The organism is Ruegeria sp. YKSF57 (assembly GCF_059612585.1).
This window is the reverse complement of sequence record NZ_JBXWQW010000005.1, coordinates 55,264-112,934: the sequence shown is the minus strand read 5'-3', so window position 1 is coordinate 112,934 and position 57,671 is coordinate 55,264. Positions and strand designations below refer to the sequence as shown.

Sequence of the window (57,671 nt, the reverse complement as noted above, 5' to 3'; positions counted from 1 at the left end):
GATATGCCAGCCGAACTGGGTTTGAACCGGTTCAGAGATCTGCCCTTTTTCCAAAGCGACAACAGCCTGTTCGAATTCGGGAACCATGGCGCCCGGGCCGAACCAGCCCAATTCACCGCCATTCGGGCCGGAGGGGCCGGTTGATTTCGCCTTGGCGGTTTCCGCAAAGTCCGCACCACCGTCCAGATCGGCCTTGACCGCCATGGCCTCTTCTTCGGTTTCCACGAGGATATGTGAGGCATTGTATTCATCGCCGCCGAACCCGTCGCCGTATTCGGCGTCATAGGCGGCCTGAACCGCCTCTTCACTCAAGGCCGAGCGCAGGATATCCTCGATGGTTTCCGCTGCAAGTAGCGAACGCCTCTCATTTTCCAGCGCAATCGCCACCTGCTTGGGAAGCTCGCCATTCTGCTGTTGTTTCAAAAGCGTCTGTTGAACAAGCTGGTCGAGGATGGCATCGTACAGAACCTGATCCTCAAGCTCCAGATACTGCCTCGGCAGCGTCGCACGCGCGATGATCATGTGGCCCAAAGTGATTTCATCCCCATTGACGACTGCCACCACCGTGTCGGCGTCAGTTGTCGTCTCGGCGATCAGAGGCAGGGCCAGGCCGACGGCAAGCGCCAGAGATGGCAGAAATGTGAGGCCTTTGGGCATTGAATCATCCTATTTCTTTGCCGCGACGGTGCGTGGCGTTGACACTCTACGGCCTGCCGCTTACATCGCTTGAAGCCTTGGACAGGACCGCCTTTCACCCCCCGTATCTATGGGTTGCGCGCAGGGCGGGCAAGCCTGTCGGAACCACGACAAGAACAGATCCGCTGGAGTGAACATGCTGGGACTCGGAACGCTCGCCAAAAAGGTGTTCGGAACGCCGAACGACCGAAAGATCAAGGCGACACGCCCGCTGGTCGAAAAGATCAACGCGCTGGAAGCGGAGTTCGAAAAACTCTCGGATAACGACCTGAAATCGAAAACAGAAGAGTTGCGCAAACGAGCGCTGGATGGCGAAAAACTGGACGACCTGCTGCCCGAAGCCTTTGCTAACGTGCGCGAAGGCGCCAAACGGGCTTTGGGTCTCAGGGCGTTCGACGTACAACTGATGGGCGGGATCTTTCTCCATCAGGGCAATATCTCGGAAATGAAGACGGGTGAGGGAAAGACTTTGGTCGCGACTTTCCCCGCCTATCTGAACGCGCTGGCCGGCAAGGGCGTTCATGTGGTGACTGTCAACGAATACCTTGCCAAGCGCGACGCTGAATGGATGGGTAAAGTGTTCGGCATCCTCGGCATGACCACCGGTGTCATTTGGTCGGGACAGGCCGATGCTGACAAGCTGGCCGCCTACGCCTGCGATATTACCTATGCGACAAACAATGAACTCGGCTTCGATTATCTGCGCGACAACATGAAAGCAGATTTGAATGAAGTTTATCAAAAACACCACAATTTCGCGATCGTGGACGAAGTGGACTCGATCCTGATTGACGAAGCACGGACACCTCTGATCATTTCCGGCCCCTCACAGGACCGATCCGACCTTTACACCGCAATCGACGCCTTGATCCCGTCGCTACAGGACGATCACTATTCGCTGGACGAGAAATCTCGCAATGTGACCTTTACCGATGAAGGCAACGAATTTCTTGAACAGCTCCTGCTGGATCGCAACCTGCTGCCCGAGGGACATTCGTTATACGATCCAGAAAGCACGACCATTGTGCATCACGTCAACCAGGGCCTGCGCGCGCACAAGCTTTTCCAGCGCGACAAGGACTATATCGTGCGCGACGGTAACGTTGTTCTTATTGACGAATTCACCGGCCGTATGATGCCCGGCCGGCGTCTGTCTGATGGGCTTCACCAAGCCATCGAAGCCAAAGAGGGTGCACAGATTCAGCCCGAGAACGTGACGCTCGCCAGTGTCACTTTCCAGAATTTTTTCCGCCTGTACAACAAACTGAGCGGTATGACCGGCACCGCGTTAACCGAGGCTGAGGAATTTGGCGAAATTTACGGTTTGGGCGTGGTCGAGGTCCCCACGAACAAGCCCATCGCACGTGAAGACAAAGACGATCAGGTCTATAGAACCGCGCCGGAAAAGTACGCCGCCATAATCGAACAGATCAAAAAAGCGAACGAGAAAGGGCAACCTGTACTGGTCGGAACGACGTCAATCGAAAAATCGGAGATGCTCAGCCAGATGTTGAGCAAGGAAGGCATCGGACACAATGTCCTGAACGCTCGCCAGCACGAGCAGGAAGCCCAGATCGTGGCAGATGCCGGTCGATTGGGCGCAGTGACCATCGCCACGAATATGGCAGGCCGCGGAACCGACATCCAATTGGGCGGCAATGTCGAGATGAAAGTGCTCGAAGCTATCGCCGCCAATCCCGAAGCCGACCCAGCCGAACTGCGCACTGCCGAAGAAGCGCGTCACGCTGAAGAAAAGAGAAAGGTTCTTGACGCCGGCGGCCTGTTCGTCATGGCGTCGGAACGACATGAAAGCCGCCGTATCGATAATCAGTTGCGCGGTCGTTCAGGCCGTCAGGGCGATCCCGGACGCACGGTTTTCTACCTCAGCCTCGAAGATGACCTGATGCGCATCTTTGGTTCGGAGCGTTTGGACAAGGTGCTGACCACGCTGGGAATGCAAGAGGGCGAGGCGATCATCCATCCATGGGTGAACAAGTCGCTCGAACGCGCCCAGGCCAAGGTCGAAGGCCGCAATTTCGATATGCGCAAGAACGTTCTGAAATTCGACGACGTGATGAACGATCAGCGCAAGGTGATCTTCAACCAGCGCCGCGAAATCATGTCGTCCGAGGATTTGTCCGAAATCGTTTCCGATATGCGCGAACAGGTTATCGACGATCTGATCGACGAGTTCATGCCACCCAAGACATATGCCGATCAGTGGGACACAGATGGCCTCCATTCTGCCGTCATTGAAAAGCTTGGTGTCGACGTCCCCGTCCAGAGTTGGGCGGCAGAAGAAGGTGTCGATGATGACGACATTCGCGAGCGCCTGATCAAGACCACCGACGAGATGATGGCCAAGAAGGCCGTGGATTTCGGCCCCGAGAATATGCGCAACATCGAAAAACAGGTGCTTCTGCAAACCATCGACACAAAGTGGCGTGAACACCTTTTAACGCTGGAGCATCTGCGGTCAGTGGTTGGGTTCCGTGGTTATGCACAGCGCGATCCGCTGAATGAATACAAGAACGAGAGTTTCCAACTGTTCGAAAGCATGCTGGACGGATTGCGGGAGGCGGTGACACAGCAACTGTCCCGCATTCGCCCTCTGACCGAGGAAGAACAACGGCAGATGCTGGCGCAATACGCTGAACAGCAGGCGCAAATGCAAAAGGCCGCCAAACAGGCAGAAGCGATTGCCGAAGCTCAGGCTTCGGGTGATCCCCGCCCTGGATTTGTCGAAGACGATCCGGAGACTTGGGGCAACCCATCGCGCAACGATCAATGCCCTTGTGGGTCCGGAAAGAAATTCAAGCATTGCCACGGGCGGCTGACCTGACGCCCGCCCTGAAACGGACAAAATTACTCCCAAAGGCGGCCATAGATTGGCCGCCTTTTTTGACGACTTTGATTTCCGCTCCGGAAACAAAGGGGATGTCCAATGGAGCTTTGGAGAAGACTAATTATGATTGGCGGAACCGTCGGCTGTGCGCTGGCGACCGGCTATTTCATGCAAAAAAGCGCCGACCGGGATTACAGTTCTGAGCCCTCGGCGCGCACCGCTTCGTTGCTGCCGCTCGAAAGCACTTTAAGCCAAAACATTCAGGTCAAGGCCCTGAAAAAAATCTCTTTGACCTCTGTTGACGCCAAGACCGAAGCGTCTGAACCTGAGCAGACCTTGGGTAATGAAAAGCGAGCCAGACCAGCGTCGCCAGTGAGTTGCAAGGTCACGGCTAATGCAGAACCTGCACCTCTGGCAAACGCGACGCTCTTTGTTAACGCACCTTGTCACAAAGGCGAACGGTTGACGGTTCATCACAACGGGCTGATGTTTACCGAAAAAACCGATACCCAAGGCCGGTTGACCGTAACGATCCCGGCAATGTCGGAAAGAGCGATATTCATTGTTGAGTTTGCCAACAACAAAGGCTCGGTTGCCTCAACCGTGATCCCAGATCTCAAGGCCTATGATCGTGTTGCTTTGCAATGGCGGGGAGGTCCCGATCTGCAGTTGCACGCGTTAGAGTTCGGTGCCGCCTATGGTGAAGACGGGCATGTCTGGGCCAACGAGAGTTCACATGGATTGGGCAACACCGATCGGCTTGGCAATACAACCTTGAGCGACGCACAGTTGGTCGAGGTGTATTCATTTCCTTCCAGAGGCACAAAGAAATCTGGCACCATCGAGATGACAGTCGAAGCTGAGGTCACAGAAGAAAACTGTGGACGCACGTTGAACGCTCAATCCTTCATGATGCATGGTGACGACTCAATGACCTCACGCGACCTGTCGGTATCAATGCCGGATTGTTCGTCTGTCGGTGATTTTCTGGTGTTGAATAATCTGTTTCAAAACCTGAAGATCGCGGCCAAATAGGCAACAGGCGACATCAGGTATCACATGACTTGGCTTCGTGCGGCGACAATCGCCGCACTTACATATTGCATATCCATGGATGGCGCTTTTGCGCAGGACATCACGTTGATTTCCCACGATGGTAAAGTTTCTGTTTCCGGCGCTTTTCTGGGCTTCGACGGCGAATTCTATCGTATTCAGACGCAGTTCGGAGAACTTACTGTGGACGGGTCAGGCGTCACCTGTGATGGCCCGGCCTGCCCCAATCTAACCGAGTACGTAGCCGAAATCGTCCTGTCTGGCTCGGCCACAATGGCGGAATCCCTCCTGCCCCCTCTGGTCGAAGGTTTTGCCGCGCGCAATGGTTTGCGAACGAAACGCGAAACACAGGACGAAACAAGTTTTGTCTATAGCCTGTTCCAGCCGCGCCGTTCAGCTCCACTTGCGAGGTTTACATTTCACGTCAACACCACAGACGAGGGCTTCGCTGATCTTCTCGCCTTGGAGGCCGATATTGTGATGGCATTGCGCGAGGTTCGGCCCGATGAACACCAGAGGATATCCGAAACCGGCCTCGGTGATCTGAACGATCCTGCTCGCAGCCTCGTTTTAGCCTTGGACGCGATGGTTCCCGTAGTGTCCTCGGAAAACCCTATTCAGAGTATTTCGACCTTTGACCTCGCAAGGGTATTCGCTGGCCGTATTACAAACTGGGTCGAACTTGGCGGCCCGGACGCTCCGATTTCTCTGCACTTGCCGGTCTCCGGCTCAGGTCTGGCACAAGCAGTTGAGGACAAGTTGCTCAAGCCTGCAGGATTACAAGTCGCCTCGTCGGTGCAACGCCATGGACGCGGCAGCCAATTGGCGCATGCAGTGGCGTCGGATCCGTTCGGCCTCGGTATGACAAGCTTTGCTGAGACCGGATCGACGCGCGCATTGACTCTAACGGGAAAGTGCGGATTTTCCTTGTCTGCTTCGCGTTGGAGCATAAAAACCGAAGACTATCCACTGTCCTCGCCGATGTTCCTTTATCTCCCCGCGCGGCGATTGCCCAAGATCGCCCGCGATTTTTTATCCTATGCCAAAAGCCCTGCTGCGCAAATCGTTATCCGTCGCGCCGGTTTCGTCGATCAAACGGCCGAACACATTCGCTTGGGCGCGCAGGGCGATAGGTTGGCAAACGCCATTTCGGCGGCCGGGGACGAAGTCACTCTGCAAGAAATGCAGAGGTTGATATCCACGCTGGCTCCGATGCAAAGGCTGACCATTTCGTTCCGGTTCGAGACGGGATCAGCCCGCCCCGACGCGCAATCTCGCTCCAACATCCTTCAATTTGCCAAGGCGCTGGAAACCGGATCGTATGACGGGCGCGAACTTTTCTTCATTGGCTTCAGCGATAGCGAAGGGTCGGCCGCTGCTAACACCCGTATCGCACGCAGGCGCGCGGATTCGGTTCGCAGAGCCGTTCTTTCGGCGATTGAAACTGCGGTGCCGGATAACGTGAAAATCGAAGTAGACGCATTCGGTGAGGCGCTGCCAATGGCATGCGACGACAGCGACTGGGGAAGAAAGGTGAACCGCCGGGTCGAGGTTTGGGTCAAGTAGCCTGCTCGGTTAGAGATATCCGTCAGCACGGAAACTTAGTTCGACCGATTTTCCGATGATCAGATGATCATGCAGGGTCAGCCCCAGCGCCACGCATGCATTCTGAATCTGCCGTGTCATATCGATATCCGACTGTGAGGGAGTCGGGTCACCCGACGGATGATTGTGAACAAGGATCAGTGCCGAGGCATTCAGTTCCAGCGCACGTTTCGCCACCTCCCGCGGATAGACCGGAACATGGTCGACGGTGCCGCTCGCCTGCTCTTCATCCGCGATCAGAACGTTCTTGCGATCCAGGTAGAACACCCGGAACTGCTCAGTCTCCCGATGCGCCATAGCCGTATGGCAATAGTCCAGCAAAGCATCCCAACTGGAAATAACTTGCCTCTGCATCACCCGCGCCCGCGCCATACGATGAGCGCTCGCTTCCAGGATTTTCAGGTCGGTGACAATGCTGTCACCAACCCCCTTAACGGCTCGCAATCGATCAACCGGTGCTGACAGTACTCGGCTGAAGTCGCCGAAAGTATCCAGCAACAGCCGGGCGAGCGGCTTTACGTCCTGCCTCGGGACAGAGCGAAACAAGATCAGCTCCAGCAACTCATAGTCTGGCATGGCCGCCGCGCCGCCGGTCATGAACCTCTCACGCAGCCGCTTTCGGTGATCTTTGATATATGATGGCAGCCGTCCAAGCTGTAGTGGCACCGCTTGCGCTTCATCCATGTCAAAAAGCATGGGAGACTCGTGAAGTGAATCCTGTGTCATCCAAACAGGTTGACGCAGAACCGGTTTCTGAGAAGTTAACAGCCTTCCACTACCGATCAACTCATCCCAGAAGAACGATATTTTGCGCCTCCCGCCTGAGAGCAAACTTCAGGTCTAGCCCTTCATCCCGTCCCAAAAGGATTTCACCGAGGAAAAGAAGCTTTTTGTCTCGGGATTGTTATCATCTGCCAGTTCATCAAACTCACGCAACAATTCCTTTTGGCGGCTGGTCAGGTTGACCGGCGTCTCGACCGCCAGTTCGATCAGCATGTCTCCGATACCACCCCCACGCAATGCAGGCATGCCCTTGCCTCGAAGGCGCATCTGGCGACCCGATTGGCTGCCAGCCGGGATCTGCACGCGACCACGCCCGCCATCGATGGTCGGTACTTCGATCGCGCCGCCCAGCGCTGCCTTGGACATACTGACAGGCACCCGGCAATAAAGGTTCACGCCGTCACGTTCGAACAGCTTGTGCTGGGTCACTTCGACAAAGATATAGAGATCACCCGGAGGACCGCCACGCATTCCGGCCTCACCCTCGCCCGCCAGTCGGATGCGGGTGCCAGTTTCAACACCAGCCGGGATATTGACGCTCAGCGCACGCTCTTTTTCGACGCGACCTTGACCGTGGCAGGATTTGCACGGGTTCTTGATGATCTGCCCCATGCCAGCGCAAGTAGGGCAGGTGCGTTCAACGGTAAAGAATCCCTGCTGCGCGCGAACCTTTCCCATACCGGAACAAGTCGGACACGTTGCGGGTTCGACACCGCTTTCTGCGCCAGTGCCTTCACATGACGAACAGGCCACTGCCGTGGGAACGTTAATCGTGTTTTGCAGGCCCGAATACGCATCTTCCAGCGATACCCGCAAGTTATAGCGCAGGTCCGAACCACGTGCGGCGCGACGTCCGCCGCCACCGCCTCCACGACCGCCCATGAAATCACCGAACAGGTCGTCAAACACATCGGAAAACGCACTGGAAAAGTCGCCCGAACCGAAACCGCCGCCCGGACGCCCACCGCCGCCCATACCGTTTTCGAACGCGGCATGCCCAAACCTGTCATAGGCCGCCTTTTTGTCGGCGTCCTTCAGTACTTCATAGGCCTCGTTGGCCTCTTTGAATTTCGCCTCAGAATCCGGGTTGTCCTTATTTCGGTCCGGATGAAACTCCTTGGCCTTTTTGCGATAGGCCTTCTTGATTTCATCCGCCGCAGCGCCCTTGGACACACCGAGCACTTCGTAATAGTCACGTTTTGACATCCGATATCCCTTCTGCCTCAACGAATTCGGGCCGGCCCGGCAACCGGACCGGCCCGTCTTGGCCCGGTTTACCCGTTAGTTACGCTTGTCGTCATCCAGATCTTCGAACTCGGCATCCACGATGTCGTCTGCATCCGGACCCGCATCCGCCGCAGCCGGTTCGTCATCGGAGTCTTCCATCTGCGACTTATATATGGCCTCGCCCAACTTCATCGCGGCTTCGGTCACGTTCTGAATGCCAGATTTGATCTTGTCGGCATTGTCAGTTTCGATCTCGTCTTTCAGCGCCGCAATGGCAAGTTCAATCGCCTCGATGGTGGTCGGGTCGACCTTGTCGCCATGCTCTTCCATCGACTTCTCGGTCGAGTGAATGAGGCTTTCAGCCTGGTTCTTGGCTTCGACCAGTCCTTTGCGGGCCTTGTCAGCCTCTGCATTTTCCTCGGCGTCCTTGACCATCTTTTCGATGTCCTCGTCGCTGAGGCCACCCGATGCCTGAATGGTGATTTTCTGTTCTTTGCCGGTACCCTTGTCTTTGGCCGACACGGACACAATGCCGTTGGCATCAATGTCGAAGGTCACCTCGATTTGCGGCATTCCACGCGGTGCGGGCGGGATGTCTTCAAGGTTGAACTGGCCGAGAATCTTGTTGTCTGCGGCCATTTCACGCTCACCCTGGAACACGCGAATGGTAACGGCGTTCTGGTTATCCTCGGCAGTCGAGAACACCTGGGATTTCTTGGTCGGGATCGTGGTGTTGCGGTCGATCAGGCGGGTAAACACACCACCCAGCGTTTCGATACCCAGCGACAGCGGGGTCACGTCCAGCAGAACCACGTCCTTTACATCGCCTTGCAGAACACCAGCCTGAATAGCAGCACCCATTGCAACGACTTCGTCAGGGTTCACACCCTTATGAGGCTCTTTGCCAAAGAACTTGGTCACCTCTTCGATGACCTTGGGCATGCGGGTCATACCGCCGACCAGGACCACTTCGTCAACATCGGCTGCCGAGATGCCCGCGTCTTTCAGGGCCGCTTGGCAGGGTTTAATCGACTTCTTGATCAGATCACCCACCAGCGATTCCAGCTTGGCGCGAGTCAGCTTCATGACCATGTGCAGTGGCTGGCCGTTCGAACCCATCGAGATGAAAGGTTGGTTGATCTCGGTTTGCGAGGTCGACGACAATTCGATCTTGGCCTTTTCAGCCGCCTCTTTTAGGCGCTGCAGCGCCATCTTGTCTTTCGACAGGTCGACACCGTGTTCCTTTTTGAACTCGTCGGCCAGGTAGTTGACGATGCGCATGTCAAAGTCTTCACCACCCAGGAAGGTGTCACCGTTGGTCGACTTAACCTCGAACAGGCCGTCGTCGATTTCCAGAATGGTCACGTCGAAGGTACCGCCACCAAGGTCATAGACCGCGATGGTTTGGGTTTCCTGCTTGTCCAGACCATAGGCCAGCGCGGCAGCCGTCGGTTCGTTGATAATCCGCAGTACTTCCAGCCCGGCGATTTTGCCGGCGTCCTTGGTGGCCTGCCGCTGCGCGTCGTTGAAATAGGCGGGAACTGTAATGACCGCCTGCGTGACTTCCTCACCCAGATACGATTCCGCGGTTTCCTTCATTTTGCCCAGCGTGAAGGCCGAAATCTGGCTTGGGGAGTACTTTTCGCCGCGGGCGTTGACCCATGCATCACCGTTGCCACCATCAACGATGGCATAGGGCACCATTTTCTTGTCTTTTTCGACTTCTGCGTCGTCGACCCGGCGACCGATCAGGCGCTTGACGCCAAAGATGGTGTTTTCCGGGTTGGTGACCGCCTGACGCTTTGCGGGCTGCCCAACCAGTCGCTCGTCTTCGGTGAAGGCGACGATCGAAGGCGTGGTCCGCGCCCCTTCGGAGTTTTCGATAACCTTCGGTTGCGATCCGTCCATGATGGCAACGCACGAGTTGGTGGTGCCGAGGTCAATACCGATTACTTTTCCCATGTGTTCGATCCCTTTCTCTTCAAGGCGATGTCCCGGGGCCCGAACCCGTTACGGCATCCCGGCCCCGATCAGTGGTGCGCGACGGCACTACACCATCGCGCGTCCCGGCGTATATAAGGGCCGAAATGGAGGCCTGCAAGCATGGTAAATCGCAGGTTTTCAGGAATCTTGGACCTTTTTGGCAACGATTTGGTAAGGAACGGACGTTTACCCATGACTCGGTTGATACTGCGCGGCTTCGACATTCGAAAAGGGTATCTCGATTCCGCTCGCCAGAACCGCTTGATCGAGGTTCTACGCCCGGTACTCAAGCTGGCGCCGCTGGTGCGCCCAACAACACCCTCAGGAAGGGAAATGTCGGTGCGCATGACCTCGGCAGGGATTCTTGGATGGGTAACGGACAGACAAGGATATCGGTATCAGGACAAGCATCCTAGTGGTGTGCCATGGCCCGCGATCCCTGACGAGATCCTGAATATCTGGCGCAGTGTATCGGGTGCGAGCCGCCTGCCTGATTGTTGCCTGATCAATTACTATGGAGATGGCAGCCGTATGAGCCTGCATCAGGACAAAGACGAGGCCGATTTTTCCTGGCCCGTGGTGTCCGTTTCTCTCGGCGACGATGCGCTGTTCAGGATCGGGAATGCCACCCGCGGCGGAAAGACCGAGTCGATCTGGCTGAACTCAGGTGACGTTGTGACCATGGCTGGCCCGGCACGACTGACCTACCATGGCGTCGATCGGATCAGATTCGGATCATCGAAACTATTGCCAAAGGGCGGGCGGCTGAACCTGACCCTACGGGTGGCCGGAGACTAGTCAGCGGCGCGCAAACCAGCTGGCCGAAACATGGCGGCGGGTATAAAATTCACCCATCAGACCCAGCATGATCAGTACTATGCCGACCCATAACGCGTATTCCCAACTGCTGTTACGTGGAAAATAGTTCTGAAACACAAAACCGCGGCACTGATCGATGGCGTGAAACAACGGATTCCAGTCGAACATGGCAAGCATCGTCGGCGGCAGCATGTTCGCCACAAACATTTTGCCTGATGCGATCATGTTGGCCCGTTGATAGATCGTGGCCATAATCGAAACCGCCGCCGGCGCCCATGGCTTGATTGCCAGAAACACCAGACCGACACCACATCCGGTGAACCACGCCAGCAACAGCATGCCGAAGCCTCCGACCGGATCAGAGATCACCAGCGGTTTATAAGCGACCTGATAGATGAACAGGATCACAAATAGGGTCAAAAGCTGTGTATATAGCGCTCCGAACGCGGCCGAGGCAATCGCTACTAGCGTATTCATCGGCGCGTGCTTCATCATCGGACTGTTCGCGCCCGCCGCCCCCGACACCGCCCCCACTGCCTTGACGTGGCACATGAACAGAAAAATGCCGGACATGATGTACAGCAAAAAGTCACCGCGCACGGACATACGCCGAATGCCCAAGAGCGTGAACATGGCATAAAACACGCCGACAAACACCATTGCCTGTAGAATGTTGAGGCCCAAAGCAACCCATGCATTGTTGTGCTTGGATCTGACATGACGGACCACCTCATGAAAGGTGATCTCGGCCATCGTGACGGCCCCACCCACCAGGGTCTTGTTCTGTCTATAGCGAAACACCCGACCGTCCTTATTGCTTCATTGCCTGAAAACTGACACGGAAATCTTGCCGATCCGTTTTCATCGCAGCATAAGGTCGGCAATGCGTTAGTTCAACAAATCACAGGATCGGAGCTTTTTTGTGACTTACGAAGACCTAATTCCGATAATCCGGCGGCTTGCGCTGGAAGCAGGCGACAAGATCATGGAAATATACAACGCCGATGATTTCGACGTGAAGGTCAAATCCGATGCCAGTCCTGTAACCGAAGCGGACGAAGCAGCAGACGCGCTGATCTCGACCGGCTTGCGCGCCGCATTCCCAGATATCCTGCTGATAACCGAAGAGCAGGCCGCCTCGCATTCGCAGTCCGGCGAAACGTTTCTGATCGTCGACCCACTGGACGGGACCAAAGAATTCATCAACCGGCGTGGGGACTTCACTGTCAACATCGCTTTGGTGGAAAACGGCATACCCACTCGCGGAGTGGTTTACGCTCCGGCAAAAGGGCGCATGTTCTATACTCGGCCCGACGGTCAATCGGTGGAGGAAACGGGCGCTCTAGACAAGGTTGCGTCCGGCAATCTGAACCCGATATCTGTCTCTAAACCGGATAATTCTGCCCTTTTGGTGGTCGCGTCGAAATCGCACCGAGATCAAGCAACCGACGATTACATCGGCAAATACAAAGTACGGGACAGCAAGAGCGCCGGTTCCTCGCTGAAATTCTGTCTGGTCGCGACTGGCGAGGCCGATCTCTATCCACGTGTTGGCCGCACGATGGAATGGGATACCGCCGCCGGCCATGCCGTGCTGGCTGGTGCGGGGGGTAAGGTGGTTCGTTTTGACGATCATTCGCCGCTGACCTACGGCAAAGAAGGCTATGCCAACCCGTTCTTTATCGCCTACGCTCCGGGTGTTGAGCTGAAGGAGGCCTGATGTCCGTTCTGATCGCCATACCCGCCCGCTATGCTTCGACCCGCTATCCCGGCAAGCCGCTGGTGCCACTGACCGGGGCAACAGGGAGTTCGATGACCCTGATTGAACGATCCTGGCGGGCGGCAACCGCCGTGTCGGGCGTGGACCGTGTGGTTGTAGCAACCGATGACGACCGCATCCGCGAAGTGGCGGAAGGGTTCGGGGCTGAGGTGGTGATGACCTCGGAAACTTGCGGCAACGGAACCGAACGCTGTGCCGAGGCCCATGACAGTCTGGGTGGCGGGTTTGACATCGTTGTCAACCTGCAAGGCGATGCCCCTCTGACCCCTCATTGGTTCGTCGAAGATCTTGTCGCCGGTTTGCGGGCGTCACCCGATGCGGGTGTCGCCACTCCGGTTTTGCGGTGTGACGCAGCTGCGCTGAACAGTCTGCTGAATGACCGAAGGAACGGACGTGTCGGCGGAACGACTGCCGTCTTCGCTGCCGACCACAGCGCCATGTACTTCTCCAAAGAGGTGATCCCGCACACCTCCGAGATCTACCATGACGCCGAAGATACACCAGTTTTTCACCACGTTGGCGTCTATGCCTATCGCCCCGACGCGCTGCGCGCCTACCCCACCTGGCCCACTGGCCCGCTTGAACAGCTCGAAGGGCTCGAACAGCTTCGTTTCATGGAAAATGGCCGCAAGGTTCTTTGCGTCGAAGTCGAAGCCAAAGGCCGGCAGTTCTGGGAACTCAACAACCCACAGGACGTGCCCAAGATCGAAGAAATGATGACGGCCATGGGGCTGGAGTAAACAGGAAACCGGCTAAACCAGGAGAAAAGAGCAGCTTATCATGACCAACATCCTCGTGACCGGTGGCGCTGGCTATATTGGCTCTCATGCTTGCAAGGCGCTAAGGCAGGCCGGGTATACGCCCGTCACCTATGACAACCTGATCACCGGTTGGCAGGATGCGGTCAAGTTTGGGCCATTCGTGCAGGGCGACCTGCTGGATCGTGCTCAGCTTGACGAGGTATTCGCCCAATACCAACCCGCCGCAGTCATGCATTTCGCCGCCCTAAGCCAGGTGGGCGAGGCAATGTCGAAACCGGGAAAATACTGGACCAACAACGTCAACGGGTCACTGTCACTGATCGAGGCGGCCGTGGCGGCTGGTTGCCTGAACTTCGTCTTCTCTTCGACCTGCGCCACTTATGGCGAGCATGACAACGTTGTGCTGGATGAGGCCACACCGCAATTGCCGCTGAACGCCTATGGCGCCTCGAAACGCGCGATTGAAGACATCCTGCGCGATTTCGAAGCCGCGCATGGGTTGAAGCACGTCATATTTCGATATTTCAACGTGGCAGGTGCCGACCCCGACTGCGAGGTGGGCGAGTTCCACCGTCCCGAAACCCATCTGGTGCCATTGATGCTGGATGCAATCGACGGCAAATGTGACGCGCTAACCGTGTTCGGCACCGATTACGACACACCCGACGGCACCTGCATCCGCGACTTTGTGCATGTCTGCGATCTGGTGGATGCTCATGTTCTGGGGCTGAAATGGTTGCAACAGGGAAAAGGCAGCCGGGTATTCAACTTGGGAACCGGATCGGGGTTCTCGGTCATGGAAGTGATCAAGCATTCGAAATCTGTCACCAACCGCGAAGTGCCCTTCAACATTGGCCCACGCCGCGCGGGAGATTGCACCAAGCTGGTTTCCGGCTCGACTAGGGCCGAGGTCGAACTTGGCTGGACACCGAAAAGGTCAATGTTAGAGACTATGATCGCCGATGCCTGGCGCTGGCATCAGAATGGCCACTACAAACGGTAACCCTACGATGTCTGCCGCTGATAGCCCAGAACATCCAGGGTGGCTCCGCGCTTATAAGCTGCTCTGGAAACGACGACGCTTGCTGTGGCGCTCGTTTCGCAGCCGGCACCAACTCAAGACACTTTCGAACCGCACAACGCAAATCAGACTTGGCGACATTCTAGCGGTCACGACACTGCGCAACGAAGTTGCGCGCCTGCCCTGGTTCTTCGAGCACTATCGCCGGATTGGCGTCGACCACTTTCTGATGATCGATAATGGCAGTGACGATGGCAGCGACGAATGGCTTCTCGAACAACCCGACGTATCTCTATGGCAAACCTACGCCAGTTATCGCGCCGCGCGCTTTGGGCTGGATTGGATGACCTGGCTGCAGATGCGGTACGGGCACAATCACTGGATGCTGATGATCGATGCGGACGAGTTGTTGATTTATGCCCATCACCAGTCCCGGTCGCTGCACGATCTAACCAGTTGGTTGGAAACCTCGGGCCAACATGTTTTTGGCGCGCACCTGCTGGACCTTTATCCCAAAGGCAGTCTGAGCCAACCAAACTATATGTCTGGCGCGGACCCCATGAAAGAGCTTTGCTGGTTCGACGCCAGCCCCTATCGCAGTCAACGCCAACAGCCGCTGGGCAATCTTTGGGTTCAGGGAGGAATGCGAGAGCGCGCCTTTTTTAGCGACAATCCGCGTCGGTCTCCGACCCTGAACAAGATACCTTTGGTAAAGTGGTCCCGGCGGTATGCCTATGTCAATTCTTGCCACTCGGCCCTGCCCCGCAGGTTGAACTTTACCTATGACGGCCCCGAAGGAAAATCGCCCTCGGGTGTTTTGCTGCACACGAAATTCCTTCCGGAAATTGTCTGGAAATCGACCGTCGAAAAGTTGCGTGGTCAACATTTTCACAACCCCGACCTTTTCGATCACTATTACGATGGGATCGCTCAGGACCCGAGTTTATGGACCCATTCTTCAACTCGCTTGCGAGACTGGCAGCAATTGGAAGAATTGGGTTTGATGTCCTCAGGTGGATGGTAAAATGAATCGACCTACAACCATAAAGAGAACGACGCGTGGCTGAAATGTCAGCCCAGGCATAACCTTTTCTAAATTCATTGATCGCATGAAGGAAAAGGTGACATAACACTGCAAATGTCCGGATCGCTCAAATCCCGGACTTTCGCCTGAACATGCTCGCGTATGTAATAGTTGGATGGACGCGTGAGTTTATTGGACTCTTATCGCATGAGGTTGCGGCGCAAGCGCCGGGTTTTGCGCTGCCTTCGCAAGTCCCGAGAATTGGCGCCCATCCGAAACAACACATCCAACATTCGCCCCGGTGCGGTGCTGTTGGCCAGTGTGGTCCGGAACGAAAAAATCCGGCTCCCATATTTCCTGAAATACTACCGCAGCCTTGGGATCGATCATTTCCTGTTCGTCGATAATGACAGTGATGACGGCACTGCCAAGTTCCTTTCCGAACAACCGGACGTGTCACTCTGGCACACGTCCAGCAGCTACAAGAGCGCCACGTTTGGCGTGGATTGGATAAACTATCTGCTTCGCACTTATGCCCGCGAACACTGGGCTTTGACGGTCGACCCGGATGAGTTTTTTGTCTACCCCTTCTGCGATTCGCGCCCCATCCGCGCCCTGACTGATTGGCTGGACAACAGCGCGATCCGCAGCTTCAGCGCCATGCTGATTGACGTCTATCCCAAAGGTCCCATCAACCAGACGCCGTATACCGAAGGGCAGAACCCGCTGGAAATTGCCAACTGGTTCGACCCCGGTAACTATACAATCTCCAAAAACCCCCAGTATGGAAATCTGTGGATCCAGGGAGGTCCCCGCGCCCGGACGTTTTTTGCGGACACTCCAAGAAAAGCGCCCGCACTGAACAAGATACCGCTGGTCAAGTGGTCAAGACGGAACACCTACGTCAGTTCCACTCATTCCCTTATGCCCCGCGGCCTGAATCAGGTTTATGATGACTGGGGCGGAGAAAAGCCAAGTGGCGCGCTGCTGCACGCCAAATTGATCGATACATTCGGCGCCAAGGCGCAGGAGGAGTTGCAACGCGGACAACACTATGCCGAATCCAGCGAATACAAGCGCTATGCCACAGACCCGCTAGGCCAGACAGATTTCTGGTGTCAATGGTCCGAGAAATATATCAACTGGCGTCAGCTTGAGATTTTGGGCCTCATGTCCAAAGGAAACTGGGCATGAGTTCACTGGGTGTCATCATGCTGGTTCACACCGATCTCGACCGCGCCGAGCAGGTCGCGCGGCACTGGACGGCTTCCGGTTGTCCTGTTGTCATTCATGTCGACAAGAAAGTCCCATCCGAGTTTTATAGTCGGTTTGCAACGTCCTGCGCCAATGACCCTCTGATCTCCTTTTCCAAACGCCATCTTTGCGAATGGGGCGGATGGGGCATCGTCGCGGCCTCGCAATCAGCTGCGGAACTGATGCTGTCGCAAAATCTGGACGTGAGCCATATCTACCTGGCGTCGGGCGCCTGCCTACCATTACGACCGGTCTCCGAACTGATCGACTATTTGGCGACCCGCCCCAGAACCGATTTCATCGAAAGTGCAACCACCGCCGATGTACCCTGGACTGTTGGCGGGTTGGAATCCGAGCGGTTCACTCTGCGATTTCCGTTTTCTTGGAAAAAACAGCGCCGACTATTCGACAGCTACGTTAATCTGCAGCGCCGCCTGAAAATCCGGCGCAACATTCCGGATGGTCTGACACCACACATGGGCAGCCAGTGGTGGTGTCTGACACGTCAAACCTTGTCCGCCATCCTTCAAGATCCAGGCCGCAAGATCCACGACCGGTATTTTCGCAAGGTCTGGATTCCGGATGAAAGCTATTTCCAAACTCTGGCCCGGGTGTATTCATCCAATATCGAAAGTAGGTCGCTGACGTTGTCCAAGTTCGATTACCAAGGCAAGCCGCACGTCTTCTATGACGATCACCTGCAACTGCTACGCCGGTCGGACTGCTTTGTCGCCCGCAAAATCTGGCCGCACGCCAATCGGCTGTATCAGGCATTTCTGACCGATCAGACAAATGCCATGAAGCCCGCAGAACCCAACCCTGGTAAGATCGACCGGGTTTTTGTCAAAGCGGTCGAGCGCCGGACGCGCGGGCGCAGCGGGCTTTACATGCAAAGCCGCTTTCCACATCCTGGGCGCGAAAACGGGATGACGGCTGGTCCATATTCAGTGTTTCAGGGGTTTTCGGATGTGTTCGAAGATTTCGAAAACTGGCTCGCCAAAGTGACCGGCGCCCGAGTACATGGTCATCTTTATGATCCTGACCACGCGGAATTCGCGGACCGCGAAACTATCATTAACGGCGCATTAACTAACAGTGCCGCCCAGCGCGACTATAATCCCACCGCATTCCTAACAAACCTGATCTGGAACACCCGAGGGGAATACCAGTGTTTTCAATTCGGCCCAGCCGACAACCAGAAGATCAACCCCTTCATCGCACGTGACAAGAACGCCCAGGTTTCGATCATATCCGGTGCATGGGCGGTGCCCTTGTTCAAATCAAATCGGGATTTCGCCGATTTGCGCAAAGAGGCGGCCAGATTACAGCAGATCGAAAGCAAGCAGTTGGATCTTCTGCGGGAAAATAACGTCAAGGCACGTGTTCGCATTTGGACAATGGCAGAATTCGTGGAATCGCCGATGGAACCTCTGCAAATGCTTGTTGACGAAATTGGTCATTCCAACCGCCGACATTTGTCTCAAGCGCCAACCATGACCGATCTCACCGGGTTTGGGCGGTTCCTGCAAAACCTCAAGAACCAAGGGATGCATCCTTATCTGATGGGCGATTTCCCGGTCGATCATCATCCGACACCCTCATCCATGCCCGCCAAAAAACCCTATCTGGTACAGTAGTCCGGTATGAACGCCAAATTCGATTACTTTGTCGTATTCGCTGAAATGCGGACCGGCTCCAATTTTCTCGAATCCAATCTGAACACGGTGGATGGGCTGCACTGCCATGGCGAAGCGTTCAATCCGCATTTCATCGGCTATCCGAACCGCGAAAATATTCTTGGGATCACGCAGGAAATGCGCGACGAAAACCCCTTGTCACTGATCGAAGCGGTAAAAAAAGCGCCCGGCAAGTTGAATGGGTTCCGGTTTTTTCACGACCACGATTCAAGGGTACTGGACTTGACTCTGCCCGACCTACATTGCGCCAAGATCATCCTGACCCGCAATCCGTTGGACAGCTACGTTTCCTGGAAAATCGCACGCGAGACCGGCCAGTGGAAGCTGACCAATGCCAAACGCCGCAAGGATGCCAAAGCGAATTTCGACACCGATGAGTTCACGCGGCGTGTTCATGACTTGCAGGCCTTTCAGGTTTTTCTGCTGAACAGCATGCAACGCAGCGGCCAATCCGCGTTTTATCTTGACTACGAAGATCTGCAGGATGTCGAGGTCATCAATGGGTTGGTGCATTGGCTGGGCCTTGATTCCCGGATCGACAAATTAGATGACGGTCTCAAACGGCAAAATCCGGGGCAAGTATCCGACAAGGTTGCCAATCCCGAAGTCATGTCAAAAGCTGTCGCCGACCTCGACATCTTCAACCTGTCCTGGACGCCGAGCTTCGAGCCGCGTCGCGGCCCGGCAGTTCCAAGCTACGTCGCCGGGTTGCATACGCCTTTGATGTTCCAGCCCGTCAAGTGCGGCCTGGAAGATGATGTGGCAAAATGGCTGGCCGATCTGGATGGTGTCACGGTTCCGGATCTTCAACACGGAATGACGCAGAAAAACGCGCGACAGTGGATGCGTGAACACCCCGGTCACCGACGATTTACGATCCTGCGTCACCCTCTGGCGCGCGCGCACACTGCATTTTGCCGCCACATTCTGCCCAACGGTCCGGGTAGCTACAGCCAAATCCGCAACACGCTGCGCCGAAGGTTTCAGCTACCAATTCCTGCAGACGGCCCAGGAAAGGGGTATACCGTCACGCGACACCGAGAAGCATTTGAAGCGTTTCTTCGGTTTTTGCAACTGAACTTGGCCGGTCAGACAGGGATCCGTTTGGACGGAAGCTGGAGCCCACAATCCAGCGTGCTGACCGCTCTCTCCGGCTTTGCCCCACCCGATCACGTGATCCGGGAAACTGAAGCTTCCAAAGCCCTGCCCGCGCTTGCCCGACATCTCGGACACCCGAACCCACCTCCCATTCCTCAGGGCACCACTGACACACCCTACGGTTTGTCAGACATTTACGACGCCGACCTAGAGGCGCTGGCACAAGACCTGTACCAGCGCGACTTTCTGCTTTTCGGATTCGAACCTTTCAGGCCGGTCTGAGCACCGCCTCAGGGCCGCAAGGTGATAATTGTACCCTCGTTGACCATGGCATAGATCTCTTCGATCTCTTCGTTGGTTACGGCGATGCATCCGGCAGTCCAATCATCCGTCTTGCGAGCGCGCTGACGGTCGCTTTTCGTTTGCGGCTCGCCATGAATGAAAATGTCACCGCCCGGATCAACTCCCGCCGCCTTGGCCAGCGCTACGTCCTGCGAGTTCGGATAGGAAATTCCAATCGACAGGTGGTACCTGCTGCGGGGGTTGCGCCGGTCGATCAGATAGGTTCCCTCGGGCGTCTTGCCATCGCCCTTGATGGCCTTGTGCCCATCCGGGGCGAAACCAAGACCGACCTTGTATTCCTTCAGGATCTGCTCGTTGTGCAACAGATAGAGTTTTCTCGCACTTTTATTGACGACCAGAGATGTTACCTCAGGCCCATGATAGGTGCGAAATTTCGATGGAGACGCGCCACACGCTGAAACACCCAACGTTGCCAATGCGCCCAATCCAAATGCTCGACGGTCCATTGTTTCACTGCCTGCTCTTTTTTGTTTTGTCATCCATTATGCCACAAAAGCCAAAATCCAAAATCACTTTTTTGTCGGGTTTTGGCTTGTGATCAGCTGTTCTATCGCCTCCAGCCGTTCCAGCACCTCGTCACGGTAGGCGTCGGTTCTCTCTTCATCCTCGGCGTGATGGGCATCCTGCATTGAATTTACGATCAGGCCGACCAGCAGGTTCACCACCGCGAAAGTCGTCACCATGATGAATGGCACAAAGAACACCCAGGCATACGGATAAACCTCCATCACCGGGCGAACGATTCCCATCGACCAGCTTTCCAGCGTCATGATCTGGAAAAGCGTATAGGCCGACAGACCCAGATCACCGAACCAGTCCGGAAAGGAATTGGCGAACAGCTTGGTTGCTATCACTGCACCGATATAAAAGATAATCGCCATCAATAAGAACACACTGGCCATGCCGGGAAGCGCCTTGATGAATCCTTCGACAACGCGGCGCAGGCTTGGCGCTACGGATATGACCCGAAGAACCCGCAAAATCCGCAAGGATCGTAACACCGACAAACCCTGCGCTCCTGGTATCAGGGCGATGCTGACGATGGTGAAATCGAAAAGGTTCCACCCATTCAGAAAAAACCGTCGCCCGCGTGCTGCAAGCTTCATTGCGATTTCGAAGATGAAAACCCCAAGGCACAGCGCATCCAGCGTTTCGATTAACGGGCCGAACCGCTCCATCAGGCTAGGCGCGGTTTCCATCCCCAAAAGGATGGCATTGAAAATGATCACAGCGGTGATGAACCGCCCGAATCCGGGCGCGCTTGTGAATGCGTCCAAACGCTGACGAAACCCGATGGTGTCACTTTCCAGACTGCTCATGTTCCTGCCTCTTTCAGTTTGAAGGACGCCGCAAGTTCCACATGCGCCGACCATCTGAATTGGTCTACAACCTGCACCCATTCCAATACATACCCAGCGCTTTTCAATGTTTTTGCATCGCGTGCAAAGGTCACCGGGTTGCACGAAACGTAGGCCACGACCGGTGTCTTTGCCCTAGCGATTTCCGCCACTTGCGCCTCGGCTCCCGCACGAGGAGGGTCCAGAACGATGGCGTCGAACTTTGCCAGTTCATCAGGCATCAGGGGCCGACGGAACAGGTCACGTGCTTCGGTAGAGACTCTTTTCAAACCTAGCGTCTTACGCCAACCCTGATCCAGCGCCCGGATCATAGCGGCATCGCCCTCGACCGCGTGCACTTCGGCCTTCTGCGCCAAAGGCAAGGAAAAGGTCCCGCATCCCGCAAACAGATCGGCAACCTTTCCGGCATCCGCCAAGATGTCCTGCACCGCCTGCAACAAAACGTCCTGACCGTCCTTTGTCGCCTGCAGGAACGCACCGGGCGGCGGCACGACCGCAGCCGACCCGAAACTCTGTACGGGCGACACGCGCGTGGCAATGATTTCGTCATCCCACGTCAGCCGAGCCAAGCCGTGTTGTTCGGTCGCCTGCGCAAGTGCCAGTTCCAACGGGCCGTCCAGCGGCTTGCCGCCCCTGACTGCCACGTCCAATCCTGCTTCTGACAATGTCAGAGTCACGGCCAGCACACCCTTGCGACTACCGCCCAACACCGCAAGCGCCTCGGCAACAGGTATTGCTGTTATCAGCGTGGGGTCCAGAAGGTGGCAGTCCGGTATCCCGGTGATCACGTCCGAGGCCTGGCCATGAAACCCGGCCAGAGTTCCTTTCTTGGTCCGGCGCACAGCAATGACGGCCCGGCGGCGCGATCGCTCAGGCGACGTATGGATCGGCCGCATCGATACTTCTAGGCCCTGCGCCGCTAGCGCAGTGCGGACCACGCCAACCTTCCACTCGACCACAAATTCATCCGAGGCATGTTGCAACTGACACCCACCACAGGACTTGTAGTGGCTGCACAGCGGTTTGATACGGTAATCCGAAGGTGTCTCAATCCGGATATCCGTCAGGTGCGCCCCGGTCAGAACGCCGCTAACCACCTCACCGGGTAAGGTACGCGCGGCATAAACAGGGCCTGCGGCAATTCCGTCGCCCTGATGCCCAAGCCGCTGAATGGTGTATTCCTGTCTCATGCATGGCCTGATAGCGGGACGAGGGCGCAGGCAAAAGCCTTATTCTGCGGCTTCGGTTCGAATAAAACCGCCCGACTGACGATGCCAGAAACGGGCGTAAAGGCCGCCTTTAGTCAGCAGTACCTCATGCGTACCCGTTTCCACAATCCGTCCGTGATCCAGTACGATGATCCGATCCATTTCGCTAAGCGTCGACAGACGGTGCGCAATGGCCAGCACCGTCTTTCCTTCCATCACCCGGTGAAGCGCGGCCTGAATCGAGGCCTCGACTTCGGAATCAAGCGCGCTGGTGGCTTCGTCCAGCACCAGAATTGGCGCGTCCTTGAGAATGGCGCGCGCCAAAGCGATCCGTTGTCGCTGCCCGCCGCTCAGCTTTACACCGCGCTCGCCCAGATGCGCGTCATAACCTATGCGGCCCTGCGCATCCTGCAGATTCAGGATGAATTCATGAGCTTCGGCCTTTCGCGCCGCTGCGATCAACTCGTCTTCGCTTGCCTCGGGACGCCCGTATAAAATGTTGTCCCGAGCCGAGCGATTGAACATCGCAGTTTCCTGCGTGACCATGCCGATCTGGCGCCGCAAGCTGTCCTGCGTGACCGCGGATACATCTTGCCCGTCGATGCTGATATCGCCGGTTTCCCTGTCATAGAGCCGCAACAAAAGCGAAACCAGCGTGGATTTTCCGGCTCCGGACGCACCAACGATACCCAGTTTTTCACCCGGTGCGATCGTCAGCGTAAGATCCTGTACACCACCCTCTTCGCGCCCATAGGCAAAGGTCACATGGTCAAATTTGATCCGTCCGCCGGTTACGCCCAACTCGGTTGCGTTCGCTTCGTCCAGTATGCGCCTGCTGGCCGTCAGGGTTTTCATGCCGTTTTCGATTTCACCCACGTGCGCATACATGCCCATGAGCGTGAAACTGACCCACCCGGTCATCTGGGCGATACGGATCGACACGGCTCCCGCCGCCGCAATGTCACCCGCGCTTGCCGTGCCCGCTTGCCACAGCAAAAGCGTCGATCCCAAAAGCAACACCGGCAGAATTCCTGCCAGCGTCATCAGGATGAACCGGAAACTCGCCGATAGCCGCCCGAAATCGAGCGATCGTTCCCGCAGTTCGACCATCGATTTTCGCGCAGCCTGATCCTCGTTTTCAGCATGGGCGAACAGTTTGACCGTTTTGATGTTGGTGATCGTATCCACCACCTGCCCCGACACCATCGCGCGCGCACCCGCGCGCGCACCCGACCGTTTTCGGATGCGCGGCAAATACCAGCGAACCAACCCGAAATAGACAGTCAGCCACAAAACGAACGGCAACATTACCAACGGATGAATAGACCCTAATAAGGCTAATGATCCAACCAAGGAGGCCAGCGCAAACACCACGGCACTGATCGCGTCTGATACAACGGATGTCAGAGCGCTGGAGGTCTGCATCTGTTTCTGCGCAATTCGGCCCGCAAAATCATCGTCGAAATAAGTCACCGATTGCCCAAGCGTCCACCGGTTAAGCTTGGACAAAACGAGTGGCTGAATGTTGGGCATGACGACATAGTTGTTCAGCACCGACGATAGTCCAGCCACAGCTGGCCGGAGCAACATGAAAAACGCCGCCGCCCCGAGAATGGGTGCAACGTTGCTTACACTGAAGATGGCTTCGGGCCCGCTGTTGACCGCCGTGTCGACAACCCGGCCCAGTATCCAGGCCGTGGCCGCCTCCATCGCGCCACCTGCAGCCGAAAAGAAGGCCGCCAGAAACAGCGCGGGCCAAGCGCCCGCCAGACACCATCGGATGAACGCCCCCAGCGTTTGTGGTGGGGGCGTTTCCGTTTGTTGAAACGGTTCGATCAGGTCGGCAATTCTCATTCTGGAGCCTCGGGATTCAGGAAGCCGCCAGACTGTCGCGCCCAGAACTGAGCATAAAGCCCCCCCTGCGCCAGCAAGTCACTATGCGCCCCCTGCTCGACGATACGACCCCGGTCCAGCACCAGAATGCGGTCCATCTGCGCAATGGTGCTCAACCGGTGTGCAATCGCAATAACTGTCTTGCCCCGCATCATGCCGTAAAGCGTATCCTGAATCGCTGCCTCAACCTCTGAATCTAAGGCCGACGTCGCCTCATCCAAGAGAAGGATCGGCGCATCTTTCAGGATCACCCGCGCCAGCGTCACCCGCTGCCGCTGCCCTCCGCTCAGCTTGACGCCCCGCTCCCCCACATGCGCGTCATAGCCCTTGCGACCCTGCGGGTCTTCGAGATCAAGGATGAATTCATGCGCCTCGGCCTGCTTTGCCGCGGCGATAACCTCGGCCTCCGAGGCGTTTGGTTTGCCATAAAGAATGTTGTCACGCACCGACCGGTGCAACAACGCGCTGTCCTGTTGGACCATCCCGATATGGCGACGCAGACTGTCCTGCGTCACTTTCGCGATGTCCTGGCCGTCGATCAGAATTGCCCCCCGATCAGAGTCGTAGAACCGCAAAAGCAGCTTGACCAGCGTTGACTTTCCCGCCCCGGACCGCCCGATCAAACCGATCTTTTCACCCGGCTCGATGGTCAGGTTCAGACGGTCAAGCCCACCGGCCTCGCGTCCGTAATGATGCGATAGGTTCCGCAATTCGATCCGCCCGTCGCTTAGCTGCAACGGTCTGGCATCCCGTGCATCGACCAGCGCAATAGGTTGCGCAATCGTCTCCATCCCTTCGGCCACAACGCCAAGCTGGCGGAAAAAACTTGTCATTGCCCACATGACCCAACCGGTCATGGCGTTCAGGCGCAACGTCAGCGCCGCCGCCGCCGCAACCACCCCGACCGAGGCCTGCCCCTGCATCCACAGCGCAATGGCCCAGCCGACAACGCCCACAATCAGCAGGCCGTTGAGCGTCACCAGAACTGTATCCATCACGGTGAAAATCCGCATCTCGACCTGGAATGTGCGCCGCGTTTCCTCGATCGCCTCCCGCGCATAATCCAGTTCATGATCGTCATGCGCGAACATCTTGACTGAATGGATGTTGGTATAGCTGTCTACCACCCGCCCGGTCACAGTTGAACGTGCATCCGATGCCAATTTGGACGCAGGACCAACACGCCGGATCGTCCAGCGCACCAGAAACCCGTACAGAACAAACCAAATCAGCAATGGAACCATCAGCCGCACATCAGCCGCCATGAGCAGAATTGCCGCTCCGATTACATAGGCCAGTGAAAACGAGATCGCATCGAAAACCTGAAAGACCACCTCTCCTGCAGCAGGCGGCGTTTGCATGATCCTGTTGGCAATGCGTCCTGCAAAATCGTTTTCGAACCAGCCAACCGACTGCCGCAAGACGTGTTTGTGCGCCCTCCAACGGATCAGCGTGCCGTAGTTCGGCAGGATCGCATTGTTTAGCAGCAGCACATCAACCACATGCAGTAAGGGACGAAACAGCAAGATGAACGCACCGACGAGCAACAACTCGGTCCCGTGCGCATCCCAGACCTCGGTGGGCGTACCGCCCATCAGGTCTACAACCCGCCCCATGTAAAAGATCAGCACAACCTCGACCGCGGCCACGATCACCGACATCAGCGCCGCCAAAACAAACACCCGGCGGAACGGTTGCGAATAGTCGCGAAGGAAAGGCCATAGCTGCGTCGGCGGCACGTCCCTCTCGGCATAGGGAACAAATGGGTCAACGAGATCTTCGAAATATCGAAACATGGGCGGTGCTCCAATTGAGCCGTCAGATCAGAAATGCGAAACAAGGCAGTGTCGGAACACCACCCTCACGGGGTCGGTCGTTCCAGATTCAGGTGAACCAGATCCCGAAGTACATTCGCATTCCTCCATCCATGTGACAGGCGCACCCTAGCCGGAAAGATACCAGCCTGTCACCCCCTTAGGAACTATCGCGTCCGGGACAGTAACTCATCTCGCCCCAGCGTAAAACCTGAGTCGATCCAAACCGTCTCTAACTCGGCCAGTTTCGCGCCCAGCGCGGGGCCTTGGTAGTCAGGTATCAGATCCCGCGCCCTGATCGGAAACTGCGCATTCATTCCGGTTTTCAGCGCCTCATCCAGATCGGGTGTCCATGGCCGTTCCAGGAACGCGCATCTCAGCAGTAGGGCATTCATGCCGCCCTGCCACCCGTATCTGTACCCAAGTTCGGCCGGTGAAGCTGCATTTGTCGCCGCATCATGCATACGGGTCAGGCGCTGCATCTGCGCCTTGCTCAATCGCAGTGTCGACACCATCGCCTGTTGCCCCAGCCCCGCAAGACGCCTTACCGGATCTGGAGAAATCCCGGCCTGAGCTTCGATCGCCACGAGGGGCGCAAGCGCGCGATCATCCGCGCCAGGCAGCACGCGGCCCAAAACGCCAGTGATCCGCATTGCGGCAACCGAAGGCGCCGGATCGGGCGCAGCCAGAAGTTTCATCAATTCCGCTCCAACCCGCTCACGCGACAGCTTCTCCAAACCATCCAGAGCGCTTCCGATGGCCGACATTGCCTCGGGGTCGAAGCCCCCCTCCTCGTCGCCATACCAGGCATGAAACCGGAAATAGCGCAGAGAGCGCAAATAGTCCTCGCGAATACGATCCTCGGCTTTGCCAATAAATCTTACCCGTCGCGCCTGCAGGTCGCACAATCCTCCAAGCGGGTCGATAATGGTTCCATCGGGCCGCGCATAAAGCGCGTTCATGGTGAAATCGCGGCGTGCAGCGTCCTCTTCGACCGTATCGGAATAGGCCACTACAGCCCGGCGGCCATCAGTTTCCACGTCACGGCGAAAGGTGGTGACCTCATGTGGGATGCCGTTGCTTACCAGGGTCACGGTGCCGTGGTCGATACCGGTGGGAACCGCCTTGATCCCCGCAGCCTCTGCCAGGGCGACAACGCGTTCAGGCCTTGCGTCGGTGGCGATGTCGATATCGGCAACCGGCGCGCCCAGCAGAGCGTTGCGCACGCATCCCCCGACAAACAGGGCCTGTGCACCACCGCCAGTCAGCGCCGCACATACCTTTTGCGTTGCCGGATCATGCACCCACGCGTCAGTAATCCGCGTCATTCATTCACCCGTGCCGCCAGCCCCCGCAACATCCGTGCGGTTGCACCCCAGATGTAGTAGGGGCCGAACGGAACGGTGAAATAGTGCCGCCGCTGGCCCCGCCAACGCCGCGATTCTACAATGTAGTTCTGCGGATTCAACACATGGCTCAGCGGCACTGAAAACACCTCTTCAACCTCACCAGGCTCCGGAATCGGGTCGAACCCGCGCTCCAAAACCGCAACAACCGGAGTGACGGTGAACGACGTTACCGTTTCGTGCGCGGGCAGTTGCCCCAGAATACGCGGCAAATCGAGCGGCAACCCGATTTCTTCCTGCGCTTCTCGCAAGGCGGTGGCGGTGACGTCAACATCACCTTCATCCTGCTTGCCACCGGGAAAGGCGATCTGGCCGGGGTGATGCTTCAGGGCCGAAGACCGTTTCGTCAGGATTACGCGCGGGCCGTCGCCGATAAGAGACACAGGCACCAGAACTCCCGCAGGGCGCAACTTGCGCCCCTCAGGCAGAACCGTGTCCGGGTTCAAATCGAAATCGCTTGACCCGGGGCCCGGACGGCTAAGCGCCGCCAACAGCAGGTCGACCGCGTCACGCACCGGTATCCGGGTCCGCTTCGAAGCCGACCGTTGCAGGATCAAGCACATAATGCGCACCGCAAAACTGGCAATCTGCAGTCACAGTTCCTTCGGGCGTGGTCATCTTCGCGATATCCTTGGCCGAATAGATCGACAGGCTTTGCCGTACGCGTTCCTCGGAACAGGTACACCCGAACTTGACCGGTTGCGTGTCATAGACGCGCGGCTGTTCCTCGTGAAACAGGCGTACCAAAAGTTCGGTCGGCTGTACCGACGGGCCGATCAGCTCCAGATCTTCAACGGTATCGAGCAGGATGTTGACCCGGCTCCAGTTTTCACCCTCCTCGCCATCCACAAGGTCATCGGCACTCAGAATCTCACCCGACCCGCCGCCAGAGGCCACGAAGGGCGACGCCTTGGGCATGTGCTGCAACATGATCCCGCCGGCACGCCAATGTTCGTTCACGCCGGGCTCCATCGATCTGCCGAAACTCAGCGAGAAACGCGTCGGCAACTGCTCAGACTGGGCGAAGTAGGCCTCGGCGCAGGCGCTCAGCGAATCACCCGACAATGGCGTGATCCCCTGATAAGGCTGCGTACCTTTGCCCTGGTCGATCAGAATCGCGAAATACCCCTCGCCGACCTGATCGAAAGGCGCGCCCTCGCTCAGCCGATCACGGTCGAAACTGGCATAGGCCCGGATCTGCGCCGGTTCTCCCTCGATTTTCGGCGCATAGTAATCGGTCGCGATCATCCGCACTGGCCCCTTGGATTGCACCTGCAACGACAACTTCCAGCGCAGCGCGATGGTCTGCCCGATCAACGCGGTCAGCAAGGCCATCTCGGCCACCAGCGCTTCGACCTGAACGGGATAGTCGTGCTGCTTCAGAATGCCGTCCAACACCCCGTCCAGCCGGGCCACCCGACCACGCATGTCAGGCAGGTCAAGCTGAAAGGGCAGGACAGTGTCGTCCCACGCGATTTTCGTTCCAAGAGACATGGGGTTTCCTTAAACGCCGCAGGTTGGCATACCGCCACCATATAAGTCGAACTGATTTGGTTGAAAGGGGCCATACATGATCAGGCGTTTCGGTGAAACCCCCGAACCGGGCAGGACATACACCCGCCGCGTCGGGGTTTATGCCTTGTTGCCGCGTGGCAATGCACTGTTGTTGACCTGTCAGATGGAACCCGGCCCCGACCTGCAACTGCCGGGCGGCGGTATCGATCCCGGAGAATCGCCAATCACCGCCCTGCATCGCGAAGTCTATGAGGAAACCGGCTGGGTGATCGCGACGCCCAAACGCGTCGGCGCCTTTCGACGTTTCGCCTACATGCCGGAATACGACCTGTGGGCCGAAAAAATCTGTCTGATCTACCGCGCCCGCCCCGTGCGCCGCATGGGTCCGCCAACCGAATCGTTTCACGAGCCTTTGTGGATGGAGGCGGACGAAGCCTCCTACCGTCTGGGCAACGCTGGCGACCGCCATTTCGCCGACTGGCACGCTCAGGGTTTCTGACCGGCGGGTATTCTGCTGCATTCTGGTTTATTATACCCAGAGTCGATTTCCCGAAGGGCAAGAGAGGCTACGCCTGTTTCCTATGGTTGCGGTACGCCGTTATACTCAAAAAATGCGGCTGAAACATCGTCATCCAGTCCGTGCTCGGGCGACATGACCTGGGTCAACCTCCAGAACAGATCGTCCAAGAATTCCTGCCCGCTCAGATCCGACCCGCATTGCCGCACGAGATCCAGCAACCCTTCCGGCTCCAACATTCCGCCATTCTCCAGACGGCATTCCGTGAAGCCGTCCGAGTACAACAACAGCCTGTCACCGGGTTCCAGATAGGTTTCCACACGTTCATAGGTCACGTTCGGCAGCAACCCAATCGGAACGCCGCCTTCGCCAAGAAACTCTGCCTGTCCGTCGCGACGCAGCACCAGAGGATGCGGATGGCCCGCCTGGACCATCTTCAGATGGCCATTCCTGAGATCAATGATAGCATAGGCCATGGTGAAATACTCCTCGACCCCGGTATCAGCGATCAGACGGGAATTGAGGGTTGCAGCCACCTCCTCGGGCGGCAGCAACGCATAGAAACGGTCAAACCGCTTTTCCATCGCTACGTTCTGGTCAAAATAAGTACTGGACAGATAGCCGCCCAACCGGGCCGTCATCATCGCCGAAGTGATCCCGTGCCCGGACACGTCGATGCTGTAAAACCCCAACCGGTTCACCCCCGGAGAAAACACGCCCACCAGATCCCCACCAATATGACCGCAAGGTTTGAGCAACAGGCTGACGCGCGACGTGCCAAATTCGCGAGTCAGCTCAGGCACCAGTGACTCCTGTATCTTTCGGGCCTGAATCAGATCTTTGTCGATGGCATCATGCGCCAGCCGCAACTCGCCCAGCGCCTTTTCAATGATGCGGTTCTTTTCGGACAATTCCCGCTGCATGCCCAGGATGCGGGCTCCTGCAGAGATACGGGCGCGCAGCTCATCCGCGCACAGCGGCTTGATCAGGAAGTCATCCGCCCCTGCATCCAACCCCTGCGCCACTTCGTTCTTTTCGCTCTTTGAGGTCAACAGGATGAAATAGGCGTATTCCTCGTGCTCCAACGACCGGAACGCCTGACAAAACTCCAACCCGCTCATGCCGGGCATCACCCAGTCGCTGAGCACCAGATCGGGCGGGTTCTGGCGGCACACCGCGATCGCGGTTTCGCCACTGTCCGCCTCGATCACCTCGAAACCCCATTTTCTCAGAGAACCAACGAGAATGCGGCGTTGCAGGCGGCTGTCATCGACCACCAGAACCTTTCGAATTGCTCCGAATCCTTTCCCGGCCTGGGCTTCTGAATCCTTGATATTCAGCACCGAAAAAACCCCATTGCCTGCCTCAACTCGGATCGGGTTGAAACTAGGCGCCGCTATTTAACATATGATGAAACGCGATTGTGTCTGCGAAACGCCAAACCCCTTAACGGGTGTTGTCACGCTTGAGATGTCGACGCAATCTTGGTCAGTGCGGTTACCTCCGATCATACAGACTTGACGACGGCTATCGCACAAGCCGCCGAGGATATCCCCGTATTCGGATTGGTAAATGAACTGCATGCTACGGCGCTCAGCGGGCGTATTGGTGTGGACTGGCAGGATATGGGATATGCCGTCGGGAAGTATCTCGCGGAACTGCACAACACCGGGTCACCACCCAAGACCGCAGTAATTATCTCTGGACCCACCGAAGCTGGCTGGACCGGGCCATTGGATCAAGGGTTGCGCGATGGTCTTGCCGAAAACTCCCTTGACGTCATCGATTTTTTTGGGGCGGACACGGGGTTGCGCCAGCAACTGGCGCTCGTCGAAACCGCGCTCGCGCTCTACCCCGACATCGACTACTTGATCGGCAGCGCAGCGGCGGCTGAAGCCGCGATTGGTTTGTTCGCAAATTCTCGTGCACCAATGCAACCGCAACTGATCTCGACATACATCAGCCAGACCGTTCTGCGCGGCTTGATGAATAGCAGCGTTCTGGCAGTTCCTTTCGACGATCCCGAATTGCAGGGGGTCATGGCTCTTAATCAAGCGGTTTCGGTCCTGGCATCGGGTCGACCCGCTGGACTGGTCGGGCCGAAAATCACATTGCTTACAGCGTCCGACAATGATCTTGTCGATATCCGGATCTCTCCCTCTGAATACTTTCAGAGCATTCATTGATTCGCCCCGAAATATGCTTTTGCAAAAATAGGAATTTGCTCGAACCAGGGTTTGGAACCCACCTGCTCACCAGGATTTTACGGCAGTTTCGGTTGTGTGGCAGACTGGCGAACCAAGCTGCAGATCGTATCGATCATTGCGCTCAGGTTTGAACGCGTTGACCTGGTGCAGCAAGGGCCGAGAGGCTGGCTGTGCGTCGTCACGAATCCGTGGCGGCAAGCTCGACCAGGGTCAGGCATAGGTTGGTCGCGACTGACATGTCCTGAACCGATATCCACTCCAGCGGGCCATGAATATTCTGCATTCCAGTGAACAAGTTTGGCGTCGGTACCCCAAGTTCGGTCAAACGCGAACCGTCCGTACCGCCTCGAATTGGAATCGAGACCGGTTCGACACCTATCCTGCGACTGGCGGCGCAGGCCAGGGCCACCGGCGTCATGTCTTTTTCCAGCCAATACCGCATATTGCGATATTGCGGCGTGATCTTGCATTCGATTTTTGCGCGTGGCTCCGAGCTTTGCACCGCTTCGCAGACCTGTCGCAAAAGTCGCCCCTTGGCCTCTAGGCCGTCAAGTTCGAAGTCGCGCAGGATCAGTTTGATTTTCATCTCCGACGATCCGCCGGTCATGTCGGTCGCATGGATGAACCCTTCTCGACCGTCGGTCACCTCTGGCGTCATTGTCGATTGTGGCAACATCGAAACGATCTTGGATGCCAGATGTATTGCGTTGACCAGCTTTCCCTTGGCCCAGCCAGGATGGATCGACACGCCTGAAACTGTGATTTCTGCGGCATCGGCGGAAAAGCTTTCGTACTCGATTTCTCCGACATTGCTGCCGTCGAAAGTATATGCAAACTCGGCAGCCAGATCCTTCGGAAGCCGCTCGCCTACCCCGCGCCCGATTTCCTCGTCCGGAGTAAATGCGATACGAATGGGGCCATGGGGTATCTGCGGGTTCTTCAAAAGATGCCGCGCGGCGGTCATGATGATTGCGACGCCGGCCTTGTCATCCGCCCCCAGCAAAGTCGTACCCGACGCGGTGACAAGGTCATGCCCAACCTTTTCACCCAGAGCAGGACAATCGTCAGGGGACAAAATAAGCGAGGGATTGTCCGGAAAACTGATATCGCCACCATTGTAGCCTTTGATCACCCTTGGTTTGACCCCGCTGGCATTGAACTGCGGCGCCGTGTCGACATGGGCCAGAAACCCGATGGTCGGACCGGACGTCGTTGCCGGAATTGTTCCCAGAACAACACCATAGTCCGTCAACTCGACATCCTGAGCGCCCATTCCGGCAAGTTCGGCCAGCAGCAAACGCAAGACATCCAACTGAATGTCTGTACTGGGAGAGTTCGGTGATTCCGCATCGCTTTGGCTGTCAATGGCCGCATAACGGACAAGCCGGTCTTCAAGTTCCTGATCGAATTGCATCTTCGCCCCGCCTCCTTCTGCATTTCGCGAACAAGGCGCTTGGAGAGCAAACAAGTCAAGCCATGTCACTACGTGCGGGCAGACCCGCAACTAATCGTTGACGGAATTATGTCTATTCCTGAAAGTGAATATGGTACGCATAACAAGTATTGAACGGGGAGGAGACAATGAAACGCAGAGATTTTGTGAAAGCGGGTGTAACGGGCGTTGCGGCCACGGCATTGGCAAGCCCGGCGATTGCACAGGATATCCGGCAATGGAAGATGGTCACCGCGTGGCCCAAGAACCTGCCGGGGCCGGGCGTTGCTGCGCAGATGCTAGCGGATCGGATCACCAACCTGTCCGGCGGACGCATCGAAGTGAAACTGTTCGCCGCCGGAGAGCTGGTGCCGGGGCGCGGTGTGTTCGACGCGGTCTCGGAGGGGACGGCAGAGCTTTACCACGCGGTTCCAGCCTATTGGGGGTCCAAGTCCAAGGGCATCCTGTTGTTCGGGTCGCAGCCGTTTGGCCTCAGGGCCGACGAGCAATTCGGCTGGCTTTATCACGGTGGCGGTCAGGCCCTGTATGACGAAATGTACGGACGTTTCGGATTAAAGCCATTTCTGTGCGGCAACTCCGGCCCGCAATGGCAGGGCTGGTTCCGGGACGAAATCAATTCCGTCGATGATCTCAAGGGGCTCAAATTCCGCACCACCGGTCTTGCGTCCGAGATGTGCTCCAAGCTCGGCATGGCGGTGCAAGCCATGGGCGGGCGCGACATGTTTCAGGCGCTGCAGACCGGTGCGCTGGACGCCGGAGAGTTCATCGGCCCGTGGACGGACAGCGCGCTCGGCTTCTTCCAGGTTGCCAAGAACTATTACTGGCCGGGCGTGGGTGAGCCGTCTTCAGCGGAGGAATGTGCGGTCAATCTCGAGGTCTATTCTGGGCTGCCGGACGATTTGAAGCAGGCCGTCAGTTTTGCCTGCGAAAGCCTCTATAATCCGGTCTGGACCGAATACACCACCAAGCACGCACAGGCGCTTGCGGCCATGGTCGCAAACGAAGGGGTGCAGGTCAGGCAGCTTCCGGACGACGTGGTCGTTGCCATGGGTGTTGCCGCGGCAGAGGTCATGGAAGACCTTGCCAATGACGACGACGAACTGGTGCGCCGCATCACTCAGAACTTTGTAGATTACCGCGATTCTGTCGGGGCCTACATGACCTTTGCCGACAACGGGCAAATGAACGCCCGCGCAAGCGTTCTGGGCTATTGAGTCATCGGGCGATCAGCCTGAACCGATGCGTGAACATGCGCATCGGTTCTTTTTGAGGTGGTGATGAAAAGGCTCATCGAGACGCTTGACGGCATCAATCGTGCAACCGGTCTGGCGGTGCGCTGGTTCGCACTGGCAATGCTACTGATTCAATTTGCCATTGTCGTCGCGCGCTATGCCTTCGGTTTCAGCACTATCGCAACGCAAGAGTCAGTTCTTTATCTGCATTCAACCCTGTTCATGTTGGGGGCGGGTTACACGCTTTTGGTGGACGGTCACGTTCGGGTCGACATTTTCTATGCCAAGCTCGGGCCGACGGGCCGTCGGCGTATCGACCTTGCGGGGCATGTTTTCCTGCTTATGCCCGCGATGATCATGATCTTCTACTGGTCCTGGCCTGCGGTCCGAAATTCCTGGAAGATTCTGGAAGGCCCGATCTCGGTCGGTGGGATCAAAGCAGTGTTTCTGCTGAAGTCATTGATACCGCTTTTCTGCGTCCTCGTCCTGCTTCAATCTGTGGCCTGCGTCCTGCGGCTTTTGGCGGAAAGGCCACGCGATGGCTGAATACCTGGACCTGATCATGTTCGCGGGGTTGGTCGCCGTCATCCTGTCTGGCTTTCCGGTGGCGTTCAGCATCGCAGGCACCGCCATTCTGTTTGCGCTGTTGGGGTGGGTCCTCGGCGTGATGGACCTGTCCCTGCTTGGCGCAATGTCGCAGCGTATCTATGGTCTTTTGACCAACAACGTCCTGATCGCGATTCCGCTCTTTGTTCTGATGGGAGCAATCCTTGAGAAAAGCCGGATCGCCGAAGACATGCTGGACACGATGGGCCGATCCTTCGGGCAGCTCAGGGGCGGTTTGGGTATCTCGGTGGTGTTGGTCGGCATGCTGCTGGCCGCTTCGACGGGAATCGTGGGGGCGACAGTTGTCGCAATGGGGATGATCGCCCTGCCCTCCATGCTGCGGGCCGGGTATGATCCCCGTGTTGCGTCAGGCATCGTCTGTTCCGCCGGAACCCTGGGGCAGATCATCCCGCCCTCGACACTGTTGATCATCCTGTCTGACGTGGTGTCGAACGCCTATCAGCAAGCCCAGTATGAACTTGGCAAGTTTTCCATCGAAACCATCTCTGTCGGTCAGGTCTTTGCCTCGGCTCTGCTTCCCGGTCTGACAATGGTCGCCCTGTACATTCTATATATCCTTGCGCGCGGTATGCTTCGCCCGAACGATTTACCGCCATCGCCGGGAAATGGTCGCAAGCCTGATCTGAACGAAATATCTCGCGCGATCCTGCCCGCGTTCCTTCTCATTCTTGCAGTGTTGGGCGCAATCCTCAGCGGCATCGCATCACCGACCGAGGCAGCTTCGGTCGGCGGAATTGGCGCCGCGCTTCTGGCCGCGGAAAGAACTGGCGAGCGCAAGCGTCTGTTGTTTATTGGGGTTACCGCGCTGACCCTTTTGGCACTTGGCGCCGGCCTTTTTCCCGTTCGGTTTCAACGCAGTGACCTTACCGGATTCGAGGCTGGTGTCGGAATTGTCTATCTTGCCCTTGCCGTTGTCGGCGGTGTTTCCATCCTGTCGGCAGTCCGCTCGCTTACTGCACATAAGATCATTCAGCCTGCGCTGACGTCGACCTTGACGATGACCTCGATGATCTTCGCAACAATCTTGGCGGCCGGGGTTTTTTCACTCGTATTCATCGGGCTGGGCGGCGAAGACCGCGTGGCGGCTATTCTGCAGAAACTTCCGGGGGGCGCGAATGGCGCACTTCTTTTCTGCATGTTGTTTATCTTCATTCTCGGCTTCTTTCTGGATTTTGTCGAAATCTCTGTGATCGTACTGCCGCTTGTATTGCCGACCTTGATCGTCATGGGGCACGATCCGATCTGGCTGTCAGTTCTGATCGCAATCAATCTGCAAACATCGTTCCTGACGCCGCCTTTCGGCTTTTCGTTGTTCTACTTGCGGGGCGCAGCTCCACCCGAGGTGACAACCGCACATATCTATGCCGGAGTGGCGCCCTTCATCCTGCTACAAGCCGTGGCGGTCGCAATCATCTGGTTCGTTCCGCAAATCGCCACAGTCCTGCCTGCCCTATTGTTCTGAACAAGCCCAGGCGGCTTGGTGCTGTACACGGTTGACATTCTGCCAATTTTTAGTTAACAAGTGAAGTAGTGAGGGGATACTATGCCGCATTTCAACATCGAGTATTCCAGAAACCTGGAGCAGATCGTCGATATGGCGGCCCTGTGCAACACGCTTCGGCTGGCAGGGATTGAAACGGGTGTTTTTCCCCTGGCCGGGATCAGGGTGCGCGCCTTTGCCTGCGATTTCTGTTCGATCGCGGACGGTGATCCGAAACACGGGTTCATTGACATTTCCGTCCGTCTTCGTGCGGGCCGAACTTTGGATGTCAAGAAGGACGCCACACATCGCATATTCGAGGCCGCCCAAGCGTTTCTTGCACCAGCCATGGCGCACCACTCGATCGCCCTGTCGCTGGAGATACGCGACATAGACCCGGACCTTTCTGCAAAGACCGGGACCATCCGGGACCATCTGGAGCACTCGCAATGACCGTATTGGACGACAACCTCGCGAAACTCGACAGCTACCTTTCCCGCTTTCGCGAAACCGGTATTCGCAACCGGATCGCAGGTCAGGATCGAAACGGGTCGGGTGGCGTGTTTCGGACTGTGTCTCCAGTCGACAAGTCTGTGATTTGCGATGTCGCCCACGGGACAGCCGCCGACATAGATGCGGCGGCCGTAGCTGCGGCAGGCGCGTTCGAAAGCTGGCGTGACATGGCCGCGACCGAGCGGCGGAAAATCCTGCTGAACATCGCGGAGTGTATCGAAGCGCGGGCCGAGGAAATCGCCCTTTGCGAATGCTGGGACACCGGTCAAACCCTTCGCTTCATGTCCAAGGCGGCGTTGCGCGGGGCCGAGAATTTCCGCTATTTCGCCGATCAGGTGGTGCAGGCCCGCGACGGCCAGCACTTGAAATCGTCCACGTTGATGAACATCACCACACGCGTGCCGATTGGCCCGGTCGGTGTCATCACACCGTGGAACACGCCGTTCATGCTGTCGACATGGAAAATTGCTCCGGCGCTGGCCGCAGGTTGCACTGTGGTTCACAAGCCCGCAGAGGCCAGTCCCCTGACCGCCCGCCTGCTGGTCGAGATCGCTGAGGAGGCCGGCTTGCCGCCCGGCGTGCTGAACACCGTCAACGGCTTTGGCGAAGAGGCCGGGAAACGATTGACCGAGCACCCTCTGATCAAGGCCATCGCCTTTGTCGGCGAAAGCCGCACCGGGTCGATCATCACCAAACAGGGCGCGGATACGCTCAAACGGATGCACCTGGAACTTGGCGGTAAGAACCCGGTCATCGTCTTTGATGACGCCGATCTTGACCGCGCGCTGGACGCGGTGATCTTCATGATCTACTCGATCAATGGTGAGCGCTGTACGTCATCTTCACGTCTGTTGGTGCAGGACACCATCAAGGAGGAATTCGAGACCAGGCTGGTCGAACGCGTCAACACAATCAAGGTCGGCCATCCGCTCGACCCGACAACCGAAATCGGCCCGCTGGTGACCGAAGAACATTTCGAAAAGGTCACATCCTATTTTGACATCGCCAGATCAGACGGCGCGACCATCGCTGCGGGCGGAACCACCGTTGGCGACGAGGGTTTTTTCGTCCGCCCTACCCTCTTCACCAATGCAAGCAACAACATGCGTATTGCGCAAGAAGAGATCTTCGGCCCGGTCCTGACGTCAATACCCTTTTCCAGCGAAGAGGAAGCGCTGCACATTGCCAACGGCACGCCCTATGGTCTGACAGGATATGTCTGGACCAACGACCTGACCCGCGCCCTGCGCTTTACCGACAGGCTCGAAGCAGGGATGATCTGGGTAAACTCGGAAAACGTCCGCCACTTGCCCACACCGTTCGGGGGGGTCAAGGCCAGTGGTATCGGCCGCGATGGCGGCGACTGGAGTTTTGAGTTTTACATGGAACAGAAGCATATCGGTTTCGCAACCGGCCAGCACAAAATAATGCGGCTGGGCGCCTGACTACCAGCGACACCTCGGGAGGAACCTAAAATGGGAGAAATCGTACTCGCCGCCAAGATGACCCACGTGCCGACATTGTTGATGTCGGAGCAGGAAGGTCCGATCAAGGGCAAAAGGCAGCCCGCCATTGACGGCCACCGCGAAATCGCCCGCCGCGCCAAGGCGTTGAGCGCTGATACCGTCGTGATCTGCGACACTCATTGGGTGATCAACGCAGGCTTTCACATCAATGCGAACGCCAGGTTCGAAGGGTTGTTTACCTCGAATGAGTTTCCACAATTCATTCAGGATTTGCCGTACTCCTACGACGGCAATCCGGAGCTTGGCGACGCCATTGCCAAAGTGGCATCAGACAAGGGTGTCTATACACTTGCGCATCACCTGGACAGTCTGGAACTGGAATATGGCACATTGGTGCCAATGCGGTTCATGAGCCGCGAACACGACATGAAGGTCGTCTCGGTCGCCGCCTGGGCCACCGTACATGACCATTCCGAAAGCCGCCTCATCGGCGAGGCGATCCGCGAGGCCGTCGAAGCCAGCGACAGCAAGGTGTTGCTTGTCGCCTCTGGCTCTTTGTCTCACAAGATCTGGGCCAACAAGGACTATGCCGCCAATAACGGCACCTTCACCATCAGTTCCGAGTTCAACCGCCAAGTCGACCTGCATGTACTGGAGATGTGGAAGAATGGCGATCACGCGACCTTCCTGAAGATGCTGGGTGATTATGCGACCTTCTGTTGTGGCGAGGGATCCATGCATGACACGTCGATGCTGTATGGTGCGCTGGGATGGGACGACTACACAGGCAAATGTGAGGTCGTGACCGAGTATTTCCCCTCATCCGGCACCGGGCAAACCAACGTCATCTTTCCGGTTCAATAGCAAAGGCAAACCATGCGATTTGCGAGCTTCATTGCCGAGGGCAAGACATACTATGGCGCTATCACCGACGGCGGCGCGGTAGCCCTGTCGCCGAACTTCCCCAATTGGCCCACACTCCTTGACGTCATCCGGGATGGCGGATTGGATCAGCTTGAAGCCGCCGCACAGGGTCGTCCGGTCACACACACCGATTTCTCTTACGATATTCCGCTGCCCAACGCGCCTCGCATCCTGTGTGTCGGGGTGAACTTTCCCGACCGAAATTCAGAATACAAAGACGGCAGTGCGCAACCCAAGTATATGTCCCTGTTCCCACGTTTCGCCAGCGGATTCACCGGACACAATCTGCCTCTGATCCGCCCGCCGGAGAACCACACATTGGACTACGAAGGCGAGGTGGCAATTGTCATCGGCAAGACCGGACGTCGCATCAAGGCTGAGGATGCATACGGACACATTGCCGCGCTGACGCTGTGCAATGAAGGCACCATTCGCGATTGGGTCCGGCACGCGAAGTTCAATGTCACGCAAGGCAAGAATTGGGACAAATCCGGCGCGCTTGGCCCTTGGTTGGTCCCCTTCCGTGATCCTGCCCAATTGGACGATGCCCGGATCATAACGAGGGTGAATGGCCAAGAACGCCAAAACGACACCCTCAACCGCATGATCTTCCCGATCCGCGAGGAAATCGCCTATATCTCTACCTTCATGACGCTGCGGCCCGGTGACATCATCATCACCGGAACACCAACCGGTGCGGGCGCGCGGTTCGATCCACCACGCTACCTTGAACCGGGTGACGTGGTCGAAGTCGAAGTTGGCGGCATTGGCATCCTGCGCAACGGTGTGGCAGACGAACAGCCATGACTCCGCAAGATCACGCCCGTGCCGCCGCCGATTTGCTGACCGCCGAACGCGAGCGTACCCAGATCGGCCTGCTCAGCCTGCGCCATCCGGACATGACCATGGATGACGCCTATGCCATACAATATGAAATCCAGCGCGCCAAACTGGCGCAGGGCCGAAAGGTGATCGGCTGGAAAATCGGCCTGACATCGAAGGCCATGCAATATGCGCTGAACATCGATATTCCCGACAGTGGAATTTTGTTCGACGATATGGCGTTCGAAAACGAAAGCACGGTGCCAAAAGGGCGGTTCATCCAGCCCCGGATCGAGGCTGAGATCGCGTTTGTGATGAAATCCGCCATCGGCGGCGTAAATGTCACCCGCGAAGAAGTCATTGCGGCCACTGACTGTGTCGTGCCTGCGCTCGAAATCCTTGATACCCGAATTCTGCGGGTCGATCCCGACACCGGAACAGCCCGCAACGTATGCGACACGATCAGCGACAACGCCGCCAATGCCGGGATCGTTCTGGGTGCCGAACGACACGCCATCAACGCCTTTGACCTTCGCTGGGTTGGCGCCCTTGCATTCCGCAATGGCGAGATCGAGGAAACCGGGCTTGGCGCCGGTGTTTTGAACGACCCCGTCGAAAGCGTCGTCTGGCTGGCCCGCCGCATGGCGGAGTTCAGCCAGAGGATTGAACCCGGTCACATCATTCTATCGGGCAGCTTCATTCGACCCGTGGAATGCCCTTCCGGTTCCGAAATTCATGCGGATTTCGGTCGCTTCGGCTCGGTCGAAATCAGCTTTGAGTGAAAACGCCCGTTACTTCTCGGCGGCCGTGACGATGATTTCGACGCGCAGTGTGTCGCGCGCCAACCTGGCCTCGCCGCAAGCGCGCGCGGGGGCGTGGCCCTCGGGCACCCAAGCATCCCATACAGCGTTCATCTCGGCAAAATCGGCCATGTCCGCCAGCCAGACGATTGCCTGCAAAATCCGGGTTTTGTCCGTTCCCGCCTGTTCCAGCAGCGCCTCGACACGGGACAGGCAATCGCGCGTCTGATCCGCGACGGTCTCACCGTCTCCTACCTGACCGCACAGGTAGACGGTGCCATTGTGCTTGACGATCTTGCTCATGCGCTGGCCGGTTTCGATGCGTGTGATGGTCATTCCGAAAGCTCCTGGTTTTTTCGGCTCTATGAACCTTGCAACCCCACCGGTCAATGCGATTTTTGCCCTGACCCACACGCGCAGGTCAGGGCAGATTGGTCAGCTGTAGCGATAAGGCCGCCCGGCCTTTTGCATGTCGGCGTTATACTGTTTGAATATCTGGACCACCTTGGCCTTGGTCTCGGATTCGGCGGCGATCTCGTCCCAGAATTTCGTTGCGGCGGCTTCGACTTGCGCCCATTCCGCATCCGGAATCGAGGTAAGCTGCATCTTGGTTCCGTTGACCCGTAGCGATGCCTCGCCGCCCCAATACCACCACTGGCGATAATAGTGGGATTGCTCACAGCATACCTTGAACAACAGCTTCAGATCCTCCGGCAATTCCTCCCAACGTTCGTTATTGGCAAAGAAGTGGCCAATCCACGCCCCTGAAATGTTGTTGGTCAGGAAATAGTTGGTCACATCCGCCCAACCGACGGTGTAATCCTCGGTAATCCCGGACCAGGCAATACCATCCAGTTCGCCGGTCTGAACCGCAACTTCGATATCCTCCCACGGGAGGGTGACAGGCACCACACCGAACTGGCTAAGGAACCGGCCTGCGGTCGGGAAAGTAAAGACACGCTTGCCCTGCAGATCGGCCAGCGAGTTGATCGGGTCCTTGGTGGCGAAATGGCAAGGGTCCCACGAACCGGCACTGATATGCTTGACGCCGACCTTGGAATATTCCTCGTCCCATATTTCGTTCAGGCCGTACTGATTGAACAGTACAGGCACATCCAGAGAATAACGCGAAGCAAAGGGGAAATACCCGCCGAAAACTGTCACTTCGGTGGGCGAGGCCATCGAGTCGTCGTCCGATTGCACCGCGTCGATAGTGCCCCGCTGCATGGCGCGAAACAACTCGCCGGTGGGCACCAGCTGATCGGCATAAAACAGCTCGATCTGCATCCGGTCTCCGGCAATCTGGTTGAACAGGTTGATCGCCGGATCGACCACATGTTCGGCCAGCGCAGGGCCGGCATAGGTCTGCATCCGCCACTTGATCGTCGATTGCGCCAGCGCCGGTGCGGCCAGCGATGCCGCAGGAACAACTGCGGCCCCTTTCAAAAACTTACGTCTTGTCGTCATTTTCTCTCTCCCAGTTGAAATCAACGAATTGCTCTCTCATAAGCCCCGGTTCGATCCGGGATCATTTGTTGTAAACGGCCTCCGGCAACCACAGTGCGATCTGCGGAAACACCATGATGATCGCCAGCGCCAGCGCCATCACCAGCACGAAGGGCAGGATCGACCCATAAATATCGCGCAGAGTAATGTCTGGCGGCGCCATGGCTCGCATCAGAAACAGGTTATAGCCAAATGGCGGTGTCATATAGGCGATCTGAGTCGTGATCGTGTACAGCACACCGTACCAGATCAGGTCGAATCCCAACGCCTGCACCAACGGCACGTAAAGCGGCGCCACGATCACCAGCATAGCCGTATCGTCAAGAAACGTGCCCATTACGATGAAACTCAGCTGCATCAGGATCAGGATCATCCAGGGGCTCAGCCCCAGACGCTGGGTGAACAGGTTCTCGATGGCGCGCACCGCCCCAAGCCCGTCAAACACGGCGCCAAAAGCCAGCGCCGCCAGAATGATCCACATGAACATGCACGAAATACCCAGCGTCGAGCGCACCGAGGTCTCGAAAACCTGCCGATTCATCCGCCCTTTCAGAACCGCCGCGACAAAGGCCGTCAGCGCACCGATGGCGGAACTTTCCACTAGGGAAGTCCAGCCGTTCACGAACGGGATCATCATCGCGGCAAAAATCGCCAGCGGCAGGACACCTGCGAAAAGCAGACGGTATTTCTCCTTGAGGAAGACATCCTTGTAAAAGGCCGGGGTTTTTCGGGTGGCAAAAGACAACGCACCAATCACTGCAGCGATGCCGATTGCGGCCTTGGCCGTCACTGCACCCAGGCCCAACAACGCCGGAACGGCGACAACGCCCAGCAAGGCAAGATAGTTCAGGCGCAAAGGATTGTCCGTAGTTCGTTCATATTCAGCCAGGTTTTCGCGATCCATGGCCTGACCCAAAGCAGGGTTCAGTTTGCAACGGATGGCGATGTAGAGAATGAACATAGCCGCCATCATCAGCCCCGGAATGACACCTGCCAACCATAGTTGTCCCACCGGCTGCCGCGCAATCATCGCGTAAAGAACGAGCACGACAGAGGGCGGCACGAGAATACCCAGGGATGAACCAGCCTGAATGACACCAGTCACCATGCGCTTGTCATATCCGCGCTTCAACAGTTCCGGCAGGGCGATCGTGGCGCCAATCGCCATACCCGCTACGCTCAGACCGTTCATAGCAGAAATCAGGACCATGAGGGCAATCGTACCAATTGCCAGACCACCGTTCAGGCCGCCCATCCAGACATGAAACATCTTGTACAGATCGTCCGCGATTTTGGATTCCGACAGGACATATCCCATAAAGATGAACATCGGCAGCGTCAGCAGCGGATACCATTTCATCAGCTTCATCGCCGCAGCGAAACCGATGTCATACCCGCCCCGGTCGCCCCACAGCAGCAGCGAGGCCACCACGGCCACAAACCCGATGGCACCGAACACCCGTTGCCCGGTCATCAGCATCAACATCATGGTCGAGAACATGACAATGGCGATCATCTCGTAAGACATCAGATCGCCTCCCTCGGGAGGTCATCGCCCTTGATGCGCAGGATATCCTTGCACAACTCCGATACCGCCTGCAGCAGCATCAGAATCAGGCCCACCTGCATGATCACCTTGATCGGCCACAGGTAGGGTCGCCAGGCCGTCGGACTGCGTTCACCGTATTGCAGCGAATAGCTCAGACTGTCCCACCCGCCATAGATCAGCACACCCAGATAAAAGATCAGAAACAGAACCGTAAACGCATCCGTCCACGCCTGCCGTCGGCTGGACCATTCGCCATAAAGCAAGTCCATCCGCACGTTCGACCCCATCTGGATCGAATACGGCCCGCCGAGGATGTAATAGGCCACCATCGCAAACTGCGCTACTTCCAGCGTCCACAACGACGGTAGAAAGAAAGTCTTGGAGATCGACGACCACAACAGGATGCCCATCATCACGAAGATGCCGTACATCACCACCCGGCCGATCCAGCGGTTTATCCCGTCGATGAACGAGACGTATCTCCGCATGAAATTCATGCCCGTTTCCCTGTTTTACTGACCGTTCCTCGGATGGGCCCGGTTCCGTTATCTTTGCGGCGCACGTGACTCGCGCTCTTGTCTCACATTGGGAGCCTTGGGCGCTCAGTTGTCAACAAACTTTCTGTAGACATGACTACATCAATGCCTACTCTGTAGAAAAAGCTAGATTTGAGGATACCCCGTGATCCCGACGACAAAGCTTGTGAAACAGATGCTGCAAGAAGGCATCGACGACCTTACCCGGTCCGAGCGGCAGCTTGCCTCGGTACTTCTGCAGGACTACCCGATGGCAGGGCTGCAATCGATCACCAAACTGGCAGGCGCTGCCGGGGTTTCGACGCCGACGGTAATCAGGATGGCGCGCAAACTGGGATTTGACGGCTTTCCTGATTTGCAGGAATCCCTGCGCAATGAGGTGGCCGCCCGGATCAAGAAACCGCTTTCCAAACGCGGCCCGTGGGTTGAAGAGGACACCGCAGAACACCCCTTGCCCCGTTTTGCGCAAGCCGTTTGGGCAAACATGCGCCACACGCTGGAACGCATCAACACGGCGGAATTCGATGCCGTTGCCAAATTGCTGGCCGACACCACCCGCCACCTCTATGTCGTGGGCGGACGAATTACCCGTTCCAACGCCGATTATCTGTTCAACCACATGCAGATCATCCGGCCCAATGTGACCATGCTGGGCAATTCCACCAATGTCTGGCCGCAGTATCTGTTGGACATGGATGGCACGTCTGTTCTGATCATCTATGACATCCGCCGGTATGAGGCCCATCTCGAAAAACTGGCCGATATCGCCTCAAAGCGTGGGGCGACCGTTGTCTTGTTCACCGACCAGTGGGGATCTCCCATCGGTCGCAGGGCAAACATCACCTTTCACGGACTGGTCGAAGCACCTTCGAGTTGGGATTCGACCATTGCGTTGCAGTTGATTTCCGAATCCCTGATCGCCCAGGTTCAGAACGCGCGATGGGAAGAAAGCAAGGAGCGGATCGAGGAGTTGGAGGCGATGTTTTCTTCGACCCGCTTGTTTCGGCGATAGAGAGGGTGTTGTCACGCCAAAGGTCGTTCGGCTGGTCATGTCCGCGGTTGGACGCAAGTGACTTTGAAGAGGTCATCGTCGATTAGCTACAAGCGCTACCGGTTTCCACCTCAGATCATCGCGCACGCGGTATGGTTGTACGCTCGTTTCAACCTGAGCTTCCGGGAAGTTGAAGAGATGCTGCTGCAGCGCGGGATAGATATGTCCGAAACTGTCCGGCGTAGGTCATCAAGTTCGGACCGCTGATCGCTCGAAACTTGTGACGCCAACAGGGTCGCCCAGGCAATGTCTGGCATCTTGATGTGGTTGTCGTGAAAATCTCTTATCGCAAATATTGGCTTTGGCGCGCGGTCGATCAGCATGGCGTCGCTCTGGACGAGCTCCTTCAACAGAAACCGTACAAACGGGCGGCAAAACGGCTGTTGCCCCGCCTGACAAAGCGTCTTGGTTTCCTTCCCAAGCGGATCATCACGGACAAACTGCGTTCTTATGGTGCCCCCACGCGCCGTCGCTCCGCCCTCACAATCCGATATCGCCGCCTCGAAGCACTTGACGCCTGCAATCCGAATGCCAGGATCTCTATCTGCATCGCAAGTTAGCGTGACAAAATCCCTTAACGTCATTTTTACCCGAAACGCCCTACCACAGCATGAACGAGACCAAAAAAGGGTGCGCCATGATCCATTGGCCAAGGGTCAAACAGTTGCGGGACGAAGTCGGCGCGGACGAATTCCCCGAAGTGGTGCAGATCTTCATGGAAGAGGTGCAGGAAATGCTCGACCGCATCCGCGCCGATGCGGATCGGTCCGAACTGGAACGAAACCTGCATTTCCTCAAGGGCAGCGCCCTGAGCCTGGGATTTCAGGCCTTTTCCAAACTGTGCCAGGATGGTGAACGTCAATCCGCCGCCGGCGATGCGGAATTGGTGGACCTAGAGGAGATCACCAGAACCTTTACCGTCTCCCATTCTGAATTCCTGACCGGCTTGGCACAGAATACATAACCGTCAGATCACGAACTGAGCCAGCGTCTCATCCTCGGTGATATCGTTATAGGTGAACCCTGCGTCATCAAGGTGCGCAAACAGACGCACGAAATTTTCGAGCTTGCTGGTCTCGATTCCGATCAGAACCGAACCGAAGTTGCGCGCCGATTTTTTCATATATTCAAAGCGGGCAATGTCATCCTCGGGCCCCAGAATTCCCAGAAACTCTTTTAATGCACCCGGACGTTGCGGCAGGCGAAGGATAAAATACTTTTTCACGCCGGAATAGCGCTGGGCGCGCTCTTTGACCTCGGGCAAGCGTTCGAAATCGAAATTGCCGCCCGAAGTGACGCAGACTACGGTCTTGCCCCGGATGAAGCTTTGCACATCCGCCACTGCTTCGACTGCCAGTGCACCTGCGGGCTCCAGGACGATACCTTCTACGTTCAGCATCTCCATGATCGTGGTGCAAATGCGGTCTTCGGACAGGACCAGAACGTCCGACAGGTGGCGCGATTTCAGCAGTTCAAACGGCCTGTCACCGATCCGGCCAACCGCAGCCCCGTCAACAAACGTGTCCACCCGGCCCAGCGACACCGGATGCCCCGCCGCAAGCGCCGCACGCAGGCAAGCGCCGCCCTTGGGCTCGACGAACAAGCAATGCGTGCGGTCGCCAAACCATGTCGATACCCCCGCCGACATGCCGCCGCCACCAACCGGCAACAGAACGTGATCGGGCACGCCGCCAAGCTGCTCTTCGATCTCGACCGCCAACGAAGCCTGCCCCTCGATCACGTCCTCATCGTCAAAGGGCGACAGGAAATGCCCGCCCTGCCGAGCGCACCATTCCTGCGCCGAGGCCAGCGTGTGATCGAAATAGTCACCGGTCAGGTGGATCTCGACATTGTCGCCACCGAACATCCGGGTCTTCTGGATTTTTTGCTGTGGCGTCGTTACCGGCATGAAAATCACGCCCCTGACATCCAGATGCCTGCACATGAATGCTACGCCCTGCGCGTGATTGCCCGCGCTCGCACACACGAACAGGTCCTGCCCCTCCTGCTTGCGCATGGCGTTGAAGGCACCGCGGATCTTGTATGATCGCACCGGGCTAAGATCCTCGCGCTTGAGCCAGATATCGGCATCATATTTTTCGGACAAGTGCACGTTCCGCTGCAGCGGCGTCGCAGGAAAGACGGTTCGCATCGCCTCTTCGGCAGCGCGGGCGCGGGTCATGAAATCAGTCATGCCAAATTCCCTGCCCCATCACCGTTGAAAGGGCAAGGAATACATATGTGTACCCGCAACTTACCGTAGCTCGCGTCCCTCGACAAAAACGCCGTACATCGTGGTCAGGATACTGACATTTATCAGCGGAAGTATCAGCAGAGAGGCGAACAGAACCAAAAGCGGGCCGAGAACGGGAACAATCATCAGAATCGTGCTGACAAGCTGAACAACCACCTGAAACAGGAACGAAGCGATGATCAGAACAACGACGGTTCCTGCCGTGCCGGTCGTTTTGTTCCACGCCGCCGACATGCTCAGCGGTTGGCCGATTGCGGCAGCAGGCAGAATGATCGCCAGTGGAAACAAAACAACGAGAATTAACAGCATATAAGCGATCATCACGATGATTGGCAGCCCGGCGGACCCACCGCTGACGGCCGCAAGCAAAAACGCCATTGGCAAAATGGCAATCAGCCCCAACAACCCCAGCAAAATACCGCGCCCGAAATAGGCCAGTATTCGGTCAAACCGGAACTCGGGGAATATCCCGCTGGGATATTCTTCCAGCAGGATGAACCGATGCCAGGATACCGCAATCCAGAACATGACCGTCCAGATGATCAGCATGAAAATCGAAAGGAACAGGAAAAAGCTCCCAGTCGTAACCCCTGGCGGCAACTTGGTGGTGCCTTCGTCAAACACCTCTGGTGTGATGCCCAACGCAAAAAAGGCACCTACTATCAAAACCAGCGCTACCAGAACCGGCCCAATCGTGATCTGAAGAACCTGCTTGAGATTGCCGAAAACCATACGTACAGAATGCAGAAAAATACTCCAACCCAACATAAAAACCGCTCCCTCAACCATTTGTTGTAAGTTCCTGCTTGTTTCACCCGATTTACTATCATGCGTCAATGCACTCCGCTTGCCCCCACGTTCAAAACCCGTTAGGGGCCAATCGTCTTACGCATAAGGGGAAGTCAGATGTCCGCGCCCAAGAAAGTTGTTCTGGCCTATTCCGGTGGCCTTGATACTTCGATCATTCTGAAATGGCTGCAGACCGAGTATGGGTGCGAGGTCGTGACCTTCACCGCCGATCTCGGTCAGGGCGAAGAACTGGACCCCGCCCGCCAAAAGGCCGAACTGCTCGGAATCAAGCCCGAAAACATCTATATCGAAGACATCCGCGAGGAATTCGTCCGTGATTTCGTCTTCCCGATGTTTCGTGCCAACGCGGTCTACGAAGGGCTATACCTGCTGGGCACGTCGATTGCCCGCCCGCTGATCTCGAAACGCCTGATCGAGATTGCCGAGGAAACCGGCGCCGATGCCGTCGCTCACGGCGCAACCGGCAAGGGCAACGATCAGGTGCGGTTCGAACTGGCGGCTTACGCGCTGAACCCCGAAATCAAGGTGATTGCCCCCTGGCGCGAATGGGATCTGACCAGCCGAACCAAGCTGCTGGAATTTGCCGAGCAGAACCAGATTCCGATCGCCAAGGACAAGCGCGGCGAAGCTCCGTTCTCGGTCGATGCGAACCTGCTGCACACCTCGTCCGAGGGCAAGGTTCTGGAAGACCCGGCCGTTCAGGCGCCTGACTACGTCTATCAGCGCACCGTCCATCCCGAAGACGCGCCGAACGAGCCCGAATTCATCGAAATCGGTTTCGAAAAAGGCGACGCGGTCAGCATCAATGGCGAGGCTATGAGCCCGGCCACGATCCTGACCAAGCTGAACGAATATGGCGGTAGACACGGTATCGGTCGTCTGGACCTTGTCGAGGGCCGGTTCGTGGGCATGAAGTCTCGCGGTATCTATGAGACGCCGGGCGGCACTATCCTTCTGGAAGCGCATCGTGGGATCGAGTCGATCACCATGGATCGCGGCGCGATGCACCTGAAAGACCAGTTGATGCCGCAATATGCGGAACTCATCTATAACGGGTTCTGGTACAGCCCCGAGCGCGAGATGCTGCAGGCCGCCATCGACAAGTCGCAAGAACACGTGACCGGCACCGTTCGCGTGAAGCTGTATAAAGGTCTGGCCTCGACCGTGGGCCGCTGGTCCGAACACTCGCTCTATTCCGAGGCGCATGTGACGTTTGAGGAAGACGCCGGTGCATACGATCAAAAAGACGCGGCGGGCTTCATCAAGCTGAACGCCCTGCGCCTGCGCCTGCTGGCCACGCGCAACAAGCGCACTGCCAAGTGATCGACGACGACGGCATAAACGACGAACTCGACATGTTCATCGAGGCGCAGGACACGGTTTGGGCCGCTGTCCTGCGCGAACTGACCGAGGGCCGGAAAACCAGCCACTGGATGTGGTTCGTATTTCCGCAATTGGCCGAACTGGGCCGGTCCCACATGGCGCAGCTCTACGGGATCGAGGATCTGGACGAGGCCACCGCCTATCTCGATCACCCGGAACTGCGCCGCCGCCTTGTCGAGGTCAGTCGTCTGGTGTTGACCCACAAAGACAAGAACGCCTCCGATATCCTCGGCGGCATCGACGCCAAGAAACTGCGCTCCTGCATGACGCTCTTCACCGCCGTCCCCGGCGCGCCCGGCGAGTTTCAGGATATCCTTGATTGCTTCTACAATGGCGAAGCTTGCCCCCTGACCCTGACCGCGATCCAGCACAGCTGAACGCTGCCGCTTGGTCATCCTTGCCTTGTTCCCGGTGTCTTTCTAACGCTTGCGTAAACGACAAGAGGTCACCATGGCGCTTGAAGACATTGCAAACGGCATCCAGTCCGGTCTGACCGGCAAGACCTTCGACGGTACGCTGAAATTCGACTGCGGCGCAGATGGCGTCATTGTTCTGGCGGAAAACGAAGCCTCAACTCAGGACCGCGACACCGACTGCACGATCCGGATCTCAGCCGAAAACCTGACCAAACTGCTGACCGGTAAACTCAATCCGATGACCGGGGTGATGATGGGCAAACTCAAGATCACGGGCGATATGAGCGTTGCCATGAAGCTTGGGCAATTGTTAAAATAACTGCTCTCGGTTTTCCACAATGTGGCAGCGGCTGTTCCCCCAACGCGACTCAGAGTTTGGCCGCCTTCATCTTCTCATAATACGGCAGCGCGCCGTCCAGCACCGGCTGCAACTTTTCCGGTACCAATGGCAATTCCCCTTCGGGACCCGCAAAACCGGTCGAATTCCAGACCGAACCATACCAATGCGCCGCCCAGACGCCATCGTCGGGATGTCCGCCCCTGGGCCAGTTCAGCATATGCGGTGACCACGGGACGCCGATCGCATCACACAGTTTTTCCAACATCCCAGCCGGGTCTTCGCGAATGTCGTGGCTGTCGATCACCACAGGCTCACCGCCCCAGTTGCGCACCTCGTCGAACAGTTCGGCCTGCTGCCAGAACCCGATATCGTCCAACGTCGGGTTTTCGCGTTTGGCACCGTAGCTTGCGATCACCCGCGACGGGTGACGGATCAGGAACACGTTTCTCACGCCCCTCATCCAGTCGCGCGGAATTCCGGGGATCATGTGCTGGGTCATGTGCTTCTGATACCAGAACGGGCGCGCGCCGGGGTTTGTCCCGGCCAGCCTTGCAGCTACCTCAGCCGGGTCCCGCGATTGCGCCGCCAGAATCTCTTCGCGCATCGGATGGTTCAGCCCGGTCATCGCAAGATAGGCCGCGTAAAACGGCTCGTCGATCACCGCGCAATCGGTGCGAGCTCCGAAACTGTACATCATTGCCGTCGACAAGTTGCGCGGCCCCGACCACATCGCGATCTTCACGACGATACCTCTTTGTTCTTCTCTCCCAATTGGCGGCAAGCTAGTCGCGAGGGCCCGCGAGGCCAAGGGGTAAACAACGCTTCACCTGTGTGTGAGAACACATGTCAGCGGATTGTTTTGTGCGCAAAGCGGATGCAGCCTGATTGCAAAGGAGATCCGCCATGACCTTGACCCGTGATTTCAAAGCCTTTGCCCTGTTCACTTTGATCCTGATCGCCGCCGCGTTGCGCTGCCTGCCCGCCGTTGCCGCCGAGACCCGGACTCTGACGGTGGCCGGTGGCTGTTTCTGGTGCGTGGAATCCGATTTCGAACACGTCCCCGGCGTGATCGAGGCGGTGTCGGGATATACCGGCGGAAAAATCGATGACCCGACCTACAAACAGGTCTCCGCCGGGGGCACCGGCCATTACGAGGCGGTGCAGATCACGTTCGACCCGGCTCAAGTGTCGCGCGACACATTGCTAAGCCTGTTTTTCCGCTCGATTGATCCAACCGATGCCGGCGGTCAGTTCTGTGATCGCGGCGAAAGCTACAGAACCGCCGTTTTCGTCTCTAACGCGGACGAAAAGGCCATTGCCGAACAAGCCAGGGCCGATGCACAGGCAGCCCTTGGCCAAGAAATCGTGACCCCGATCCTGAACAGTTCGACCTTCTATCCGGCCGAGGCCTATCATCAGGACTACTACAAAGGCACCAAATTGGTTCTGACCCGCTTCGGCCCCAAGCGTCAGGCAAGCGCCTACAAGGCCTATCGCAAGGCTTGCGGACGCGATCAACGGGTCAAGGAACTTTGGGGCGACGCTGCGCCATTTGCAGGAAGTTAATCCAGCTTCGTATTCCGGACTTCCTCCAGACCGGGGATGACGTCCGCCGTGCCGTGCCGCGTGACCATGATGGCTGCGGCACGCATCGCTTGGGAAATCGCCTCCGCCATCGGCAACCCCGCGTCCATCCCGGCCAGCACATAGCCGGTAAAGGTATCGCCGGCCCCGGTTGTATCCACTGGCTGCACTTTGAAGGCCGGAAAACCCTGCGATTCACCTTTGTTAGTGTCAAAGTACCGCGCGCCCCTTGACCCAAGTGTCACGACCACCTGCGCCACCGGCAGTTGTTGCGGTGCCAGTCCGGTCGCGGTCTGCAACTGCTCTGCCTCGACCTCGTTCAGAATCAGAAAATCGATATGAGGCAGTACGGCCCTGACCGCCTCTGCATCGAATGGCGCCGCCGCGTAACAAACCTGCAACCCCAGGTCGCGCCCCATCTTCGCAGCCTCAACCTGCATGTTGGTTTCGTTCTGCAATACCAGCAGATCACCCTTCTGCGCGTGGTCCAGCGCCTGTTCCAATTGCGCCAAGGTGATCTCGCGGTTCGCACCGGGAAACAGCACGATCAGGTTTTCACCCGACTGTTCGACCGCGATAATGGCATGGCCGGTCGCCACTTCCACCTGTGCGACGTGACGGGTATCGACGCCATAACCCGACAGCCGGTCAATCGCCCAGCGCCCTTCAGGCCCGACCGCACCGATATGCCGAACTTCACCCCCGGCCCGCGCCGCCGCAACCGACATGTTGGCCCCCTTGCCACCCAGAAACCGCGACAAATCCGTGGCCGCCAGCGTTTCACCCGGTTGCGGCAGGTGCGGCACGGCATAAACCATGTCCGCATTGATCGAGCCGAGGTTCCAGATTGCCACGGTCTACCCGATCTTGGCCGAGGCCAGAACGGCCATGTTCAGGATGTCGTTGGCTGTCGACACGGTCGAACAGATCTGGATCGGCTTGTCGATCCCGGTCAGGATCGGCCCGATCACCGTTGCACCCGCCATTTCCTGCATCAATTTGGTCGAAATCGAAGCCGAGTGTCGGGCCGGCACTATCAGGATATTCGCAGGCCCGGTCAGGCGCGAAAAGGGATAGGCCTCTTGCGATCTGGCATTCAGCGCCACATCGACGGTCATTTCACCCTCGAACTCGAAATCGACCCCGCGCGCCTCCAGCACCCGGGGCGCTTTGTACAGCTTCTCGGTACGTTCCGAGACCGGATAGCCAAAGGTCGAGAAACTGACAAAGGCGACACGCGGCTCCATCCCCATGTGGCGGGCAACATCGGCGGCCCGCTCGGCAATGGTTGCCAGATCCTCTTCGGATGGCCATTCATGCACCAATGTGTCACCGATCAGAACGATACGACCCTTGTGCATCAGCGCAGTAATACCAGCCGCGCCATGAGCAGCATCGGCATCAAACACATGGTTGATCTGATCCAGAACATGCGCTGATTTCCGCGTTGCCCCGGTCACCAGCCCGTCGCCATGGCCGTGCGCCAGCATCAGGGCCGAAAACACGTGCCGATCCCGCGCCGCCAGACGGTGGATATCCTTGCCGTCAAAACCCTTGCGCTGCAGGCGCTTGTACAGGAACGCCTTGTAGGCCTCCAGATGCGTTGTATTCGCCGCATTGACCACCTCGATCTCGCGCACCGCGTCGCCAAGGCCCGCAACCTCCAGCTTCTGCTTGACGTCGTCCGGTCGGCCAACAACCAGCGCTTTGCCAAAGCCCGACCGCTGATAGGTGACAGCGGCGCGCAGCACCCGTGGATCGTCCCCTTCGGCAAAGATCATCCGGCTTTGCGCCTGACGCGCCCGTGCGTTGATGCCGCGCAGGATGCTGGCCGTCGGGTCCATTCGCGATTTCAGGCCCAGTTCATAGGCATCCATGTCGACGATCGGCCGCCGTGCGGCGCCCGTATCCATTCCTGCACGGGCCACGGCGGGCGGAATCCGGTGGATAAGGCGCGGGTCAAACGGCGTCGGGATAATGTAATCGCGCCCGAATGTCAGGTTCCGGCCATAGGCCATCGCCACTTCGTCCGGCACATCCTCGCGCGCCAGACGGGCCAGGGCGTGAGCACAGGCAATCTTCATCTCGTCATTGATGGCCCGGGCATGAATATCCAGCGCGCCGCGGAACAGGTACGGAAAACCAAGAACGTTGTTGACCTGATTGGGATAATCGCTGCGCCCGGTGGCCACGATCGCATCTACGCGGACTTCGTGTGCCTCTTCCGGCGTGATCTCGGGGTCGGGGTTGGCCATCGCAAAAATGACCGGGTTGTCAGCCATGCTGGCAACCATCTCCTGCGTGACCGCGCCCTTGACCGACACACCCAGGAACACGTCCGCGCCCTTCATCGCATCTTCCAGTGTGCGTAACTCGGTCACGATCGCATGCGCAGATTTCCACTGGTTCATGCCTTCGGTCCGACCCTGATAGATCACACCCTTGGTATCACAGACGATACAATTCTCATGCCGCGCACCCATCGCCTTGAGCAGCTCGATACAGGCAATCCCGGCAGCACCGGCACCGTTCAGGACAATCTTCACATCCTCGATCTTCTTGCCCGAGATATGCAGCGCGTTGATCAGACCCGCCGCACAGATCACCGCCGTCCCGTGCTGGTCATCGTGGAAGACCGGAATGTCCATCTCTTCCTTCAGGCGCTGTTCGATGATGAAGCACTCGGGCGCCTTGATGTCTTCCAGATTGATCCCGCCAAAGGTCGGCCCCATCAGGCGCACCGCACGGCAGAACTCATCCGGGTCTTCGGTGTCCAGCTCGATATCGATCGAATTCACGTCAGCGAACCGTTTGAACAGGACCGATTTGCCCTCCATCACCGGTTTCGAGCCTAGCGCCCCCAGATTGCCAAGACCCAGAACCGCCGTCCCGTTCGAAATCACCGCCACAAGATTGCCCTTGTTGGTATAGTCATAGGCCGTCTCGGGGTTGGCCGCGATGGCTTCGCACGGCACTGCCACGCCAGGGCTATAGGCCAGTGACAGGTCTCGCTGCGTGGTCATTGGAACGGTGGCCTGCACCTCCCATTTGCCGGGGGTCGGTTCCAGGTGAAAGGCAAGCGCCTCTTCGGGGGTGATCTTCGCTTTGGGCATGAGATATGTCGTTTTCCGCGCTGTTGGGCTTTTCCGCCTCTTACAGCAGGCAAGCGCCCGCCTCAACGACAATGCGTTTTCGCCTTTCGTCGCAGTTTACGGATTTGTAAGGTCCCCCCGGAACACGCCGGGAGATGTCAGTCTTGTCCAACGTCACGCCAATGATGGCGCAATATCTCGCAATCAAAGAGGCCCACGCCGATGCCCTGCTGTTTTACCGGATGGGCGATTTCTACGAGATGTTCTTTGAAGACGCCATGAATGCCGCCGAGGCGCTGGATATCGCGCTGACCAAACGCGGCAAGCACAATGACCAGGACATTCCGATGTGCGGGGTTCCGGTTCATTCTGCCGAAGGATACCTGCTGACACTGATCCGCAAGGGCTTTCGCGTTGCCGTCTGCGAACAGATGGAAAGTCCGGCCGAGGCTAAGAAAAGAGGCTCTAAATCAGTGGTAAAGCGCGATGTCGTGCGCCTTGTCACCCCCGGAACCCTGACCGAAGACGCGCTGCTCGAAGCGCGCCGACACAACTTTCTGGCCGCCTATGCCGAGGTTCGCGACCAGGCCGCCCTGGCCTGGGCGGATATATCGACAGGTGCGTTCCACGTGATGCCCCTTTCACCCGTTCGGCTCAGCCCCGAACTTGCGCGGCTGGCCCCTTCCGAACTGATCGTCGCTGACGGAATGGATGGAAAGCTGGTCGAAACCACCCGTGACCTAGGCGTTCCGATCACCCCGATCGGGCGCGCAAGTTTCGACAGCACAGCTGGTGAAAAGCGTATCTGTACCCTGTTCGCCGTGGGCGCGCTGGACGCGTTCGGTACATTCGACCGCGCCGAGGTCGCAGCGATGGGCGCTCTGGTCGACTATCTGGACATCACACAAAAAGGCAAACTGCCGCTATTGCAGGTGCCCCAGAAAGAGGCCCAGGACCGCGTAGTTCAGATCGACGCCGCCACCCGCCGCAATCTGGAAATCACCCGTTCGTTGTCCGGTGGCCGCGCCGGCTCTCTGTTGTCGGTCATTGACCGCACGGTGACGGCGGGCGGCGCGCGACTGCTGGAACAACGCCTGTCCAGCCCGTCCCGATCGCCCGATATCATTCACGCCCGTCACGATGCGGTAGGTTTTTGCGTCGAAGAGACCCTTCTGGCCTCGGATCTGCGCGAAGCATTGCGCAAAACCCCGGATCTGGACCGCGCCCTGTCGCGGCTGTCGCTTGATCGGGGCGGACCGCGCGATCTGGCGGCCATCCGTAACGGGCTTTCACAGGCGGAACAAATCGCTGGCCTCTGCGCCGCTGACGACTTGCCTTCGATTCTGTCCGATGCAGTTCATAGCCTGACCGGTTTTGATGACCTGCTCGGGCTTCTGGACGCCGCGCTTGTCGCTGAACCCCCGCTGCTGGCCCGCGATGGCGGTTTCATCGCCGCTGGCTATGACTCGGAACTGGACGAGGCCCGTACTTTGCGCGACCAGGGCCGTTCCGTCATCGCCGGGTTTCAGCAGAAATACATCGATCACACCGGCATCGCCTCGCTGAAGATCAAACACAACAATGTGCTGGGCTATTTCATCGAAACCACAGCAACCCACGCCTCAAAGATGCTCGGCGTTCCCCTCAACGAGACCTACATCCATCGCCAGACAACCGCCAATCAGGTGCGCTTCACCACGGTCGAGCTCAGCGAAATCGAAACCCGCATCCTGAATGCGGGCAATCTGGCGCTGGAGATCGAAAAGAGGCTCTATTCAGGGCTTTCTGACGCCATTCTCGATCAGGCGGCCCGACTGAACCAGGCGGCACGCGGCCTGGCCGAGCTTGACCTGACCGCCGCGCTGGCCGACCTAGCGCGCGGGGAAAACTGGTGCCGCCCCACCGT

The 57,671-nt window shown here is 57.4% G+C and carries 52 protein-coding genes and 1 pseudogene (2 of these 53 only partly in view); 29 read left to right on the top strand and 24 right to left on the bottom strand.

Features of this window, described 5'->3' with window-relative positions; genetic code table 11:
- Nucleotides 1–657, bottom strand: partial view of a foldase protein PrsA gene (locus AC2FLX_RS03420; RefSeq protein WP_480750108.1) — the 5' portion only. The gene continues 195 nt to the left of window position 1, outside the view; 657 of the gene's 852 nt are visible here — the first part of the coding sequence; its start codon is at nt 655–657; its stop codon lies off the left edge, out of view.
- Nucleotides 658–832: 175 nt separating this feature from the next.
- On the opposite strand from AC2FLX_RS03420, the gene secA reads away from it, so the two are divergent.
- The 3 genes from secA (at nt 833) to AC2FLX_RS03405 (ending at nt 6,160) form a co-directional block, all read left to right on the top strand.
- Nucleotides 833–3,538, top strand: a complete 2,706-nt coding sequence (gene secA / locus AC2FLX_RS03415) for a preprotein translocase subunit SecA (RefSeq protein WP_496811227.1) — start codon at nt 833–835, stop codon at nt 3,536–3,538.
- Nucleotides 3,539–3,664: 126 nt separating this feature from the next.
- Nucleotides 3,665–4,576 carry a hypothetical protein gene (locus AC2FLX_RS03410; RefSeq protein ID WP_496875375.1) on the top strand — a complete coding sequence of 304 codons (912 nt, stop codon included), beginning with the start codon at nt 3,665–3,667 and terminating at the stop codon, nt 4,574–4,576.
- Nucleotides 4,577–4,600: 24 nt separating this feature from the next.
- Nucleotides 4,601–6,160 carry a phosphate ABC transporter substrate-binding/OmpA family protein gene (locus tag AC2FLX_RS03405; protein ID WP_496811225.1) on the top strand — a complete coding sequence of 520 codons (1,560 nt, stop codon included), beginning with the start codon at nt 4,601–4,603 and terminating at the stop codon, nt 6,158–6,160.
- Between the two features lie 9 nt (nt 6,161–6,169).
- Here AC2FLX_RS03405 and radC read toward each other — a convergent pair whose 3' ends face one another.
- The 3 genes from radC to dnaK all read right to left on the bottom strand — a co-directional run bounded on the left by radC (nt 6,170) and on the right by dnaK (nt 10,171).
- Complete coding sequence (gene radC, locus AC2FLX_RS03400) at nt 6,170–6,925, bottom strand: RadC family protein (RefSeq protein WP_496745511.1); 756 nt, start codon at nt 6,923–6,925, stop codon at nt 6,170–6,172.
- A 114-nt stretch (nt 6,926–7,039) separates the two neighbouring features.
- Entirely contained in the window at nt 7,040–8,188 is a 1,149-nt protein-coding gene (dnaJ, locus tag AC2FLX_RS03395) for a molecular chaperone DnaJ (RefSeq protein ID WP_480750103.1), read from the bottom strand.
- A 75-nt stretch (nt 8,189–8,263) separates the two neighbouring features.
- Complete coding sequence (gene dnaK / locus AC2FLX_RS03390; RefSeq protein WP_480750102.1) at nt 8,264–10,171, bottom strand: molecular chaperone DnaK; 1,908 nt, start codon at nt 10,169–10,171, stop codon at nt 8,264–8,266.
- Between the two features lie 213 nt (nt 10,172–10,384).
- Here dnaK and AC2FLX_RS03385 point away from each other — a divergent pair, with 213 nt between their 5' ends.
- Nucleotides 10,385–10,990, top strand: coding sequence for an alpha-ketoglutarate-dependent dioxygenase AlkB family protein (locus tag AC2FLX_RS03385; RefSeq protein ID WP_480750101.1), 606 nt, complete (start codon nt 10,385–10,387; stop codon nt 10,988–10,990).
- Here the strand turns inward: AC2FLX_RS03385 and AC2FLX_RS03380 are convergent, their stop codons facing one another.
- On the bottom strand, nt 10,991–11,812 hold the full coding sequence (locus AC2FLX_RS03380; protein ID WP_496811297.1) for an ABC transporter permease: 822 nt from the start codon (nt 11,810–11,812) through the stop codon (nt 10,991–10,993). It lies immediately after the preceding gene.
- A 121-nt stretch (nt 11,813–11,933) separates the two neighbouring features.
- On the opposite strand from AC2FLX_RS03380, the gene cysQ reads away from it, so the two are divergent.
- The 7 genes from cysQ (at nt 11,934) to AC2FLX_RS03345 (ending at nt 19,928) form a co-directional block, all read left to right on the top strand.
- Nucleotides 11,934–12,731: a 3'(2'),5'-bisphosphate nucleotidase CysQ gene (gene cysQ / locus AC2FLX_RS03375; protein WP_496811298.1), complete on the top strand. Its 798-nt coding sequence runs from the start codon at nt 11,934–11,936 to the stop codon at nt 12,729–12,731.
- Nucleotides 12,731–13,531, top strand: coding sequence for a 3-deoxy-manno-octulosonate cytidylyltransferase (locus AC2FLX_RS03370; RefSeq protein ID WP_496811299.1), 801 nt, complete (start codon nt 12,731–12,733; stop codon nt 13,529–13,531). The genes cysQ and AC2FLX_RS03370 overlap by 1 nt, the downstream gene beginning before the upstream one ends.
- Before the next feature lie 40 nt (nt 13,532–13,571).
- Nucleotides 13,572–14,555, top strand: coding sequence for a UDP-glucose 4-epimerase GalE (galE, locus tag AC2FLX_RS03365; RefSeq protein ID WP_480750098.1), 984 nt, complete (start codon nt 13,572–13,574; stop codon nt 14,553–14,555).
- Nucleotides 14,556–14,562: 7 nt separating this feature from the next.
- Complete coding sequence (locus tag AC2FLX_RS03360) at nt 14,563–15,597, top strand: glycosyltransferase family 2 protein (RefSeq protein ID WP_496811300.1); 1,035 nt, start codon at nt 14,563–14,565, stop codon at nt 15,595–15,597.
- Nucleotides 15,598–15,804: 207 nt separating this feature from the next.
- Nucleotides 15,805–16,791 (top strand): glycosyltransferase family 2 protein, encoded by a 987-nt coding sequence (locus tag AC2FLX_RS03355; protein WP_496745535.1) that lies wholly within the window; start codon nt 15,805–15,807, stop codon nt 16,789–16,791.
- Complete coding sequence (locus AC2FLX_RS03350; RefSeq protein ID WP_496811301.1) at nt 16,788–18,488, top strand: DUF5927 domain-containing protein; 1,701 nt, start codon at nt 16,788–16,790, stop codon at nt 18,486–18,488. Before AC2FLX_RS03355 ends, AC2FLX_RS03350 begins: the two co-directional genes overlap by 4 nt.
- 6 nt (nt 18,489–18,494) lie before the next feature.
- Nucleotides 18,495–19,928: a sulfotransferase family 2 domain-containing protein gene (locus AC2FLX_RS03345; protein ID WP_496811302.1), complete on the top strand. Its 1,434-nt coding sequence runs from the start codon at nt 18,495–18,497 to the stop codon at nt 19,926–19,928.
- An 8-nt stretch (nt 19,929–19,936) separates the two neighbouring features.
- Here the strand turns inward: AC2FLX_RS03345 and AC2FLX_RS03340 are convergent, their stop codons facing one another.
- The 8 genes from AC2FLX_RS03340 to hslO form a co-directional block, all read right to left on the bottom strand.
- Entirely contained in the window at nt 19,937–20,455 is a 519-nt protein-coding gene (locus AC2FLX_RS03340) for a L,D-transpeptidase family protein (RefSeq protein WP_496745523.1), read from the bottom strand.
- Between the two features lie 63 nt (nt 20,456–20,518).
- Nucleotides 20,519–21,328 (bottom strand): ion transporter, encoded by an 810-nt coding sequence (locus AC2FLX_RS03335; RefSeq protein ID WP_496811303.1) that lies wholly within the window; start codon nt 21,326–21,328, stop codon nt 20,519–20,521.
- Nucleotides 21,325–22,557: a class I SAM-dependent RNA methyltransferase gene (locus tag AC2FLX_RS03330; protein ID WP_496811304.1), complete on the bottom strand. Its 1,233-nt coding sequence runs from the start codon at nt 22,555–22,557 to the stop codon at nt 21,325–21,327. The genes AC2FLX_RS03335 and AC2FLX_RS03330 overlap by 4 nt, the downstream gene beginning before the upstream one ends.
- Nucleotides 22,558–22,596: 39 nt before the next feature.
- Complete coding sequence (locus tag AC2FLX_RS03325) at nt 22,597–24,429, bottom strand: ABC transporter ATP-binding protein (protein WP_496811305.1); 1,833 nt, start codon at nt 24,427–24,429, stop codon at nt 22,597–22,599.
- Complete coding sequence (locus AC2FLX_RS03320; RefSeq protein ID WP_496811306.1) at nt 24,426–26,264, bottom strand: ABC transporter ATP-binding protein; 1,839 nt, start codon at nt 26,262–26,264, stop codon at nt 24,426–24,428. The genes AC2FLX_RS03325 and AC2FLX_RS03320 overlap by 4 nt, the downstream gene beginning before the upstream one ends.
- A gap of 185 nt (nt 26,265–26,449) precedes the next feature.
- Complete coding sequence (locus tag AC2FLX_RS03315; protein WP_480750089.1) at nt 26,450–27,610, bottom strand: CCA tRNA nucleotidyltransferase; 1,161 nt, start codon at nt 27,608–27,610, stop codon at nt 26,450–26,452.
- Nucleotides 27,607–28,203 (bottom strand): CoA pyrophosphatase, encoded by a 597-nt coding sequence (locus tag AC2FLX_RS03310; RefSeq protein ID WP_480750088.1) that lies wholly within the window; start codon nt 28,201–28,203, stop codon nt 27,607–27,609. Before AC2FLX_RS03310 ends, AC2FLX_RS03315 begins: the two co-directional genes overlap by 4 nt.
- Nucleotides 28,196–29,182, bottom strand: a complete 987-nt coding sequence (gene hslO, locus AC2FLX_RS03305; protein ID WP_480750087.1) for an Hsp33 family molecular chaperone HslO — start codon at nt 29,180–29,182, stop codon at nt 28,196–28,198. Before hslO ends, AC2FLX_RS03310 begins: the two co-directional genes overlap by 8 nt.
- A 76-nt stretch (nt 29,183–29,258) precedes the next feature.
- Here hslO and AC2FLX_RS03300 point away from each other — a divergent pair, with 76 nt between their 5' ends.
- Complete coding sequence (locus AC2FLX_RS03300; RefSeq protein ID WP_480750086.1) at nt 29,259–29,702, top strand: NUDIX hydrolase; 444 nt, start codon at nt 29,259–29,261, stop codon at nt 29,700–29,702.
- A gap of 80 nt (nt 29,703–29,782) precedes the next feature.
- Here the strand turns inward: AC2FLX_RS03300 and AC2FLX_RS03295 are convergent, their stop codons facing one another.
- Complete coding sequence (locus AC2FLX_RS03295; protein ID WP_496811103.1) at nt 29,783–31,063, bottom strand: PP2C family protein-serine/threonine phosphatase; 1,281 nt, start codon at nt 31,061–31,063, stop codon at nt 29,783–29,785.
- 138 nt (nt 31,064–31,201) lie between these two features.
- Between AC2FLX_RS03295 and torT the strand changes: the two genes are divergently transcribed.
- A complete protein-coding gene (gene torT / locus AC2FLX_RS03290) occupies nt 31,202–31,906 on the top strand; it encodes a TMAO reductase system periplasmic protein TorT (RefSeq protein WP_496811117.1) in 705 nt (234 codons plus the stop codon).
- A 199-nt stretch (nt 31,907–32,105) separates the two neighbouring features.
- On the opposite strand, the gene pepT is transcribed toward torT, so the two are convergent.
- The gene (pepT, locus tag AC2FLX_RS03285) at nt 32,106–33,341 is read right to left on the bottom strand and encodes a peptidase T (RefSeq protein ID WP_496811104.1); all 1,236 of its coding nucleotides are present in this window, start codon (nt 33,339–33,341) and stop codon (nt 32,106–32,108) included.
- Nucleotides 33,342–33,508: 167 nt separating this feature from the next.
- Here pepT and AC2FLX_RS03280 point away from each other — a divergent pair, with 167 nt between their 5' ends.
- The 8 genes from AC2FLX_RS03280 (at nt 33,509) to hpaH (ending at nt 41,226) form a co-directional block, all read left to right on the top strand.
- On the top strand, nt 33,509–34,594 hold the full coding sequence (locus AC2FLX_RS03280; protein WP_480750083.1) for a TRAP transporter substrate-binding protein: 1,086 nt from the start codon (nt 33,509–33,511) through the stop codon (nt 34,592–34,594).
- Between the two features lie 63 nt (nt 34,595–34,657).
- Nucleotides 34,658–35,158 (top strand): TRAP transporter small permease subunit, encoded by a 501-nt coding sequence (locus AC2FLX_RS03275; protein WP_496748221.1) that lies wholly within the window; start codon nt 34,658–34,660, stop codon nt 35,156–35,158.
- The gene (locus AC2FLX_RS03270; protein ID WP_496811105.1) at nt 35,151–36,701 is read left to right on the top strand and encodes a TRAP transporter large permease; all 1,551 of its coding nucleotides are present in this window, start codon (nt 35,151–35,153) and stop codon (nt 36,699–36,701) included. Before AC2FLX_RS03275 ends, AC2FLX_RS03270 begins: the two co-directional genes overlap by 8 nt.
- 81 nt (nt 36,702–36,782) lie before the next feature.
- Nucleotides 36,783–37,172, top strand: coding sequence for a 5-carboxymethyl-2-hydroxymuconate Delta-isomerase (locus AC2FLX_RS03265; RefSeq protein WP_496748224.1), 390 nt, complete (start codon nt 36,783–36,785; stop codon nt 37,170–37,172).
- Entirely contained in the window at nt 37,169–38,677 is a 1,509-nt protein-coding gene (gene hpaE, locus AC2FLX_RS03260) for a 5-carboxymethyl-2-hydroxymuconate semialdehyde dehydrogenase (protein ID WP_496811106.1), read from the top strand. Before AC2FLX_RS03265 ends, hpaE begins: the two co-directional genes overlap by 4 nt.
- A gap of 30 nt (nt 38,678–38,707) precedes the next feature.
- Complete coding sequence (gene hpaD, locus AC2FLX_RS03255; protein ID WP_496811107.1) at nt 38,708–39,562, top strand: 3,4-dihydroxyphenylacetate 2,3-dioxygenase; 855 nt, start codon at nt 38,708–38,710, stop codon at nt 39,560–39,562.
- Between the two features lie 12 nt (nt 39,563–39,574).
- Nucleotides 39,575–40,429, top strand: a complete 855-nt coding sequence (locus tag AC2FLX_RS03250) for a fumarylacetoacetate hydrolase family protein (RefSeq protein ID WP_480750077.1) — start codon at nt 39,575–39,577, stop codon at nt 40,427–40,429.
- Entirely contained in the window at nt 40,426–41,226 is an 801-nt protein-coding gene (gene hpaH, locus AC2FLX_RS03245; protein ID WP_496811108.1) for a 2-oxo-hept-4-ene-1,7-dioate hydratase, read from the top strand. The genes AC2FLX_RS03250 and hpaH overlap by 4 nt, the downstream gene beginning before the upstream one ends.
- Before the next feature lie 9 nt (nt 41,227–41,235).
- On the opposite strand, the gene AC2FLX_RS03240 is transcribed toward hpaH, so the two are convergent.
- The 4 genes from AC2FLX_RS03240 to AC2FLX_RS03225 form a co-directional block, all read right to left on the bottom strand.
- Complete coding sequence (locus AC2FLX_RS03240; protein ID WP_480750075.1) at nt 41,236–41,580, bottom strand: RidA family protein; 345 nt, start codon at nt 41,578–41,580, stop codon at nt 41,236–41,238.
- Nucleotides 41,581–41,679: 99 nt separating this feature from the next.
- Nucleotides 41,680–42,711 (bottom strand): TRAP transporter substrate-binding protein, encoded by a 1,032-nt coding sequence (locus AC2FLX_RS03235; RefSeq protein WP_480750074.1) that lies wholly within the window; start codon nt 42,709–42,711, stop codon nt 41,680–41,682.
- 61 nt (nt 42,712–42,772) lie between these two features.
- Nucleotides 42,773–44,278, bottom strand: a complete 1,506-nt coding sequence (locus tag AC2FLX_RS03230; RefSeq protein ID WP_496811109.1) for a TRAP transporter large permease — start codon at nt 44,276–44,278, stop codon at nt 42,773–42,775.
- Nucleotides 44,278–44,796 carry a TRAP transporter small permease subunit gene (locus AC2FLX_RS03225; RefSeq protein WP_496811110.1) on the bottom strand — a complete coding sequence of 173 codons (519 nt, stop codon included), beginning with the start codon at nt 44,794–44,796 and terminating at the stop codon, nt 44,278–44,280. Before AC2FLX_RS03225 ends, AC2FLX_RS03230 begins: the two co-directional genes overlap by 1 nt.
- A gap of 184 nt (nt 44,797–44,980) precedes the next feature.
- Between AC2FLX_RS03225 and AC2FLX_RS03220 the strand changes: the two genes are divergently transcribed.
- The 3 genes and pseudogenes from AC2FLX_RS03220 to AC2FLX_RS03210 all read left to right on the top strand — a co-directional run bounded on the left by AC2FLX_RS03220 (nt 44,981) and on the right by AC2FLX_RS03210 (nt 46,850).
- Complete coding sequence (locus AC2FLX_RS03220; protein ID WP_480750071.1) at nt 44,981–45,847, top strand: MurR/RpiR family transcriptional regulator; 867 nt, start codon at nt 44,981–44,983, stop codon at nt 45,845–45,847.
- 63 nt (nt 45,848–45,910) lie between these two features.
- A pseudogene (locus tag AC2FLX_RS03215) lies at nt 45,911–46,446 on the top strand (IS6 family transposase).
- 77 nt (nt 46,447–46,523) lie between these two features.
- Entirely contained in the window at nt 46,524–46,850 is a 327-nt protein-coding gene (locus AC2FLX_RS03210; protein WP_496748668.1) for an Hpt domain-containing protein, read from the top strand.
- 3 nt (nt 46,851–46,853) lie between these two features.
- Here AC2FLX_RS03210 and ilvA read toward each other — a convergent pair whose 3' ends face one another.
- Together ilvA and AC2FLX_RS03200 are read right to left on the bottom strand one after the other, a co-directional pair.
- Nucleotides 46,854–48,080 (bottom strand): threonine ammonia-lyase IlvA, encoded by a 1,227-nt coding sequence (ilvA, locus tag AC2FLX_RS03205; protein WP_496811111.1) that lies wholly within the window; start codon nt 48,078–48,080, stop codon nt 46,854–46,856.
- Nucleotides 48,081–48,140: 60 nt separating this feature from the next.
- Nucleotides 48,141–48,908, bottom strand: a complete 768-nt coding sequence (locus tag AC2FLX_RS03200) for a hypothetical protein (RefSeq protein WP_496811112.1) — start codon at nt 48,906–48,908, stop codon at nt 48,141–48,143.
- A gap of 138 nt (nt 48,909–49,046) precedes the next feature.
- Here AC2FLX_RS03200 and AC2FLX_RS03195 point away from each other — a divergent pair, with 138 nt between their 5' ends.
- The 3 genes from AC2FLX_RS03195 (at nt 49,047) to AC2FLX_RS03185 (ending at nt 51,068) form a co-directional block, all read left to right on the top strand.
- Nucleotides 49,047–50,273, top strand: coding sequence for an argininosuccinate synthase (locus AC2FLX_RS03195; protein WP_496811113.1), 1,227 nt, complete (start codon nt 49,047–49,049; stop codon nt 50,271–50,273).
- Nucleotides 50,274–50,305: 32 nt separating this feature from the next.
- A complete protein-coding gene (locus tag AC2FLX_RS03190) occupies nt 50,306–50,710 on the top strand; it encodes a DUF1810 domain-containing protein (RefSeq protein WP_480750197.1) in 405 nt (134 codons plus the stop codon).
- Between the two features lie 73 nt (nt 50,711–50,783).
- Nucleotides 50,784–51,068: an SCP2 sterol-binding domain-containing protein gene (locus tag AC2FLX_RS03185; protein WP_496811114.1), complete on the top strand. Its 285-nt coding sequence runs from the start codon at nt 50,784–50,786 to the stop codon at nt 51,066–51,068.
- A 49-nt stretch (nt 51,069–51,117) separates the two neighbouring features.
- Here AC2FLX_RS03185 and AC2FLX_RS03180 read toward each other — a convergent pair whose 3' ends face one another.
- Nucleotides 51,118–51,831, bottom strand: coding sequence for a sulfotransferase-like domain-containing protein (locus tag AC2FLX_RS03180; protein WP_496745142.1), 714 nt, complete (start codon nt 51,829–51,831; stop codon nt 51,118–51,120).
- Between the two features lie 161 nt (nt 51,832–51,992).
- Here AC2FLX_RS03180 and msrA point away from each other — a divergent pair, with 161 nt between their 5' ends.
- Nucleotides 51,993–52,655, top strand: a complete 663-nt coding sequence (gene msrA / locus AC2FLX_RS03175; RefSeq protein ID WP_496811115.1) for a peptide-methionine (S)-S-oxide reductase MsrA — start codon at nt 51,993–51,995, stop codon at nt 52,653–52,655.
- On the opposite strand, the gene AC2FLX_RS03170 is transcribed toward msrA, so the two are convergent.
- Nucleotides 52,652–53,527: a ribokinase gene (locus AC2FLX_RS03170; protein WP_480750063.1), complete on the bottom strand. Its 876-nt coding sequence runs from the start codon at nt 53,525–53,527 to the stop codon at nt 52,652–52,654. The two genes, msrA and AC2FLX_RS03170, sit on opposite strands and share 4 nt — an antisense overlap.
- A gap of 3 nt (nt 53,528–53,530) precedes the next feature.
- Nucleotides 53,531–55,786, bottom strand: coding sequence for an NADP-dependent malic enzyme (locus tag AC2FLX_RS03165; RefSeq protein ID WP_496811116.1), 2,256 nt, complete (start codon nt 55,784–55,786; stop codon nt 53,531–53,533).
- Nucleotides 55,787–55,947: 161 nt separating this feature from the next.
- Here AC2FLX_RS03165 and mutS point away from each other — a divergent pair, with 161 nt between their 5' ends.
- Nucleotides 55,948–57,671: the 5' portion of a DNA mismatch repair protein MutS gene (mutS, locus tag AC2FLX_RS03160; protein ID WP_496875377.1), read on the top strand. The gene runs 892 nt beyond the window's last position; 1,724 of the gene's 2,616 nt are visible here — the first part of the coding sequence; its start codon is at nt 55,948–55,950; its stop codon lies beyond the right edge, outside the window.

What these genes read in the sequence shown, in the direction of transcription:
- dnaJ (WP_480750103.1), bottom strand. Translation starts at nt 8,188, where the DNA reads ATGTCAAAACGTGACTATTACGAAGTGCTCGGTGTGTCCAAGGGCGCT.
- AC2FLX_RS03275 (WP_496748221.1), top strand. Translation starts at nt 34,658, where the DNA reads ATGAAAAGGCTCATCGAGACGCTTGACGGCATCAATCGTGCAACCGGT.
- AC2FLX_RS03190 (WP_480750197.1), top strand. Translation starts at nt 50,306, where the DNA reads ATGTTCATCGAGGCGCAGGACACGGTTTGGGCCGCTGTCCTGCGCGAA.
- AC2FLX_RS03200 (WP_496811112.1), bottom strand. Translation starts at nt 48,908, where the DNA reads ATGTTGGGTTGGAGTATTTTTCTGCATTCTGTACGTATGGTTTTCGGC.
- AC2FLX_RS03315 (WP_480750089.1), bottom strand. Translation starts at nt 27,610, where the DNA reads ATGACGCGGATTACTGACGCGTGGGTGCATGATCCGGCAACGCAAAAG.
- AC2FLX_RS03340 (WP_496745523.1), bottom strand. Translation starts at nt 20,455, where the DNA reads ATGGACCGTCGAGCATTTGGATTGGGCGCATTGGCAACGTTGGGTGTT.
- AC2FLX_RS03385 (WP_480750101.1), top strand. Translation starts at nt 10,385, where the DNA reads ATGACTCGGTTGATACTGCGCGGCTTCGACATTCGAAAAGGGTATCTC.
- AC2FLX_RS03335 (WP_496811303.1), bottom strand. Translation starts at nt 21,328, where the DNA reads ATGAGCAGTCTGGAAAGTGACACCATCGGGTTTCGTCAGCGTTTGGAC.
- AC2FLX_RS03370 (WP_496811299.1), top strand. Translation starts at nt 12,731, where the DNA reads ATGTCCGTTCTGATCGCCATACCCGCCCGCTATGCTTCGACCCGCTAT.
- AC2FLX_RS03410 (WP_496875375.1), top strand. Translation starts at nt 3,665, where the DNA reads ATGATTGGCGGAACCGTCGGCTGTGCGCTGGCGACCGGCTATTTCATG.
- AC2FLX_RS03345 (WP_496811302.1), top strand. Translation starts at nt 18,495, where the DNA reads ATGAACGCCAAATTCGATTACTTTGTCGTATTCGCTGAAATGCGGACC.
- AC2FLX_RS03195 (WP_496811113.1), top strand. Translation starts at nt 49,047, where the DNA reads ATGTCCGCGCCCAAGAAAGTTGTTCTGGCCTATTCCGGTGGCCTTGAT.
- AC2FLX_RS03185 (WP_496811114.1), top strand. Translation starts at nt 50,784, where the DNA reads ATGGCGCTTGAAGACATTGCAAACGGCATCCAGTCCGGTCTGACCGGC.
- hslO (WP_480750087.1), bottom strand. Translation starts at nt 29,182, where the DNA reads ATGTCTCTTGGAACGAAAATCGCGTGGGACGACACTGTCCTGCCCTTT.
- hpaH (WP_496811108.1), top strand. Translation starts at nt 40,426, where the DNA reads ATGACTCCGCAAGATCACGCCCGTGCCGCCGCCGATTTGCTGACCGCC.
- AC2FLX_RS03235 (WP_480750074.1), bottom strand. Translation starts at nt 42,711, where the DNA reads ATGACGACAAGACGTAAGTTTTTGAAAGGGGCCGCAGTTGTTCCTGCG.
- AC2FLX_RS03225 (WP_496811110.1), bottom strand. Translation starts at nt 44,796, where the DNA reads ATGAATTTCATGCGGAGATACGTCTCGTTCATCGACGGGATAAACCGC.
- AC2FLX_RS03270 (WP_496811105.1), top strand. Translation starts at nt 35,151, where the DNA reads ATGGCTGAATACCTGGACCTGATCATGTTCGCGGGGTTGGTCGCCGTC.
- secA (WP_496811227.1), top strand. Translation starts at nt 833, where the DNA reads ATGCTGGGACTCGGAACGCTCGCCAAAAAGGTGTTCGGAACGCCGAAC.
- hpaD (WP_496811107.1), top strand. Translation starts at nt 38,708, where the DNA reads ATGGGAGAAATCGTACTCGCCGCCAAGATGACCCACGTGCCGACATTG.
- hpaE (WP_496811106.1), top strand. Translation starts at nt 37,169, where the DNA reads ATGACCGTATTGGACGACAACCTCGCGAAACTCGACAGCTACCTTTCC.
- galE (WP_480750098.1), top strand. Translation starts at nt 13,572, where the DNA reads ATGACCAACATCCTCGTGACCGGTGGCGCTGGCTATATTGGCTCTCAT.
- AC2FLX_RS03330 (WP_496811304.1), bottom strand. Translation starts at nt 22,557, where the DNA reads ATGAGACAGGAATACACCATTCAGCGGCTTGGGCATCAGGGCGACGGA.
- AC2FLX_RS03355 (WP_496745535.1), top strand. Translation starts at nt 15,805, where the DNA reads ATGAGGTTGCGGCGCAAGCGCCGGGTTTTGCGCTGCCTTCGCAAGTCC.
- AC2FLX_RS03350 (WP_496811301.1), top strand. Translation starts at nt 16,788, where the DNA reads ATGAGTTCACTGGGTGTCATCATGCTGGTTCACACCGATCTCGACCGC.
- AC2FLX_RS03265 (WP_496748224.1), top strand. Translation starts at nt 36,783, where the DNA reads ATGCCGCATTTCAACATCGAGTATTCCAGAAACCTGGAGCAGATCGTC.
- pepT (WP_496811104.1), bottom strand. Translation starts at nt 33,341, where the DNA reads ATGCAATTCGATCAGGAACTTGAAGACCGGCTTGTCCGTTATGCGGCC.
- AC2FLX_RS03210 (WP_496748668.1), top strand. Translation starts at nt 46,524, where the DNA reads ATGATCCATTGGCCAAGGGTCAAACAGTTGCGGGACGAAGTCGGCGCG.
- AC2FLX_RS03300 (WP_480750086.1), top strand. Translation starts at nt 29,259, where the DNA reads ATGATCAGGCGTTTCGGTGAAACCCCCGAACCGGGCAGGACATACACC.
- dnaK (WP_480750102.1), bottom strand. Translation starts at nt 10,171, where the DNA reads ATGGGAAAAGTAATCGGTATTGACCTCGGCACCACCAACTCGTGCGTT.
- ilvA (WP_496811111.1), bottom strand. Translation starts at nt 48,080, where the DNA reads ATGACTGATTTCATGACCCGCGCCCGCGCTGCCGAAGAGGCGATGCGA.
- AC2FLX_RS03280 (WP_480750083.1), top strand. Translation starts at nt 33,509, where the DNA reads ATGAAACGCAGAGATTTTGTGAAAGCGGGTGTAACGGGCGTTGCGGCC.
- AC2FLX_RS03320 (WP_496811306.1), bottom strand. Translation starts at nt 26,264, where the DNA reads ATGTTTCGATATTTCGAAGATCTCGTTGACCCATTTGTTCCCTATGCC.
- AC2FLX_RS03325 (WP_496811305.1), bottom strand. Translation starts at nt 24,429, where the DNA reads ATGAGAATTGCCGACCTGATCGAACCGTTTCAACAAACGGAAACGCCC.
- AC2FLX_RS03230 (WP_496811109.1), bottom strand. Translation starts at nt 44,278, where the DNA reads ATGTCTTACGAGATGATCGCCATTGTCATGTTCTCGACCATGATGTTG.
- radC (WP_496745511.1), bottom strand. Translation starts at nt 6,925, where the DNA reads ATGACACAGGATTCACTTCACGAGTCTCCCATGCTTTTTGACATGGAT.
- AC2FLX_RS03405 (WP_496811225.1), top strand. Translation starts at nt 4,601, where the DNA reads ATGACTTGGCTTCGTGCGGCGACAATCGCCGCACTTACATATTGCATA.
- AC2FLX_RS03250 (WP_480750077.1), top strand. Translation starts at nt 39,575, where the DNA reads ATGCGATTTGCGAGCTTCATTGCCGAGGGCAAGACATACTATGGCGCT.
- AC2FLX_RS03360 (WP_496811300.1), top strand. Translation starts at nt 14,563, where the DNA reads ATGTCTGCCGCTGATAGCCCAGAACATCCAGGGTGGCTCCGCGCTTAT.
- msrA (WP_496811115.1), top strand. Translation starts at nt 51,993, where the DNA reads ATGACCTTGACCCGTGATTTCAAAGCCTTTGCCCTGTTCACTTTGATC.
- AC2FLX_RS03165 (WP_496811116.1), bottom strand. Translation starts at nt 55,786, where the DNA reads ATGCCCAAAGCGAAGATCACCCCCGAAGAGGCGCTTGCCTTTCACCTG.
- AC2FLX_RS03240 (WP_480750075.1), bottom strand. Translation starts at nt 41,580, where the DNA reads ATGACCATCACACGCATCGAAACCGGCCAGCGCATGAGCAAGATCGTC.